This window comes from Vibrio sp. HA2012, from assembly GCF_002812955.1.
Taxonomy (GTDB): Bacteria; Pseudomonadota; Gammaproteobacteria; order Enterobacterales; family Vibrionaceae; genus Vibrio.
On sequence record NZ_PFXK01000001.1, the window covers coordinates 171,593 to 229,263 of the forward strand.

The 57,671-nt window shown below is 43.8% G+C and carries 44 protein-coding genes, 1 tRNA gene and 3 pseudogenes (1 of these 48 cut by a window edge); 24 read left to right on the top strand and 24 right to left on the bottom strand.

Annotation, left to right across the window (positions count from 1 at the left end):
• Positions 1 to 133: the 5' end (the start) of a UPF0149 family protein gene (locus CSW98_RS00790; RefSeq protein WP_100798549.1), read on the bottom strand. The gene continues 437 nt to the left of window position 1, outside the view; only the first 133 of its 570 coding nucleotides appear in the window; its start codon is at positions 131 to 133; the stop codon falls past the left edge of the window.
• A gap of 294 nt (positions 134 to 427) precedes the next feature.
• Here CSW98_RS00790 and CSW98_RS00795 point away from each other — a divergent pair, with 294 nt between their 5' ends.
• The 3 genes and pseudogenes from CSW98_RS00795 to CSW98_RS00805 all read left to right on the top strand — a co-directional run bounded on the left by CSW98_RS00795 (position 428) and on the right by CSW98_RS00805 (position 2,702).
• On the top strand, positions 428 to 880 hold the full coding sequence (locus tag CSW98_RS00795; RefSeq protein WP_100798550.1) for an L-alanine exporter AlaE: 453 nt from the start codon (positions 428 to 430) through the stop codon (positions 878 to 880).
• Between the two features lie 166 nt (positions 881 to 1,046).
• Positions 1,047 to 1,134: transfer RNA gene (locus tag CSW98_RS00800), tRNA-Ser, on the top strand.
• Positions 1,135 to 1,463: 329 nt separating this feature from the next.
• Positions 1,464 to 2,702: pseudogene (locus CSW98_RS00805) on the top strand (tyrosine-type recombinase/integrase).
• 160 nt (positions 2,703 to 2,862) lie between these two features.
• Here CSW98_RS00805 and CSW98_RS00810 read toward each other — a convergent pair.
• Complete coding sequence (locus CSW98_RS00810; RefSeq protein ID WP_100798551.1) at positions 2,863 to 3,507, bottom strand: hypothetical protein; 645 nt, start codon at positions 3,505 to 3,507, stop codon at positions 2,863 to 2,865.
• Positions 3,508 to 3,696: 189 nt separating this feature from the next.
• Here CSW98_RS00810 and CSW98_RS00815 point away from each other — a divergent pair, with 189 nt between their 5' ends.
• From CSW98_RS00815 to CSW98_RS00835, 5 genes are all read left to right on the top strand, one after another.
• A complete protein-coding gene (locus CSW98_RS00815) occupies positions 3,697 to 5,190 on the top strand; it encodes a hypothetical protein (RefSeq protein ID WP_100798552.1) in 1,494 nt (497 codons plus the stop codon).
• Positions 5,191 to 5,233: 43 nt separating this feature from the next.
• Entirely contained in the window at positions 5,234 to 5,563 is a 330-nt protein-coding gene (locus tag CSW98_RS17835) for a YagK/YfjJ domain-containing protein (RefSeq protein ID WP_100798553.1), read from the top strand.
• A 382-nt stretch (positions 5,564 to 5,945) separates the two neighbouring features.
• Positions 5,946 to 7,153 (top strand): IS3 family transposase gene (locus CSW98_RS00825; protein ID WP_443083640.1). Its coding sequence is split into 2 segments (ribosomal slippage): positions 5,946 to 6,234 and positions 6,234 to 7,153, totalling 1,209 coding nucleotides; the frame shifts between segments, so codons are not numbered across the junction.
• Between the two features lie 345 nt (positions 7,154 to 7,498).
• Positions 7,499 to 9,229: a DEAD/DEAH box helicase gene (locus CSW98_RS00830; RefSeq protein ID WP_100798554.1), complete on the top strand. Its 1,731-nt coding sequence runs from the start codon at positions 7,499 to 7,501 to the stop codon at positions 9,227 to 9,229.
• Between the two features lie 8 nt (positions 9,230 to 9,237).
• Positions 9,238 to 11,208 carry a UvrD-helicase domain-containing protein gene (locus CSW98_RS00835; protein ID WP_100798555.1) on the top strand — a complete coding sequence of 657 codons (1,971 nt, stop codon included), beginning with the start codon at positions 9,238 to 9,240 and terminating at the stop codon, positions 11,206 to 11,208.
• Between the two features lie 121 nt (positions 11,209 to 11,329).
• Here the strand turns inward: CSW98_RS00835 and CSW98_RS00840 are convergent, their stop codons facing one another.
• Positions 11,330 to 11,827 (bottom strand): lecithin retinol acyltransferase family protein, encoded by a 498-nt coding sequence (locus CSW98_RS00840; RefSeq protein ID WP_269799017.1) that lies wholly within the window; start codon positions 11,825 to 11,827, stop codon positions 11,330 to 11,332.
• 96 nt (positions 11,828 to 11,923) lie between these two features.
• Between CSW98_RS00840 and CSW98_RS00845 the strand changes: the two genes are divergently transcribed.
• The 7 genes from CSW98_RS00845 to CSW98_RS00875 all read left to right on the top strand — a co-directional run bounded on the left by CSW98_RS00845 (position 11,924) and on the right by CSW98_RS00875 (position 22,373).
• Positions 11,924 to 12,313 carry a helix-turn-helix domain-containing protein gene (locus CSW98_RS00845; RefSeq protein ID WP_045422289.1) on the top strand — a complete coding sequence of 130 codons (390 nt, stop codon included), beginning with the start codon at positions 11,924 to 11,926 and terminating at the stop codon, positions 12,311 to 12,313.
• 79 nt (positions 12,314 to 12,392) lie between these two features.
• Positions 12,393 to 13,298: a restriction endonuclease gene (locus CSW98_RS00850; protein WP_198517247.1), complete on the top strand. Its 906-nt coding sequence runs from the start codon at positions 12,393 to 12,395 to the stop codon at positions 13,296 to 13,298.
• Between the two features lie 6 nt (positions 13,299 to 13,304).
• The gene (hsdR, locus tag CSW98_RS00855) at positions 13,305 to 16,736 is read left to right on the top strand and encodes a type I restriction-modification system endonuclease (RefSeq protein ID WP_100798558.1); all 3,432 of its coding nucleotides are present in this window, start codon (positions 13,305 to 13,307) and stop codon (positions 16,734 to 16,736) included.
• 42 nt (positions 16,737 to 16,778) lie between these two features.
• Entirely contained in the window at positions 16,779 to 18,311 is a 1,533-nt protein-coding gene (locus CSW98_RS00860; protein WP_100798559.1) for a class I SAM-dependent DNA methyltransferase, read from the top strand.
• Positions 18,308 to 19,897, top strand: coding sequence for a restriction endonuclease subunit S (locus CSW98_RS00865; RefSeq protein WP_100798560.1), 1,590 nt, complete (start codon positions 18,308 to 18,310; stop codon positions 19,895 to 19,897). The genes CSW98_RS00860 and CSW98_RS00865 overlap by 4 nt, the downstream gene beginning before the upstream one ends.
• Positions 19,897 to 21,495 (top strand): AAA family ATPase, encoded by a 1,599-nt coding sequence (locus tag CSW98_RS00870; protein WP_100798561.1) that lies wholly within the window; start codon positions 19,897 to 19,899, stop codon positions 21,493 to 21,495. The genes CSW98_RS00865 and CSW98_RS00870 overlap by 1 nt, the downstream gene beginning before the upstream one ends.
• The gene (locus CSW98_RS00875; RefSeq protein ID WP_100798562.1) at positions 21,495 to 22,373 is read left to right on the top strand and encodes a hypothetical protein; all 879 of its coding nucleotides are present in this window, start codon (positions 21,495 to 21,497) and stop codon (positions 22,371 to 22,373) included. Before CSW98_RS00870 ends, CSW98_RS00875 begins: the two co-directional genes overlap by 1 nt.
• Positions 22,374 to 22,870: 497 nt before the next feature.
• Here CSW98_RS00875 and CSW98_RS00880 read toward each other — a convergent pair whose 3' ends face one another.
• Positions 22,871 to 23,131, bottom strand: coding sequence for a hypothetical protein (locus CSW98_RS00880; RefSeq protein ID WP_100798563.1), 261 nt, complete (start codon positions 23,129 to 23,131; stop codon positions 22,871 to 22,873).
• A 94-nt stretch (positions 23,132 to 23,225) separates the two neighbouring features.
• Between CSW98_RS00880 and CSW98_RS17840 the strand changes: the two are divergent.
• Positions 23,226 to 23,459 (top strand): annotated as a pseudogene (locus CSW98_RS17840) (SAM-dependent methyltransferase); the annotation flags it as partial.
• A 63-nt stretch (positions 23,460 to 23,522) separates the two neighbouring features.
• Here CSW98_RS17840 and CSW98_RS00885 read toward each other — a convergent pair.
• The 12 genes from CSW98_RS00885 to CSW98_RS00940 all read right to left on the bottom strand — a co-directional run bounded on the left by CSW98_RS00885 (position 23,523) and on the right by CSW98_RS00940 (position 36,311).
• Positions 23,523 to 25,034 (bottom strand): hypothetical protein, encoded by a 1,512-nt coding sequence (locus CSW98_RS00885; RefSeq protein ID WP_232733455.1) that lies wholly within the window; start codon positions 25,032 to 25,034, stop codon positions 23,523 to 23,525.
• Between the two features lie 383 nt (positions 25,035 to 25,417).
• Positions 25,418 to 26,080 carry a TetR/AcrR family transcriptional regulator gene (locus tag CSW98_RS00890; protein ID WP_100798565.1) on the bottom strand — a complete coding sequence of 221 codons (663 nt, stop codon included), beginning with the start codon at positions 26,078 to 26,080 and terminating at the stop codon, positions 25,418 to 25,420.
• A gap of 113 nt (positions 26,081 to 26,193) precedes the next feature.
• Entirely contained in the window at positions 26,194 to 28,014 is a 1,821-nt protein-coding gene (locus tag CSW98_RS00895) for an ABC transporter ATP-binding protein (protein ID WP_100798566.1), read from the bottom strand.
• Positions 28,007 to 29,854: an ABC transporter ATP-binding protein gene (locus CSW98_RS00900; protein WP_100798567.1), complete on the bottom strand. Its 1,848-nt coding sequence runs from the start codon at positions 29,852 to 29,854 to the stop codon at positions 28,007 to 28,009. The genes CSW98_RS00895 and CSW98_RS00900 overlap by 8 nt, the downstream gene beginning before the upstream one ends.
• Before the next feature lie 114 nt (positions 29,855 to 29,968).
• The gene (locus tag CSW98_RS00905; RefSeq protein ID WP_100798568.1) at positions 29,969 to 30,382 is read right to left on the bottom strand and encodes a SufE family protein; all 414 of its coding nucleotides are present in this window, start codon (positions 30,380 to 30,382) and stop codon (positions 29,969 to 29,971) included.
• Positions 30,382 to 31,608: a SufS family cysteine desulfurase gene (locus tag CSW98_RS00910; RefSeq protein ID WP_100798569.1), complete on the bottom strand. Its 1,227-nt coding sequence runs from the start codon at positions 31,606 to 31,608 to the stop codon at positions 30,382 to 30,384. The genes CSW98_RS00905 and CSW98_RS00910 overlap by 1 nt, the downstream gene beginning before the upstream one ends.
• Positions 31,605 to 32,711, bottom strand: a complete 1,107-nt coding sequence (sufD, locus tag CSW98_RS00915) for a Fe-S cluster assembly protein SufD (RefSeq protein WP_100798570.1) — start codon at positions 32,709 to 32,711, stop codon at positions 31,605 to 31,607. The genes CSW98_RS00910 and sufD overlap by 4 nt, the downstream gene beginning before the upstream one ends.
• Positions 32,686 to 33,432, bottom strand: coding sequence for a Fe-S cluster assembly ATPase SufC (sufC, locus tag CSW98_RS00920; RefSeq protein ID WP_100798571.1), 747 nt, complete (start codon positions 33,430 to 33,432; stop codon positions 32,686 to 32,688). The genes sufD and sufC overlap by 26 nt, the downstream gene beginning before the upstream one ends.
• Positions 33,433 to 33,455: 23 nt before the next feature.
• Entirely contained in the window at positions 33,456 to 34,919 is a 1,464-nt protein-coding gene (sufB, locus tag CSW98_RS00925; protein ID WP_100798572.1) for a Fe-S cluster assembly protein SufB, read from the bottom strand.
• A gap of 4 nt (positions 34,920 to 34,923) precedes the next feature.
• Complete coding sequence (locus CSW98_RS00930) at positions 34,924 to 35,301, bottom strand: iron-sulfur cluster assembly accessory protein (protein ID WP_100798573.1); 378 nt, start codon at positions 35,299 to 35,301, stop codon at positions 34,924 to 34,926.
• A 208-nt stretch (positions 35,302 to 35,509) separates the two neighbouring features.
• A complete protein-coding gene (locus CSW98_RS00935; protein WP_100798574.1) occupies positions 35,510 to 36,070 on the bottom strand; it encodes a hypothetical protein in 561 nt (186 codons plus the stop codon).
• Between the two features lie 16 nt (positions 36,071 to 36,086).
• The gene (locus tag CSW98_RS00940) at positions 36,087 to 36,311 is read right to left on the bottom strand and encodes a hypothetical protein (protein WP_100798575.1); all 225 of its coding nucleotides are present in this window, start codon (positions 36,309 to 36,311) and stop codon (positions 36,087 to 36,089) included.
• 362 nt (positions 36,312 to 36,673) lie between these two features.
• Between CSW98_RS00940 and CSW98_RS00945 the strand changes: the two genes are divergently transcribed.
• On the top strand, positions 36,674 to 38,269 hold the full coding sequence (locus CSW98_RS00945) for an alpha-amylase family glycosyl hydrolase (RefSeq protein ID WP_198517266.1): 1,596 nt from the start codon (positions 36,674 to 36,676) through the stop codon (positions 38,267 to 38,269).
• Positions 38,270 to 38,280: 11 nt separating this feature from the next.
• Here the strand turns inward: CSW98_RS00945 and CSW98_RS00950 are convergent, their stop codons facing one another.
• Entirely contained in the window at positions 38,281 to 39,861 is a 1,581-nt protein-coding gene (locus CSW98_RS00950) for a methyl-accepting chemotaxis protein (protein WP_232733456.1), read from the bottom strand.
• A 573-nt stretch (positions 39,862 to 40,434) separates the two neighbouring features.
• On the opposite strand from CSW98_RS00950, the gene CSW98_RS00955 reads away from it, so the two are divergent.
• Positions 40,435 to 42,933, top strand: coding sequence for a bifunctional diguanylate cyclase/phosphodiesterase (locus CSW98_RS00955; RefSeq protein WP_100798578.1), 2,499 nt, complete (start codon positions 40,435 to 40,437; stop codon positions 42,931 to 42,933).
• Between the two features lie 18 nt (positions 42,934 to 42,951).
• Here the strand turns inward: CSW98_RS00955 and hypF are convergent, their stop codons facing one another.
• The 6 genes from hypF to hypA are packed head-to-tail and all read right to left on the bottom strand — an operon-like array spanning position 42,952 to position 48,733.
• Positions 42,952 to 45,243 (bottom strand): carbamoyltransferase HypF, encoded by a 2,292-nt coding sequence (gene hypF, locus CSW98_RS00960; RefSeq protein WP_100798579.1) that lies wholly within the window; start codon positions 45,241 to 45,243, stop codon positions 42,952 to 42,954.
• Positions 45,244 to 45,275: 32 nt separating this feature from the next.
• Entirely contained in the window at positions 45,276 to 46,289 is a 1,014-nt protein-coding gene (gene hypE / locus CSW98_RS00965; RefSeq protein ID WP_100798580.1) for a hydrogenase expression/formation protein HypE, read from the bottom strand.
• Positions 46,289 to 47,455: a hydrogenase formation protein HypD gene (gene hypD / locus CSW98_RS00970; RefSeq protein WP_100798581.1), complete on the bottom strand. Its 1,167-nt coding sequence runs from the start codon at positions 47,453 to 47,455 to the stop codon at positions 46,289 to 46,291. Before hypD ends, hypE begins: the two co-directional genes overlap by 1 nt.
• Before the next feature lie 13 nt (positions 47,456 to 47,468).
• Entirely contained in the window at positions 47,469 to 47,711 is a 243-nt protein-coding gene (gene hypC, locus CSW98_RS00975) for a HypC/HybG/HupF family hydrogenase formation chaperone (RefSeq protein WP_100798582.1), read from the bottom strand.
• 3 nt (positions 47,712 to 47,714) lie between these two features.
• Entirely contained in the window at positions 47,715 to 48,392 is a 678-nt protein-coding gene (gene hypB / locus CSW98_RS00980; protein ID WP_100798583.1) for a hydrogenase nickel incorporation protein HypB, read from the bottom strand.
• Positions 48,392 to 48,733 carry a hydrogenase maturation nickel metallochaperone HypA gene (gene hypA, locus CSW98_RS00985; protein ID WP_100798584.1) on the bottom strand — a complete coding sequence of 114 codons (342 nt, stop codon included), beginning with the start codon at positions 48,731 to 48,733 and terminating at the stop codon, positions 48,392 to 48,394. The genes hypB and hypA overlap by 1 nt, the downstream gene beginning before the upstream one ends.
• A 215-nt stretch (positions 48,734 to 48,948) precedes the next feature.
• On the opposite strand from hypA, the gene CSW98_RS00990 reads away from it, so the two are divergent.
• From CSW98_RS00990 to CSW98_RS01015, 6 genes are all read left to right on the top strand, one after another.
• Complete coding sequence (locus CSW98_RS00990) at positions 48,949 to 50,097, top strand: 4Fe-4S dicluster domain-containing protein (RefSeq protein ID WP_198517248.1); 1,149 nt, start codon at positions 48,949 to 48,951, stop codon at positions 50,095 to 50,097.
• 1 nt (position 50,098) lies between these two features.
• Positions 50,099 to 50,908: an FAD/NAD(P)-binding protein gene (locus tag CSW98_RS00995; RefSeq protein WP_198517249.1), complete on the top strand. Its 810-nt coding sequence runs from the start codon at positions 50,099 to 50,101 to the stop codon at positions 50,906 to 50,908.
• Entirely contained in the window at positions 50,908 to 51,717 is an 810-nt protein-coding gene (locus CSW98_RS01000; RefSeq protein ID WP_100798586.1) for an NADH-quinone oxidoreductase subunit B family protein, read from the top strand. Before CSW98_RS00995 ends, CSW98_RS01000 begins: the two co-directional genes overlap by 1 nt.
• A complete protein-coding gene (locus CSW98_RS01005; protein ID WP_100798587.1) occupies positions 51,714 to 53,012 on the top strand; it encodes a Ni/Fe hydrogenase subunit alpha in 1,299 nt (432 codons plus the stop codon). Before CSW98_RS01000 ends, CSW98_RS01005 begins: the two co-directional genes overlap by 4 nt.
• 15 nt (positions 53,013 to 53,027) lie before the next feature.
• Positions 53,028 to 53,525, top strand: coding sequence for a hydrogenase maturation protease (locus tag CSW98_RS01010; RefSeq protein WP_100798588.1), 498 nt, complete (start codon positions 53,028 to 53,030; stop codon positions 53,523 to 53,525).
• 158 nt (positions 53,526 to 53,683) lie between these two features.
• Positions 53,684 to 55,435 carry a sensor domain-containing diguanylate cyclase gene (locus tag CSW98_RS01015; protein WP_157810304.1) on the top strand — a complete coding sequence of 584 codons (1,752 nt, stop codon included), beginning with the start codon at positions 53,684 to 53,686 and terminating at the stop codon, positions 55,433 to 55,435.
• Between the two features lie 29 nt (positions 55,436 to 55,464).
• Here the strand turns inward: CSW98_RS01015 and CSW98_RS01020 are convergent.
• A pseudogene (locus CSW98_RS01020) lies at positions 55,465 to 57,597 on the bottom strand (YgiQ family radical SAM protein); the annotation flags it as partial.
• Positions 57,598 to 57,671 lie beyond the last annotated feature (74 nt).

Consider the following 57,671-nt stretch of genomic DNA (forward strand, 5'->3'; position numbering starts at 1 on the left):
GGCAGGGTAGCCACTCAGAAGGATTGATCAGGTGAGGCGCAGCCGCCATCGCGGTAACAAAACCGGTTGTTTCTGCTTCACAGACAAGTTTATTGCGCAATTCGGGCTGTTGAAGAAATTCTTTTAAAGTCACTTTAGTTTTCCGTTAAGTATTTGCTTCTTATCTTAACAGGGGTTATCGGCTCTGTATGTGTTTTGCAGAACCAAGTGATGAATATTTGAACTTAACCAGCAAAGGTAGTGAATAACACTACCGGAAATTCCTTTCTTAGCGAGAGATTCAAAAAACAAATAAAAATACAGAGTAAATCACTATGCGAAAAATGTTTTCATGGTATATATATCTATATATAATGCGCATCCTTAGTTAAGTGTTTTGCTTAACGTGTTCTTATATAGTTATTTATGCTATTGGTGGTGACTCTCTATGAAATTACAGGCTTCGTTCTCTGTTCGGCACGCTGCTGCTGATACTTTTGCGATGGTTGTTTTTTGTTCTGCTTTAGGGATGGCGGTAGAAATTCTGCTGTCGGGAATGACGTTCCAGCAGTCGCTTGCTTCACGACTGATGGCGATTCCGGTTAATATTGCGATAGCCTGGCCGTATGGTATCTACAGAGACTGGATTATTAAGTTGAGTGGTAATATTTCTCACCGTCGGGTAGTCAAAGTGATTGCTGACCTTTTTGCATTTGTCTCATTCCAGCTTCCGGTGTACGCAGGTATTCTTTTTGCTGTTGGTGCTTCTTATGATCAGATCATTACTGCGCTGGCGAGTACTGCAGTAATTTCCTGCGGGATGGGGGTTGTATATGGCCAGTTTCTGGAAATTTGCCGCCGCTGGTTCCGGGTTCCGGGTTACTATCATCAGCAAGCATAGAAATATCCGAGCTATATGAATTGCTTATATTTTGTGATAATTAGCTAATTTATAGGCAATCAGACGTGAAAGCTGATTTTTTTCTGCTTTTATACTTGACCAATCAGACCTTAATCATTAAATTAGCGCCTCGTTGTCACAGAGAAGACAACGAATATTCAGATACGGTGAGTTGTCCGAGTGGCTTAAGGAGCACGCCTGGAAAGTGTGTATACGGCAACGTATCGAGAGTTCGAATCTCTTGCTCACCGCCACATTCTCGAATCAAGACGTCCCAGGACGTCTTTTTTTGTGCCTTTTAAATAGTAAAATCAATAAGTTACCATCTCATTTGGTCTCATCCTGTCTCATAAAATCCGACGGTTTGGGGTATGACAGAGTGTATGATTTAATCAAACCCGGATTGGGAGATATACACTAAATCGGCTCAAAACGTCATACACCTGACCTCTGAAAAAATACCGATTTTTCTCCCTATTTTTACAGAATTGCTCAATAAAAACATGCGCTTATAGATTTTGGTGTATGACGCGAAAATCGCATCTTTTTGAGCCCTCTGGATTATCATACACGGGGTGAGAATATGTCACATTTACTGCACAAATTGACGGCTAAAGAAGTAAAGGAAGCAAAGGGAAAAGAGAAACCTTATCGTGTTAACGATGGTGGTGGACTCTATCTACTGATTAAACCAAACAAACTCAAATACTGGGAATTTCGCTATAGGAACCGGACTACAGGCCGAACCACAATGTTAGGTTTGGGCAGTCTGGATATTCTGACTCTTAAGCAGGCCAGAGATAAAGCGCATGACATGCGTGTGCTTATAAATGAAGGAATAGATCCTAAGCAGCATAGATTAGATAAAGCGGCAAAGAGAAAGGAAGAATTAGCCAATACATTTTTTGTCGTGGCTCAAGGGTGGGTTAAGACCAAGAATAAGCTGAAACCTAAAACTGTTCAGGGAAACTGGCGCAAACTAGAGCTGTATGCATTTCCAAAATTTGGAGACATGCCGGTTAGTAGTTTGACCCCACTGATCGTTCAAGATGCACTTAGACCTCTTGCCAATAAAGGTAAGCTTGAGACGGTTAAGAGAACGATTCAGTTGGTTAATGAGGTAATGAACTTTGCTATTAATAGTGGGCTGTTACGGCATAACGTTCTGGCTGGTGTTGGTAAGACTTTCGAATCACCTTAAGCAAAGCATATGGCTGCGCTTAAGCCTCACGAGATCACTGAGCTGTTGCAGACAGTCGCTACAGCCAATATGCAGTTAGCAACGAAATGCCTTATCGAATGGCAGCTACATACCATGACTAGGCCAAGTGAAGCGGCCGGAGCTCGCTGGGATGAAATTGATCTTGAGAACAAACTTTGGATTATTCCGAAAAGCAGAATGAAGATGAAGCGTGAGCATCGTATCCCACTTACAGATCAAACTATTGCTATTTTGGAACGTATACACCCATTCAGTGGTAACAGGGTCCATATTTTCCCATCCATGCGCTTTCCTAAGCGCTCTATCGATGCTGAAACTATTAACAAGGCATTAGGACGTATCGGATTCAAATCACGAACCACGGCTCATGGTATGCGTTCTCTGGCTAGTACCACGCTGAATGAACAGGGATTTGATCCAGATATTATTGAAGCCGCGCTTGCTCACCAGGACCGAAATGCTATCCGTTCCGCTTATAATCGCACTGATTATCTGGAACGCCGACGGAAGATGATGGAGTGGTGGAGTAACTATATTGATGAGGCTGCTGTGGGATCTTTGTCAGTTACTGGGGTGGTTCATCTAAAAGCGGTAGGATGAGAGAGGGGGAGCTGAAGCTCCCTTTCCTGTTGCTGGTAGGCTTATCCACCTGACATGCTACAACAAGGCTAGATCATCTAGTTCATTTCCGGCGTGCATCCTTTGCTTCTACCTCTAGTTGTTTGTTTTGATCAGATAGTTCTAATAGTTGGGCTTTTAGCTACTTCACTTCCGTTTCAAGTGAAATGATTTTTTCTGCTTTATCCTTTATAGCGTTCAACGATTTTTCCATTTGTTCCTGGTGCTTCTTTTCCTCATCGGCTTTTTGATTTTCTATGTTCTGCGTAAGCAATTTAACTTGCTCTTGGATTGGGGTGCTAGAAAAGAAAGTTGAAAGAAAGTCACTGTTAAATCGATGAAGGCGTTTGTCTTTTGCTCTCTTCACTTCTGTTTGGAGTTCTTTTTGTAGGTGGTCTATCTCCGCTGCATTGATGAGCAATGTTTCAATAACTTGACTAAGGCTGCAACCATTTTGCATTGCTAGTTTGTTTAACTCTTCCCGAGCCTCCAATGATATGGTGTAAGCACCTTCAGCAAACTCCTTAGAGCGACGGTTACTCTCTCTTTTTGCCCATTGCTTCCATGCGGCTTTCATGTTTCGTAACGCTTCTCTAGTATCCGCAGTTTCTGGTAGCTTCAGTGCATATTCTCTGAATTCTCCGATTAGGTCTACCAGTTGATCGATATCACCGCCATCAGTCCAGTTTTTTGCCTTTAGGTAGGAACAGATCCAGTTTACTTGTTCTTTATTCGATGGATCTATCCAGTCTAGTCTTTTGATCATTTTGCTATTGATATCGAACATTCGAAATCCCTGTTTTATTGAATGAGAAATAAACGGGTTATCACGACTATATCTTAAAAATAAAAATTAGAACAGATATCGAAACATATACTCGAACACATCTTATAACAACTATTAAAACGAAAATCAAAACATGTTAAAATTCTATATATACACCCTGTAATTTTTTGCCTTTTAGAGGATTTCTTCGTGGGTTTACCGGATTCTTACACTACAGAAGAACGATTTTTGTTGTTGTCACTGCTTAAAATGTATGGCTGTAAAAAAACGTTTTCTGTGAGCGTGTTGACGCTTTCTGATAAGTGTTTATCTACACGGTCTGTCGTTGTTAGCCTGTTTAAAAAGCTCAAGTCGGACGGATATGTTTTGGTGCGATCCACTCGCAAATGGAATAAAGAAGGTACAGGTATTGCTAAAGGTAGGGGTAATAATGATTATGAGTTTACGCAGAGGCTTAAGGAAACTATTGAGGAATCTCCCCTGTCCAAAATGGTTTTCAAGAACAAAAATAGTGCAGTTGATAAGGTGCTCTATCGTAAGGAGTTAAAGAATGGGGAGAAGAAGGTAAAACTGCGTAGTGCGAGTCGTCTCTTTCTGTTAATACTACTTGTTCACGCTGACGAGATGGGAGTTGTACCGAACTTAAGCACAGCGCAAATTTCAAAATTAATGGGAGGATTAAGTCGAGACAGATTTAAATCACAGCTAGCAACTTTGTTAGAAATGGGGATCATCCGGCATCAAGTATCAGGATGTACCGGAGTCGCTTTGTTTGGAAAAGTGAAGAGTACTTACTATCTTAATGTTTTCCATCCGCTTCTTACTGGGTGGGGGAGTCATGTTTCTAGGTTAAGCGTTAGAATCGAAGGTATATCGGATGGAAACACGGAAACTGAAGCGAAAGCATTGTTTCAACGTGGTCCGGGAAATAGTGCCAGGTGGCCGAGTGTAGTAAAAGGTTATGTTGATTCTGTTGAGATAGAAAAACTAGGGCGCTTCTTTCGAGAAAGAAGGCTGGAGGAGTCTTTCCAGAGAAAACTATGTGAAATCGCATCTGAGATGCTGTCCGATTCGCAAAGTGGTTGCAATGGTTTTACGGTATCGCCGGAATCACTACATCACTTTATGCCGAATGAACTTCTAAGCAAAAAATACGCTGAAACTCTTTTGTCTAATTTTCATAGTCATTTAACGAAAGGTGCATCTGCCACTAAAGAGAATATCAATACCGAAGCAAGTGTGCTAGAAACGTTGGAAAAAGAGGTCAAATCTACACTTACTCTAGGCTTTAACTCCTACCAAATACAAGGAAAAGCAGACGTCGGGCTGCTGTGTTCGGAGTATCTTCAATTGGTATGGTTGATCAAAATGCTTGCAACACGCATAGCCAAACGGTATTGGTCCTTTTTACAACAAGCGCTAGGGCGTGATTTTAAATTGAAAAGGGCTGCGATAGTACCCAGGTTTAAGATTTGTTCAAATACTGGAGAAGAATACATTGGGGGCTACGAAATTTTGTATATTGGCAGTGAGCTGAATGATGAATCTAGAGACGATGAGTTAAAGATAGTTGAAAATAGATTTGAACTTTGTACCAGTGATGGTGAACTGAATGTGCTCAGAAAGTTTAGAGTTCATGAAGACATGGAACAAATTATCAAAAAAATGTTTCTGCCTGCCTGAGTTTTTTCCAGAGTGCTGAGAAAATTTCGATGCACAGGTTACGATCCCGCTAAAAAAGAAGAGGGCAGGTAAACGTGAGCATCATTGTACGGCACGATGCGTTTGGGCTAGGGAAATCAATGAAGCCAATCAGCCGCGCTACCGTGTGGCTTTATTGCTCAACGAAGACACTTATTACAGTTTCGGCGATTACCGGACATTGAATAAAAATCTCGCAGGAAAAATCTATAGAGCATGGACTAGCGCTTTGAGGTATGGAGATACTGAAGATGTGATAGAGCTCGTTCACATTCCTGGCGACACCCCTTGTTATCACTCAGATCGAAATTCAACCGGTTATCAACAGCAGTGTAATTATTCTTTCAGCGTCTGAGTTATTTGGCAAAGTTAGATACAAAGCTATATGGTTACCGTTCGAAGAACTTCTTTTGTCGTAAGAAGTGAAATAGGTCAAAAAAAGCCTTTTTATTTAATAATATATCCTTCAAGGCAGCCTTGTTTGTACTTTTAGCTAACTTACTATTAATCGTTATCAGATGAACCTTTACCGGGTGTGGTCTATAACGAGCCTATCATTCTGTTTGTGTTGTTTAGACGTGATGAGACACCTTCAGACATTTTGAGAAAAAATAACCGACTGCTCTCATCCTTTGAATGTAAGGATGAAGAGGTTAACCCATGACTGCGAGATTGATACGGCTGAAAGAAGTGAGGTGTAGTGGTACAGTGAATTTGGCCACCTGATTAAAGGTGTTATGATTCGATTCATAGCAATATTAGGTGACATAATGACAAAAAATTTTTCAGCAGAATTCAGAAGAGAAACAGCACAACTTGTTCTTGATAATGGTTATACCCACAAAGAGGCATCTGATGCTATGGGTGTAGGTTATTCCACCGTGGGGACATGGGTTAGGCAGTTAAGAGCTGAACGTCGTGGAGAAAGTCCTGAAGCAGCACCAATGACACCAGAGCAGATAGAAATACGAGTCTTAAAGAAACGAATTCAAGAGATTGAATTAGAAAAGGAAATATTAAAAAAGGCTACAGCTCTATTGATGTCGGACTCCCTGAACAGTTCTCGATAATCGAGAAACTCAATAAGAGCAATAAGTACACCATCGTTAAGCTGTGTGAAGTTTTTGGGGTTCATCGTAGTAGTTTTAAATATTGGCGTAATTGTCCGAAACAGATTTCTTCTGAGCAGGTAAAACTTCGTTCAATGGTAAGTGAAATGCATGAAATCAGTAATGGTTCTGCTGGCGCAAGAACTATCGCTGATATGGTGACTCATATTAAAGGGATAAAGCTTACTCGATATCGTGCTAGTAAATTAATGAAATCTCTTGGTTTAGTCAGTTGCCAATCACCTAAACATCGATATAAAAGAGCGACACAGGAACATATCGAAATTCCTAATTATCTAGGACGTCAGTTTGCAGTAACAGAACCCAATCAAATCTGGGTCGGCGATGTGACCTATATATGGTCTGGTAATCGTTGGATGTATTTAGCTGTTGTCATTGACTTATTTGCTCGTAAACCAATTGGTTGGGCAATGTCATTTTCACCAGATAGTAAGCTAACAGGTAAAGCTCTATCAATGGCTTTTGAATCCCGAGGCAGACCTAAAGATGTCATGTTCCACAGCGATCAAGGCAGCCATTATACAAGTCGATATTACCGTCAGTTACTTTGGCGTTATCGAATAAAACAAAGTTTATCGAGACGAGGAAACTGTTGGGACAATGCTCCAATGGAAAGATTCTTTCGAAGCTTAAAGACAGAATGGATACCAGAGACAGGTTATAGAAATTTTACTGAGGGTCAGCAAAAGATCATTCAGTATATTATTGGCTACTACAGCCAATTTCGACCACATCAATATAATGGTGGACTCACTCCTAATGAATCAGAAAGATTATATTGGGAAAACTCTAAAACTGTGGCCAGTATTAGTTGACCACTACAGTTAGATGTAGCAGGTATTATCGAAGAGGGTGATTCATTAAACGAAATCGTTACAGAAAGGCTGATTCAACATATGTATAAGAATGCCCGGAGCCTTTGGATGCCGTAATCTACTGACCTGCATTAATGTTTTCCATACAAATAATAATATTAACCAGTATGGAGTTTCAAATGCGGCTTGATGTTAAATTTGTTGTGTATAACATTTTTGTGCGGCTTTATTTGACGTAATGAGTCTTTAGTCTGTAATGTTTAAGGTAACTTATTGTTATGATAGTCTTTTTATTCTAAAGGCGAATATTGATGATGATTTTAATTACTTTAATGGTTGGCTTAGATGGAATTAAGAAGTGTACTAAAAGATTTGAAAAAATTTGTTGAAGATGAGCATGAAGCAAATTACGAAAAGCTATATGAAATCTGGGAGAAACCACTCAATCAGAAGCTATTAAAAGGTGAATCTCAACAAATTCGCTATATCCGGAAAGAAGGAAAAAATCATTTACATATCGTCTTAGGTGATAATGAGTCAAGATTTCGTGAAGGGGACATGATATGCCTTCATTTAGGTGAGCCGAGCAAAAAGAGGCATGTTCAGCAAGGCACCATCGAAGCGGAAAATGAAGATGAATGGTTAGTTCGGGTTCACCAGATAGATGATGAAGCTCTCAGTGAGGTTATTTCTGGTTGCTATGCTGACCCGGATACAATGGATCTAAAGCCGTTCTATGATAAGGCATTGGATGAAATAGCCGAGTCCAAACGTGGTAGGGAGATAGTACTACCACTTTTAGCAAATAAATTGGATACCGGTTTTATCTTTGAAGATGACTATGATGAAGCGGCAGAGTTTGCCGATGAACGTGGGTTAAATGAGCAGCAAGCTGACGCTGTGGGGAAAGCAGTTGCGGCTAAATATCTAGCGTGTATACAAGGGCCACCAGGTACCGGCAAAACTAAAGTAATTAGCCTGGTGGCAAAGCTATTGGTAGAGCAAGGCCAACGAGTATTTATGACGTCACATACTCACATGGCAATAAATAATGCGTTGAACAAGATCGCTGATGAAAATGTTCCGGTAATTAAGGTTGGGGCTCAAGGGTGCACAAAGGGCCTCGATAAAAAAGTGAAGCATTATGAATACGGTGGTGAATGGGATAAGAAGCCTGATTCAGGTTATGTGATTGGTGCAACGCCATTTGCAACATGCAGCGCGCGATTAGAACAGTATGAGTTTGATACAGTTATCTTTGATGAGGCGAGTCAAATTACACTTCCCCTCGCTATCATGGCAATGAGGAAAGCTAAGCGATTTGTATTTGTTGGCGACCATAAACAGCTTCCACCCGTTGTACTCTCCGCGTCTGTTCTCGATGACTGTTCGATCTTCTCTCGTATGATCTCGGGTAACAAAGATGTTTCAGTGATGCTTAGCCAAACCTACCGCATGTGCCAGGCGTTATCTAGCTGGCCTAGCCAATGCTATTATGATGGACGCTTAATATCTGCACGAAAAGCAGAACAGTGTGTATTTAAGTTGCCTAAGTCCCCTTCAAAGTACAATGATGTTTTATCGAGCAAGCATCCTTTTGTTTTTATAAAGTCACCTAAAAGTAACGCTAGGAATGTGAACAAACCGGAAGCTGAGCTTGTAGTTGATATCATTGAAAGTGCAATTAATGCGGGGCTGAGTGCAGAGGAAATAGGTGTAGTAACCCCTTTTCGAAGTCATGCTAAGGCTTTGAAATCAAAGCTTGCAGATAAAAAGGGCATCTTTTCATCGAAAACTATCGTCACAGATACAGTGGAAAGAATGCAGGGGCAGGAAAGAGATATGATCATTATTTCTCTATGCTCCTCCGACCCTCAGTACATAAGTGCTATCGCTGGGTTCTTTTTCCAGGCGGAACGCTTAAATGTAGCAATCACTCGTCCACAAACAAAACTGGTATTAGTTGGCCCTGAGATCTCTAGTTCTTTTCTCCAAGAGTCAAATGACGAGAGCTTACTTAAAAGAGTTGAAGAATATCGCTCTTTGATTAACTCAGGATATAAATATAATAATTAGGAAATGTTATGGCACAGATGGAATCAATTACGGGCTTAGATCGTAAGGTTAGAAGGCATTTTAAAAAAGTACTCAGTAGATTGTCAGACGAATTCATTGTCCGAGAACCATTACTGGATGAATCAAAAATTGCACCAATCGTATTGGAAGGGCCTTGTAAAAGTTGGTTGATGATTGGTTGGCACGAAAGGCAGCCAAGTGAAACTGAGCTTGCTAAATGGAGGCAGTTCAATTCAGCTTTACAATCTATGGGATATCAACCAATCATGTATCTTGCTGTAGTTGAAGAGGATTTGCAACACAAGGCAACAAGTGAAGAACAGGCTTATAGATTCATCCATATCCTCGACCAAAAGGGCTTTTATATAGACGGTGAGAAGAAAATTGTTGACCTTTTGACAGAGTCTCCGCTTGAACAGTACTACTGGGTAAAAAAGACACTTTTCCCTGAGTCAGCAATCCATTCTCAATGTACGACGAGGAGGAGCGTTTCAAGAGTAGATAATACAGCAAGTCTGCAACAGTTTTTCTTAGATTATGACCAGGAATTGGCAACTCGTTTTGACATGCTTGAACAAGCTGACTCTAGCGAAGAGAGTCAAGATGATTTCTCTGTAAGGCTTATTAATGGGGTTGCTGGTAGTGGTAAAACATTAATCTTGATAAATCGTGCTATAGCATTTTGTAAAAAGCACCCTGATAAGAAAGCATTACTCGTTATTCATAACAAACCGGTCACTTCAGATATTAAGCATAGATTTGAAGAGTGGCTAGGTGGAGCCCCTTCGAACCTGAAGATCGAGACATTTCATCAATTTGCTCTCAATCAGCAGAAGAAAGTTGCTAACAATTGGAGGCTCACCCCATTATTTGGCGACAAAGCTGTAGAGCCCCTTCGTGCTCAAATCCTTTGTGATACCAATGAGAGCTACACCCAATTGAAGTTAACTGATGGGCAGATCTGGTCTGAGTTAGAGTATATCAACGAATATCTAATAAAAGACGAGGATGAATATTTAGAATATGAACGTCAAGGCAGAGGCTTTGCTCTTCAGAAGTCGCAGCGTAAGCATATTTGGAAACTCTACGAAATGGTAGTCCAAAACATGTCTAGTCCTAAAGGTTATTTACCAAGCCTTTATGTTAAGGACTTAGCTTTACTCGAAGATACCACTGGGTTGGAAAAGTTTGATCATATTTTGGTCGATGAGGCTCAGTTCTTTGCGCCTTCGTGGCTCCAGTTAGTCAAGATGTCGTTAATTTCAAACGGTGCAATATTTCTGTGTGCAGACCCTAACCAAGGCTTTCTAAAGAGCCGATTGAGCTGGAAAAGTGTTGGTTTCAATGTTCGAGGGCGAACAAAACGGCTCAATTATTCATATCGTACTACTTATGAAATTATGGTTGCTGCGAATGCATTGATCGAAGGTATTGAAGATGACGCCGATGATTTCGTAAAGCCAGATTTAGAAAGAATGGAAAGAGGAGTAAAACCTCAGATAGTCTATAGTCATACTCTTCAAGATGAAAAGACACGTTTTTTAAATGAGTTAAGTGAATGTTGTAGATCCGACGATATACCTCTTCAGCAAGTCATGGTGCTTTGCAGTGGTAGTTATAGTCCTTGGAGCCTTAAACGTGATATTGAGAACACTCTAGGTAAAGGAACTGTGGTTAACTGCAATGACTGGAAAGACATTAAAGATAATATTGGTGGGAAAATTCGTCTTATGAGTATCAACAGTTGTACAGGAATGGAGTCAGGAGTGACATTCGTTCTTGGGGCTGGTGAGCTAATGAATCAAGCCAAAAACATTGATTTAGATGATGCTGAAAGAGAGCTTGCTCAACAAGAATCCCTTAGAAAACTTTATGTATCAATGACTCGAGCCGGGCAACGACTGGCCTTATTTAGTACCGAGAAACTGCCTGAAGGGGTACATGAACATGTAGAGCTTTCTGGTGCTTCATTGGATTGATTAGTAAGGCGGATCCAATCAGGTCTATTGGCCTGAACTCCCACTTATATAGATGAGCGCTGTTAGTTAAATGGTTAGGAAAGGAATGGGGCTCTATTCTATGCGTCCCACTCCTTTCTTTTTATAACACACAATCGTATTTACGAGCTGCATTGACAGTCATACACCCTATAAGACCACCAGCTAAAATATACAGCAAAGAGTTCTTCGATTGGTTGCAGTGAGCAAAAAGCAAACCTGCAACAGCGCCAAGGCCCGCACCTTGTAGCTGCTCGCTTGATGGTTTGCCGTGTAGTACTGTAGAGGCTAAATGCTCACAGTTATTATCTAGCACCCCATATTTTCTCGCTTTCTTAATCAATTGCTCTACTTGGTGGAACAGTTCATTTTTCTTTTTCTCACATAGGTGACTTAAGACTACCTTGATTGGTTTTCCATTTGCGTACTCTTCTAAGGCACAAATTTCTACGTTGCCATCTGGCGAGTTGTGAAGTACTCGCCCTTTTCCTAGGTAGATTCCGGCATGCTCTACCAGCAGCTTTGAACGATAAAGTAGATCACCAATACTAAGATTACTATTCATAATTTTCCCTTTTTGATTTAAAGTATGTGTATTCAAAAAACAACATTGAAATGCGTAAAACGTATATCAATGCATTTAAATTATACTTATGCACTTAATTGATCAAGTGTTATTTAGTTATTGGTGGTAAAAATGCAAGATAAAATCGTTTCTTACTCATCGATTCTCGGTGTGGTCGTCGCGAATAAGCGCAAAGAACTAGGCATAGAGCAGAGCGTATTAGCTGAAAAAATGGGGCTCTCACAAGCTAGCTATAGTCGTTTGGAATCAGGAAAGTCAACGTTCTCTGTTGACCAGATGTTTGAATGTGCTACAGCTCTTGGTATTGCTCCAGATGAACTTTTTAATTCGGTTGTGAATACAGTTAATAATCTCAAGGAAAGTGAACAGGTGTCTGTTCAAGCCCAACCTAGAGGTAACGCAACAAAAGCTAAGTCTGAAGGGGGGAGCAATGTCGGTACTTTCATTGCGGGAGCAGCTTTGGGAGCATTAATAATTGGATTGGCTGGTAAGTCCAAATAAACGTAACGGATATCAATGTAACTGATTGTATATCTTGGTATATTGCCGAAATTAAAAGCCAAAATGGTTAGGGTGTGTAGTGCTTCCAAGTTATCAAGATTTAATGAAGCCAGTGTTAGAGGCTGCGAAGAATGAAGAAGTTAAGCTTAGCAACGTTGTAGATTTGCTAGCGGAGCAATTTAATCTGTCAGAAGACGAGAGAACTGAGCTGCTTCCTAGTGGCCGACAAGCGGCATTCACGAACCGAGTTGGATGGGCCAAAACCTATCTAGCGAAAGCTGGGCTTTTGGATTCTATAAGGCGCGGCCATTTCGTGATAACAGATTTGGGGAAAGAAGCTCTAAACAGTGGTGAAGAGATAAATAACCAATACCTTAAACGTTTTGACGACTTTAACGCGTTCACTAAGCAAAAAAATGGGGATTCAGTTAAAGTCGAAGAGACAACGCTGTCTGACAATGATGCGACACCAGATGAAGTACTAAGAGCTGCTTACAAACAGATTAACGACGCGTTAGCCTCAGACATCTTGTCTCGAACACGTAAAGTGTCTCCAGCCTTTTTTGAACAACTGTTGATCGACCTGCTACTCGCAATGGGCTATGGCGGAAGCGATGAAGGTATGGCGCATACACTTGGAAGAAGTGGGGATAATGGTGTTGATGGAGTCATCAACCAAGATCCTCTAGGTGTAGATCAGGTTTACATTCAGGCAAAGCGTTATGCAGAGGGTAACAATGTAGGTTCTAGTGAAATACGGGATTTCTTTGGGGCGTTGAACTTAAAGAAAGCACAGAAGGGTATCTTCATTACCACTTCCGATTTTACATCCTCAGCCTCACAAACGGCTAAAGATTTAGGTATGCGCATTGTGCTTATTAACGGTAAAGAGTTGGCTAAGTTGATGTTGCGATACAACATAGGCAGCCGAGACGAGCAAGTGCTTTATATTAAACGCATTGATGAAGAGTTTTTTGAAGGATAATACGTCATGGCAGACTTCAGTAATTTTGATTTCCTGAAATCGCACCAAGATTGGCTTTTTAAGTTAGCTGAGAGTGCGGAGCGGAATTTTGTCCCGTTTCCAAATACGACTTTGGTTAATATTCGACAGCTTGGTGAAGCGATTGCCCAGAGCATCGCTTCTCGAGTTGGCGTTGAATCTGGCGCTAATGTCAGACAAATAGACCTTCTCAAAGAGTTAGATAGTGTTCTTCGTCTTGATGATAACGTTCGAGATGCGTTTCATACAATCCGCAAGCTTGGAAATAACGCAACGCATATCTTTGACAGCAGCACTCACAGAGATGCACTTAAAGCATTAATGGTAGGTCATGCTCTATCCATGTGGTTCCATATTACTTTCGGAGGAAGCGCGGCCAAAGGCTTTAAAATTCAGAAGTTCGTCAAGCCAGAAGACCCATCAGACTATGTTCGCCAACTTGAAGAGCAAGTTGATAGACTAAAAGTTGAATCACAGAGAACGCAAGATCGCATTAAGGTCGCGGAAGAACTTAGCAAAGTTGAAGCAAATAAAGCGCAAGCTGAGAAGTTACGTGCCGAAAAAATGGCTGAAGAAAAGGCCATTTGGGAAGAGTTAGCAGAAGAGCATGAGAAGACTTTGTCCTCATATCGCCTCAAGATGGATGAAGCAAACATTGTTCACTTCCAAACTTTTCGTTCTAAATCTAAAGAAGATCAAGCCTCTGAAATTCAGCGTATTGAGAAGTCTCCTTTTGAGATGGATGAAGCTGAGACTCGTGTCATTATTGATCAGCAATTGGTTGATGCAGGGTGGGAAGCCGATACTGAAAACCTTCGATATTCAAAAGACGCTAAACCAGAGCCAAACAAGAATAGAGCAATCGCGGAATGGCCTACAAAATCAGGTCCTGCTGACTATGCGCTTTTTATGGGAATGACACTGGTAGCAACGATTGAAGCAAAAAAGTCAGCCAAGAATGTATATGGTGCAATAGATCAAGCAAAACGTTATGCAAAAGGTATTCATAACTTACCAAGTGACGTTGAAGTAGCTAACTACAATGATTTTTTGGTGCCTGTGGTATTTGCGACGAATGGCCGAGCGTATTTAAAGCAGCTTAAGCAAGAAAGCGGCATCTGGTTTTTAGACGTCAGAGATAATACTAATCGTAGAAAAGCCCTCAAAGGCTGGTACACACCAGCTGAGCTGAAGGAATACTTGCGCCAAACACCTCAACAAGCAAATGCAGAGTTGGATGACATGGGCTTTGAGTACGAACTAAAGCTTCGTGATTATCAAAAAGAAGCCATCCTCTCGGTTGAGCAAGCGATTAAAGAAGGAGAAGAAAAGGCGCTGGTGGCTATGGCGACGGGTACCGGTAAAACCAAAACCTGTATTGCTCTAGTTTACCGATTATTGAAAGCGCAACGTTTCCGCCGAATTCTATTTTTAGTAGATAGAAGTGCCTTGGGCGTTCAAGCTTCGGTCGATTTTGGCGAGGTGCGTATGGAAAACCTCAATACGTTTGCTGATACCTTTGAGGTTATGGGGATGGAGCCAGATAAAGCTCCTAAAGCTGTACCAGATGATGATACAAAAGTTCACGTGGCGACAGTTCAAGGCTTGGTCAAGCGCATAATGTACCCCTCAGAGAACGGTTCAAAGCCAGGTGTAGGTCAGTACGACTGTATTGTGGTAGATGAATGTCACCGTGGCTACTTGCTCGATCGTGAGCTTAGCGACACCGAAATTAAGTTTCGAGACCAGAAAGACTACATGTCAAAGTACCGAGCCGTTATAGAGTATTTTGATGCCTTTAAAGTTGGTCTAACTGCTACACCAGCGATTCACACAGTAGATATATTTGGTGAGCCTGTATTCTCATACAGCTATACCGAAGCTGTTATAGATGGACACCTAGTCGATCATCTACCTCCAGTTCGAATCCATACCAAATTAAACACAGAAGGGATCAATTATCAGGTCAACGAAGAGGTTCAAGTCTATGATCCTCAAACCCAACAGTTTGATTTGATTCATACACCAGACGAGCTGGATTTTGAAGTCTCCGACTTTAACAGAAAAGTGATTGCTCCAGAATTTACTAACGTGATTTGTAAGTGGCTAATCGAAAGTGATTCTCTTAACCCTTACTCACAAGAAAAATCACTGATTTTTTGTGTCACAGACCGCCATGCTGATGAAGTAGTGGAAGCGTTAAAACAAGCGTGTGAAGACTACCATGGTGAGGTGGAAGATGATGCTATCCAGAAAATTACGGGTGCCTCTGATAAGCCGTTGGAAAAGATCCGCTTGTTCAAAAATGACCGCTTACCAAATATCGCAGTAACCGTAGACCTGCTCACGACCGGGGTTGATGTGCCGAGCATCTGTAACCTGGTGTTCTTACGGCGTGTTAATAGCCGTATTTTGTTTGAACAAATGCTGGGTCGAGCCACGCGTCGTTGTGATGACATAGGTAAAGAGCGATTCCGCATATACGATGCTGTAGACATCTATAAACAGCTCGAAAAAGTGAACACAATGAAGCCCGTTGTTACTAAGGTCGATATTACCTTTTCTGAGTTAGAGCAAGAGATAACAAAAGGTACAGACACCAAACTGCAAGAGCTGGCTAAAGAACAGTTTCTTGCCAAATTACAGAGTAAAAAGAATCACTTAACATCTGTTCAGCAGGATGAATTTGAGAGAATCGTTGGTAAGCCCCCCAAGGAGTTCGCAAAAGAATTAAAAGCCATGAACACAGAGGATGTGGCGAGTTGGTTTGTCAGTCATCCTGGCTTAGGCGAGCTTCTTGATATGAAAGTACAGGGGGGAAGCGGTCGAAACAAAATAGTGATATCAGACAAGTCCGATGATGTTACTAGCACATCAACAGGCTATGGCAGCGGTCAGAAACCAGAAGACTATTTGTCATCGTTTGCAGCCTTTGTGAACGCCAATAGTAACCGAATGGTGGCATTACAGACGGTTATCCAAAGACCGTGGGAACTGACACGAAACGATCTCAAGCAACTCGTTGTCGAGCTGGAGAAAAACGAATTCAGAGAGGAAGAGCTAAAAGTAGCTTGGAAAGAGGTGAAAAATGAGGACATTGCTGCTCGCATTATCGGCTTTATTCGACAAGCTGCAATCGGTGAGCCGCTAATTCCGTATGAACAACGAGTAGATAACGCGTTACAGCGAATCCTCTCAAGCCGCGCTTGGAAAACGCCGCAAAGAGATTGGCTAGAAACGATAGCAGCACAGGTGAAAGCAAACATTGTCGTTGATGAGTCAAACCTCAACCAAGGGATCTTCAAGCAGCTTGGTGGAATTCAACGAGCAAATAAGCTTTTCGAGCAGCCTGTTGTTGATGTCCTTGCACAATTTAACCGTGCAGTTTGGTCTAACGATGACCTCCAAGTAACTGCGTAATGGGTTACAATACCCAACAATTTAGATTAACTAAGAAGAATTATGAGCACACAAGATTTAATCAACAAGCTTTGGGGTCTATGTAATTTATTACGTGATGATGGCGTTACTTACCATGAATACCTTAATGAACTGACATTCCTCGTTTTTTTAAAGATGGTAGAAGAAACAGGACAAGAAGAGTTGATCCCTGAGGGATACCGCTGGGCTGATATTGAGAATTTTAATGCAGCTACACGCCTCGAAGAATACAAAAAGCTATTGGTTCATTTAGGTTCACACGGCTCACTGATCACCAAGGCTATCTTCAATAATGCTTCAACCTGTATTCGTAAACCAGCAACACTAACAAAGTTGGTTACTGAAATTGACAAGTTAGACTGGTACTCGGCTAAGCAAGAAGGTTTGGGGGACATGTACGAGGGCTTGCTTGAAATTAATGCAAGTGAGAAGAAATCGGGAGCTGGTCAGTACTTTACACCACGAGTGCTGATCGAGGTTATGGTTGAGCTGATGAAGCCAACACCGAAAGATAAACGAAGTAACCAAAAAGGTGACGTTATCGTTGACCCAACAGCCGGTACAGGTGGCTTTTTGATTGCAGCCCATCAATACATGGAAAAGAACTTCGATGTGAAAGGGTTGGATGAATTGGATTACGACAGCTACCAACATGAAACCTTTTTTGGTATGGAGTTGGTGCCTGATACGCGCCGCTTGGCAATGATGAACCTAATGCTACATGACCTAGCTGTCGATGATGAAAATTCAGGTGTTTTGTATGGTGACACGCTCTCGAACGAAGGTAAAGCGTTACCTAAGGCCTCACTCATACTGGCTAACCCTCCATTTGGTACTAAGCAAGGTGGTGGTGTGCCAACTCGTGATGACCTTGTGCACTACACCAGCAACAAACAACTGGCATTTTTGCATGCTATGTATCACGTTATGCTCAAACCTAGTGGCAGAGCTGCCGTAGTATTACCTGATAACGTACTGTTTGAGGGTTCGACAGGTCGTAAGATTCGCAATGACTTAATGGAAAAATGTAACCTGCACACTATATTACGCTTGCCTACAGGTATCTTTTACGCGGCTGGTGTTAAAACCAATGTGCTGTTCTTCGATAAGCCAACAGATATCAATCAAGACAAAGGTAATACCAAAAAAGTGTGGGTGTACGATCTTCGCGCCAATATGCCGAAATTCGGTAAACGCACTGTTTTGGAAAAAGAACACTTTGAAGAGTTTTACCGTGCGGTGGGTAGTGACCTAACGCAAGTGGATGAAGCTAAACGTCAAGCCTTTATCGATAACCATCAAGACGGCAGTGCTGTCGGTAATATCGATACTTGCCGTCTTCGTGCGTTTACCCGTGAAGAGATTAAAGCCAAAGATGACTCTCTCGATTTGGCGTGGATTCGTGATGATAGTTTGGAAGATTCTACCAATCTACCTGAGCCTGATGAACTAATAGCAGAGGCAATTGAAGAGTTGGCTGGGGCTATTTCTAGCCTGCAGTCTATTTTGGTTGATCTTGATGGGGCAGAAGCTTCGGAAGAGGTTTTGTTATGACTCTACCTAAAGGATGGATTGAAAAAACATTCAATGATGTAGGGAGTTATACCGATTACGTAGCTAACGGTAGCTTCGCGGCTCTAAAAGAGAATGTGACTCAAGTAGATGAGGTAGATTACGCTATTTTGCTGAGGCTTAAAGATCATAGCAATGGCTTTCAGGGGCCATTTAAATATGTCACCAAAGAGTCGTTTCACTTTTTAGCTAAAAGTGATTTAGAGCCTGGAGACCTCTTTCTTGCCAACGTAGGAGCACCAGGAAGAACGTTTTTGGTGCCTGACTTAGGGCAGCCAATGACTATTGCTCCCAATGGGATAAGGGTTCGAGCGAATGAACTTAGTAGCAATAAGTTTTTGGATTATTATATTAGGTCGCCTCAGGGGCAAAGTATTGTTGCCTCAATTACTGGAGGAAATGCCCAGCAAAAGTTCAATAAGACAGCTTTAAGAAAGAGCCCAGTTCCGCTCCCTCCAGTTGACCAGCAACAGCGTATTGTGAACAAACTTGATCTGATCTTTGAAGAATTAGAGCAAGCAAAGTTTCGATTAGACAAAGTTCCTCAGTTACTAAAACGATTCCGTATGTCTGTTTTATCATCAGCAGTGTCAGGAGATCTTACAGAAGAGTGGCGGAATGAGAATGACGTAGATGCTTGGGAGTATGTAAGCCTTAAACAGGTTGGTAAAGGCTTTAATTATGGCTCTTCCGCTAAGTCTAAGAAAGAAGGCTCAGTGCCAGTACTGCGTATGGGGAATCTGCAAGAAGGTAAGTTAGATTGGGCGAGCCTAGTCTATACATCGGATGAAAACGAGATTGAAAAATATAAGCTTGAGCCTGGTGATGTGCTGTTTAACCGAACCAACAGCCCTGAGTTAGTAGGAAAGACTTCTATTTATCGTGGTGAGAGAGAGGCTATATTCGCTGGTTATCTCATCAAAGTTCAAGGAACCGAGCGTCTCAACGGTGAATATCTGAATATTCAGCTGAATAGTCCTCATGCGAGAGATTATTGTTGGCAAGTTAAAACGGATGGCGTCAGTCAATCAAACATCAATGCCCAAAAGTTGAAAGCGTATGAGTTCAACTTGCCGTCAGTCGAAGAGCAGGAAGAAATAGTAAGAGTTGTTTCAGAGCTACTGTCTAAATCTGACTTGGTTAGAAAACAGTATGAAGCCGCAAAACTTCGTGTTGATAAGCTCAACCAATCTATTCTATCTAGAGCATTTCGTGGTGAGCTATTTGAACCTTTTACTGACAAGGCTGATCGAGTTGCTCAAACACAATTAGCAGATGTCATTGATGAGCAGTCTAAAGCGGCAGAAGAAACCGCATTAGAACAGCTAGATAAGAGTCCAACTCAATCTCAGCCGACAACAAAAGCCGTAAATGATAATAGTGAATTGCTAGCGCAGCTAAAGTCTGTCAAGAAAGCCATGACGGCACAGCAGCTATTTGATAGTGCATCAGTTGAGACATTTAAAGCCATCGATGAGTTGTTTGTTGAACTTAAACGCCTTTTAGAGCTCAACTTGGTCGAAAAAGTAGGTGAAGGCGAAAACTGTCAGTTTAAGGCTACCAAGTAGTGAAAATAGATTACTTGCATATTCGAAGCGGCTTTAAAAACGTCGAAGACTTAGACATCGATTTTGATAACAAGCAACTGCTAACGGTTCTAATTGGACGAAATGGCTCCGGTAAATCGAACGTGATTGAAGCGTTAGTTCGTATTTTTCGTGCGTTAGACCTAGGCGATGAACCCGCGCCATTTAGCTATAATCTCAGGTATTCACTGGGATCATCTTCCGATAGGCTTATCGAAGTTGATGCGTCACCGGAGTATGGCTCGACGCCAATTCAGCAACATAAAATACAAGTATCGATTTTGGACGAGAGTGGCCAGTATTCTCTGCCAGAAAATATTTCGTTATCCAAAGTGACAAGAGATAAGGAAGGTAATTCAGATTATCTGCCAAAGCACTTGTTCGCTTATTATTCAGGCCCGAGTGATCGCTTGGAGGACTTGTTTAAGCCGCACAGGACCAAGTTTTATAACCAACTGCTAAAGAACCAGGTGAAAATCGAGGACGAGGTTCGTCCTCTTTTCTACGCCAAACCTTTTCACAGTCAGTTTGTGTTGTTGGCATTCTTTCTAAATCAACAAAAAGGTGTAGGTCGAGAATTTCTTCAAGACCAACTCGGCATTGAGTCTTTCCATTCTGCTCACTTCGTTTTTAGACGACCAGAGTGGGGGAAAAATAATAAAAAGGATTTGTTCTGGGGTGCTAGGGGCGTAGTGCGTGACTTCCTTGAGCGGATATTGCCACATAGCTTAGGTGCGATTAAAACCGTTAGAGAAGAGGAAACAACTTTAACGGGCAAGGGCGTGAACAATGAGTTTGTTCACTTATTCTTACCGGATCTCTATAGCCTGAAGAAAGTGGCACAAGGGCTAGGGGCAAAGAACTTTTTCAAAATGCTCGAGAGTACCTTGCTGTCTGACCTGTTAAGTAGCGTTCACATCAAGGTTCGTTTGAAAAATGGAGAGATTGTCTCGTTTAGCGAACTTAGTGAAGGTGAACAACAGCTACTGACAGTTCTTGGATTGCTTGAGTTTACGATGGAAGAAGACTCTCTATTCCTACTTGATGAGCCTGATACTCACTTAAACCCGGCATGGGCCGCTAAATATCACTCGTTTCTGAAGCGATTCATACCCGACAAGCGTTTTTGCCATATATTGATGGTCACACACCATCCGTTAGCTATCGCAGAGCTGAAAAAGGAACAGATTCAAGTTCTTAGAAAAGATGCTGAAGGGCAGTCATTAGCTGAAACACCTTTGGAGAGTCCAATTGGAATGGGCGTCAATGGCATACTGACCAGCGACATGTTTGATATGGCAACAACACTGGATCAGCATACAAGTAATGTGATTGAAGATAGACGAGAACTGCTGGAAAAAGATAGCCTGACAGAGGCTGAAAGCAGGAAGTTGAGTGAGCTAAATAACTCACTTGATAGACTGGGTTATAGCTACACCCACCCAGATGAAGACTATCGACAGTTCCTAATTGCTCGTAAAAAAGCCATGCAGCAGATGGAGGCCGAAAACAAGGATTCAACAGAGTATCGCCTCAAGTTGATTAACGCGATTTTGAAAGACCAAGGATTGATTGAGTAGTGCGTTATATAGATTTAAACGTTATAGACCAATGCAAACCAGATAACTGGGATGTTAATTCTCAACGCTGGGCTCAAAGAGTACAACGAGCTGCTGACAAGTCTGCCGAAATTAAATCAATTGGCAGCAAGTGGAGTGACTTTAAGCCTAATTTTATTCGCGAGTTTGGGGATAAATGTTGGTATTCTGAAGTGCCCAGAATAGGTACAGATTTTGATGTTGACCATTTTAGGCCAAAAGGTGATGTAAAAGTTTCAAAGCAGTCTTACGCGACTCGAGTAGTTCAAGGGGCACGTCAAAAACATCCTGGTTACTGGTGGCTAGCATTTGAAGCGAAGAACTATAGGTACGCTTGTATTGAGGCGAACAGGCCAAGATCGAATGGGGGTAAGCATGATTACTTTCCGCTTATGGATGAAGCAACGCGAGTTTGGAACCGTTGCAATATTGCTGGTCACGGAGGGGAGGACGTTAAGCTTTTAGATCCATGTTCTCTAATTGATGTTACCTTGGTTTCTTATGTGCAACATCCCGGTGCTGTTATGTCTCGCTATAGCGAAATATCGCACCCTGATGAGTATTCTCGTGTTCGTGAGAGCGCGAAAAGATATAACCTTAATAGTAAAACAATTAAGGGGGCGAGAAGCGAAGTAATCAAGAAAGTGAAGGATTCATTGCAGTTCATAGAGCTATACGCATCGCTTCCCCCAGCACAGCAAGTCACAATGAATGGCTTTTTGGCTACAATGGAACAGAACTTGGTTGATGCTTGTAATAGAAAGTCGGGTTTTTCTGCAACAGCCGTTGCTTTTGTTCGTCAGAAAAGGCATGAGGCTTGGTTAACTGATCTGCTACCAAGACTGGATTTAACGGACTAAATATTGATGTCTATCACAAAAATTACATGTATGACAGAGTGTATATTCGTGAAAGTCGACTTGCTATAATTTATTTAATTTCAATAAGATAGATTGGAAGTCCGACTCCCTCACTCACCGCCACATCCAAAACCCTAGCAGAAATGCTGGGGTTTTCTTGTTTTAGGTCAATGAGTTAAGGTAGTATAAGGCTTTAACGATAACTGACTGATACCACTAAGTACTGTGTCAAACCGCAAAACTGGTACCACAAGGGTGGTACACAATGGTACTAAGAATGGCTTCTCCTGTTGTAGCCCGCCGCATGGGATGGAAACAGAAACCGCATAAAATGGTAATTTTTAAAAATAACCATTTTATGCGGTTTCTGTGTTTAACAGATGCTATTCAATGCGGGATTTAAATCTCTTTTAAACACCACCTTAAATGGCTGCCCACCGTTTAGAATGGAAAATTTGCTTATTTCCTAAAATAAAAAGTGGGGTATTAAACAGAGGTTAAACGGGTTTTTCCGGCCAGGGGTTGTCGGTATGAATCTTCAGGTAAGCTGCGTCGGCCTGCGCTTCGTATTTAGCCTGAACATCGGTTTGCCAGTCGTCTAGCTCTTCGTTCCAGGTGACGTATTGGTGTGGTGGTTGGGTTAATGTCCAACACTGTTCAATATCACCCAAGTCTTTCACTTGTTTTGATTTGAGCGGATTGGCTTTGTTGTAGATAGTTTTGTTTCGGTAGTCTGCTATGTATTGTGTTCCGCTCAAATCGTCCAGTATTTCATTGGTTAAATCTCCACAAGAATTGGGAAAGCCAAGTTACGTGGGCGGGTTTCTGATGCAACCCTAGGAGGGTCACAAGCCTGCCACCGGTCGCCTTAATGCATCCAGAAAGCGTATTCTTGACTGGTGGCAACTTGCGTGGGGGATAGTGGTCAATGGCAGAAGAAATTTTTTATCGAAGCCTCCATGTCCTTGCCCATTTTCCGCCTCGGGTATGTGATCGCCTCGGGTATGTGATTTTGAGGATGTTTTTGATGCTATGGGGCTACAGGTCAAAGGGGTAAAGAGCCGGTTGCTGATCCCGGAATGGTGAAGACAAATTTCACACGTATCTTTGGGATCAGCGCCTGATTATTATGCTTAGATTTCTGTTTTATTAGTCATCAGTACTTGATCCAATCTTTGCTGCGGCTACTTTCCATTTTGCATATAAATTATCAGCCAGTGTTCTGTTGGTCGTCATCAACCCTCCAGTATAAACACTGCTGTCGCTTATATAATATGAGTAGCTACCATCTTCGGCGTCTCGGATATATACAATAGAAGTGCTGTTGCTGGCAGTTTCATCTGTAACCAGGTTGGATATACGAAGGTTTAGATCATTGATATAAAGTTCATAACTAAATATACCCGTTTTTGTAGAAGGTGTATCTGCTAATAACCAGGTGGATTCTGTGGTTGTGCCGTTTTGCGTAATAGACACGGCATTACCTGAAGATGAGCCAGTTAGCATAACCTCACTGTATTCACCAAAAGCTAGGGTAATGTACTGCGGATCAGGAACAGCGGTATCATCACTATTATCGTAAATCAGGTAATAAGTTTTTCCTGCTAGGTCATCACTGGAAAAGCAGTAGTAGTCAAGAGTTTCAGAGTCCACATCATCGTTATAGTCGTTGAATTTGCTAAGATCTACCAGCAGAGAAACTTTTGGCTGTGAAATCACGGCAAATTCATTTCCCCGGAAAAGAACATCTGTTGTTACATTGTTTTCGTCGACATTGTATGAATAGGCATTCTGTGTCTCATTATAATTTACAGGGTAGCTGTTGGTCACTTCACCTGAGTTATCTCTAATACTTATTGTGGTGTCAGTAAATGATAGGCCACCCATATCAGCATTTCCTAGTTCATATGGATTACTTGGAAGCTGCATAAAAGTATTGCCATAATCAAAAGTTTCATGGCTGCTGTCGGTATCTAGTTTGGTGAAAAAATCAGAAAAAGAGGAAGGGGAACTATTGCTGTTACCGCTACTGTCAATCACGATACTATCAAGATCGTCACCATCGTTTACTGCGTTATTTACCGCGTTCACAATAGTGGCTACAGAGTTTTTTATGGTACTTTTATTATTGATAGAGCTACTCAGTGCTTCTTTTAGTACGCTGGTAATTGAACGTGCTGTCAGATGAACAGCATCTGCGGTAGTTGATGTATCTTCCAGATAATTGCCGCTAAGCAGCTCTTCATCAACGCCTAATTCTGCTGCCAGATCAGATAAAGTGAGATCTGAAGTATGAACGATGGTTGTAAAAGGAGATATTACACTGGAACCTGCATCGGCGTACATTTCAAAGGTTTCTTTTACCAGACCAGCGGTATCGCTGTCATAAGTACTTCCTGCTACTGCCCGCACAATGATTGGATATTGGCTGCCTTCAGCATCAATTGCAACGGAGCCGTCAGTACCTGTATTTTCAAGCTGTATATCTCCTGCGTCTATTGTATCGTTTTCATTTACGTCGAGGTAAACTTCTGCATTTATCAGATATCCGTCAATTGCTTGGGCAGAATAGGCCGAACCGGAACTATCGCTTGAACTATGATGACAACCCGATAACACTAGTGTTATTGCTGTAAGTAGGGCGTTTTTTTTTATTTTCATATAATAATTACTCACAATGTATTCATTAGCTTAATAAGTGATGAGTAGAATATTGTATATTTGAGAATAATAAAGTATCAGTATTGAGAATTTTTGGGAAAACAGAAAAATCAATTTCATATTGAATATTAATATGCTCATCGACAGATGAAGGTGTATCTGAGTATCCGGATACTCGGGTTCCTTGTTGGTTGATTTAGTCCTGTGATTTTAGTGCTTCACAGGCGGTGCTGTTAAGGTGTCCAATGGTAACTTTGAAAACCCAGCGGATAAATTTTCGGTTAGCTCTATAGCGACATTAGCCCCTTTACCAGCAAAGACCAGCATATGTCCAAGTAGTTTTTTTACCTGATTTGTAAGAGCCCGAGATATTTTTAAACCTGTTAACCCTGCCGCATTGTCTCAGCACCTGCAAGCAGCAGGGTTAGTTTCTTTAGCCACCATTGCTTAGGTTCACCGGAAATAATACTGATAACATATTCAACATGTTTTGCCGTACGGCTGTTGCTGGCAATTTGCCAGGAATGGCTTAAACGTTCAGTGGCTTTCTGGCCTTGTTTATTGGGGATGAGTAATTGTTGCCAGGTTGAAGCACTGTCAGTGGTCATATCGATAATACTGTCGATGATTAATGCCGCGTCTTCTGCACTAAAACCCATCCCCTCCAGTTTGTAGCAGGTTGTAGAGAATAGACGAATAGCCGCTGGAGGGGTACGGTCAGCAGCACGAATGGTTGAGGCTAATCCCTGATATTTCGCATACAACTCCCACAGTGAGCAGGCAAGGTGATGCAAATAGGCTCTCCAGTCCGTTGCTGTGTTATCAAGAGAAAGCTGACAGATAGCAAGATCGAAGGCTGAATAGATAATCTCTTCCCGGTTTTTTACATGCCGGTATAATGATGAATGATCTACACCAAGATGAATGGCTATTTTTTTCAGGGTAACTTTATCTAACCCCAGAGTCAGTGCCGCTTCTGCGATAGTTTCCCGGGAGATTCTGGCCGGCCGGCCAACGGATAGATCGGATTTATGCTTTATCGTCATTATTCTTGTTTAACAGCTGGATAAGATACGTACAATAGTGAAGAGAAGGCGTGCTGATAGTTTAATCAACACGCCTTGTGCTGGCAAATGGATATTTTCGTCTCAGTGACACTTTAGTGGTGACGAATATGCCAATCCGCAGCTTGAGTCCAGCGTTTCCAAAGATCTGAGTATAGGCCAGATTGTTTAACCAGTGTTTGGTGTGTGCCTTTTTCTATTATTTTTCCACTTTCCAACACAACGATTTGGTCTGCATTGCTGATCGTTGACAGTTTGTGGGCAACCACAATAACAGTTTTATGTGCTGTCAATGCCTGCAGCGCTTTCTGGAAGGCCAGTTCATTGGTTGGATCAATCGCTGCGGTCGCTTCATCCATAATCACGATGGGGGCATCTTTGAGAATAGCCCTGGCAATCGACAGTCTCTGGCGTTCCCCTCCGGAAAGCGTCGAACCGCCTTCACTGATATGAGTTTGATAGCCATTTGGAAGTGACATAATAAAATCGTGAGCTTGAGCCATACAAGCGGCATGTTTAACCTCCGCCATCGTCGCATTTTTCTTACCTAACGTTATATTATCCAGCACGGTGCCTGAGAAAAGAAATACATCCTGAAAAACGACGGTAATAAGTGTATTGAGTGTTTCTGCCTTGATGTCACGAATGTCTACTCCACCAATGGAAACATTTCCGGCATTGGGATCCCAGAATCGGGCAACCAGATTCAGAACAGTACTTTTGCCTGCTCCGGAAGGACCGACTATCGCAGTCATGGTATTTTCTCCGGTTGAGAAAGAGAGTTCGTTCAATACTGGAACGTCGGCATGATAACCAAAAGTGACGTTATGGAAATCGATACTGCAGTTATCGGGCTCTTTTCCAATTATAGGTTCGGGAAGCGGTTGTTCAGTCAGTATCCTATCAATTCGGGTTAATGATGCATCAGCCAGACGAGTCTGTTCCATCACAGGAATTAATCCCAATAGGGGGCTGTATAGGGCATAAATTAACATTAATGCGGTAATGAAGGTGGCCAGAGGCAGCTCATCAGAAAGCAGTAAAACGCTGTCGGCATACATTATCAATGGTATGCCCAGCATGATAAGGGTTCCAAAAATAATCAGAGGAAAGGTTAGCTGACGAACCATTTTGTTGGAAAGAGTCCTGAATTCACTCAGAGCCAGACGAAAATCTTCCTGACCTTTTGCTATACGGTTAAAGGCTTTGATAACACTCATTCCCTGAACATATTCAATCATTCGTGCAGAGGCGGCAGCTTGAATATCTTGACGTTCAAGTCCCAGTTTAGCCATATGTCGGCTGGTAATCAGATATACCGGTAGGGCAAGAACAATAGAAGCAGCACCGGCGCAGAATAGGTTAATATCCTGATAGAGAAGGAACAGCAGGACTGCAATAGGAAGGCCTGATGCTTCGGCAATGCGAGGAAGACCGTCGGAAAGGAAACTTTCTATCATCTGCATATCGGTCGTGATCATGGTGACGGCATCCCCCCTATGTTGGGAGAAATGAAAACCAAGCGGTAATTTTCTTAGTTTATCCAGCATCTTTAGCCTTAAATCACGCGCTAACTGGAAACTGGCAAACCAGCATTGCCGGGCAGACAGGAAACTGAATACCACTTGTCCAGTCAGAGAAAGCACAGCCCAAAAAATAATGGAAGTTAACCATTCGGTGGTCGGTATGAAATCATCAGCAACAAGACTGGTGACCATTAAAATAGCAACACCATAGCCCAGTCCAAGGCAAAATGATTGTATAAAACGGAAGAGAATTCCTTTTGCAACTTGCGTTTTTAGTGGCCCAGCGAGTTGCCATAAGCGGTGGAGACTCTGCCAGTCAGAATGAGTAGAGGGATTCTCTTCACAAAGCAGTTCATTATCATCAGACAAGGTTTGTGTGGTGTTAGACATGATGTGCTCCTTCAGAGATAAGAGAATTTTGGTGACTATCTGTGCGTAGGGTACAGAAATCGTTCCACAAACGTAGATAAGTCCCTTGATTGTTGAGCAATTCGGTATGAGTCCCACATTCAGCGACTCTTCCATCATCAATCACGACAATCTGATCGACATCGCGGATGGTATTTAGCCGGTGGGCAATAATGATAACGGTTTTTCCTTGAGTTAAAGACTCAACGGCTTGTTGGATCAGTGCTTCGTTTTCCGGGTCAGTGAACGCGGTAGCTTCATCCAGAATGATAACCGGCGCATCTTTAAGAATAGCTCTGGCTATGGCAATACGCTGGCGTTCCCCTCCGGATAATTTTCTTCCTTTGTCACCGATGGTCGTTGCATAACCTTCAGGCAGTGAAATAATCATGTCATGGATCTGTGCGGCTTTTGCAGCTTGAGTAATATTTTCTTCTGAAGCATCTGGGCAGCCGAAACGAATATTATCAGCGATGCTGCCACTGAATAAAAACGTATCTTGAAATACGAAAGAGACGGTATCCATCAGTTGTTCAAGGGAAAGTTCTTTCACGTTAACGCCACCTATCGTGATGTAACCATCGTTTATGTCATAGAATCGGGGGATCAGGCTGGCTAAAGTGCTTTTTCCCGCTCCGGATGGTCCAACAAGAGCGGTGATTTGATTCGGTTCTGCGATGAAACTGACGTTATTTAATACATTGTGATTATCGTATTTGAAGGAGACGTCGGAAAACTCTACTTTATGATCCCGTAAGGATGTCCAGCGTTTGGTATCCGGTTGTTCGGGCGTATTCAGTACATCGGTGGCAAGCTGTGAGCTCATACTGATATGAGCCAGTTCGTGGAATAAGTGGAAGAGTTTCAGCAAGGGACGACTGTAGTTGGCACCGACAATAACAAAAAAGACAAAGGTCAGAGTATCTAAGCTCTGGTTCATGACCAGTATAGCTCCAAGGATGATGATAAATACCACATTACTCAACACCAGACTAAAGAAAGTCCCCCCCAAAGGTAGGTAAGCACTGGCCCACTGTTTCTCGATCTGAGCATAATGTTTGATGGCTTCACCCGTCTCTTGATAACTTTCCCGGGAACGATTGAATATTTTAACAACAGGAAGACCGTTCAGATATTCAACAATAGATGCATTCATTGTCTGTCCCGCTGATTGATACGGATAGGCATAACGGGCACCTCTTTGCATCCCCATAACCAGCAGACAGAACGATATTGGAGTAATGATGACGGCGGCCAGAGCCATGCGCCAGTCAATCCAGAATAACCAGATGGAAACGGCCAACCAGGTAGTTATTGCACTGATTCCTTCAGGAATACCGTGTGCGATAATCAGTTCCAGCTTTTCCGGATCATCAATCAGAAGTTTTTTGGCATCTCCACTTTTTTTGTGACTGAAATACCCAAGCGGAAGCCGGGCTAGGTGATTGGCAATTTTCAGACGCAATTGGTAGAGGGTCTCAAAAGCGATAAGATGCGATTGGGTCATGGTGACCCCCATGAATAAGTATCCGCCCAGGATGGATATCAAAGCCGTTGTCAAATACAAAAGAGCAGTATGTGAATGGAGTGTATGTTCAACGGCTTGCTGTAGCATCAGATAAATAGCATAAACAGGTACCAGTTCTAATCCGACAGACAGTGTTGCCAGTATTACAGCGAAAACTAATTTCCCTTGCTGAGATTTCAGTATTGGCCAGATTAAATCCATACAGGCTAAGTAATTTACTGATTGTTGTTTATCTTCAGAAGAGTGAAGACGTGTTTCTTCATCTTCGTTAGTGTTATCCAGAGTCACACTCATAGATTACTCCTTGTTCTATGTAAATGAGAATGGATGTCATTATTGATCCTGTACATGTTATTTGCAACATTGTGTTGCAAATAACATGTAAATAGTATTCTTACTGAATTTTGCTTATGGGAGGGGAGAAATATTCTTTCTGATCAATGCTTGGGTTCGGGTAATAATAGCATTGAGCCCTATGGTTCTGGTTGGGGTCAAATGTTCTTGTAGCTCTATTTCACCAAACCAGGCGAACAGATCAAATCCATCTATCTGTTTTGCTGGCTGACCGTTATAGGCAATAATGATAAGAGCCAGCAAACCGCGAACTATAGCGGCATCGCTGGTGGCATTGATATGTATTAATCCATCAGCATAATCCAGAGTAAGCCAGACCTGACTCTGACACCCTTGTACCTGATTGGCGTGTATTTGTTCTGTGGTTGGCAGGGTAGAAAAACGTTCACCTAATTCAATCAGGTACAGGTATTTTTCTTCCCAATTGCTACAGCGATTAAAGTTTTTTGTCACTTTTTCCGGAGTCATTATTTTCCCAGTAATTGTTCAATTTTTTTCAGACCGTCTACAAGTGCATCAATATCACTTTGGTCGGTATACAGTGCAAAAGAGGCTCTGCATATTGCTGATAGTTTGTATCTTTTAAGCAGAGGAAGGGCACAATGATGCCCGGTTCTGATTGCGATACCGTACTTATCCAGAAAACTACCGACATCAAAGGCATGATGTTCTCCCAGATTGAATGAAATGACACCCGTGTGAACCGGACGTGGTGGTGATAATAAGGTGAGTGATGAAATTGTGGTCAACTGTTCTAATGCATAATCCATGATGGCATTTTCATATGTTTGTATCTGTTCTGACCCTATTGTCTCAATATATTGAACAGCGGTACCCAGCCCGAGTATACCGGTAATATTGGGGGTTCCTGTCTCAAATTTCCAGGGAGCCGGTTGATAAGTACAACCTTGTGTCAGGTCGACATCTTCGATCATGGCTCCGCCCCCTTGCCAGGGAGGTAGGCTCTCGAGCCATTGGTCGCTGATATAGAGTATGCCGGTGCCTGTTGGTCCATAGAGTTTATGACCAGAAAATACATAGAAATCACAGCCGGTTAGTTGTACATCAACCGTTTCATGCATAATGCCCTGAGCACCGTCTACCAAGGTTGCGATTCCCTTAGATTTCGCCCACTGGCAAATTGAACGGATCGGGTTTACTGTTCCGAGAACGTTTGATACGTGGCTAAGTGCGATCAATCTGGTTTTATCGGTCACCAGATTGGATAAATCTTCCAATACCAGAGTGCCATTATCTCTGACAGGCCATATGATAAGTTTGAGTTCATAGCGCTGTGCCGCCATCTGCCATGGAATAATATTAGCGTGGTGCTCCATTTCTGTAATGATAATTTCGGAACCCCTTTCACAGGCAATCACCGGGAAAGTGTTTGCTACCAGATTAATCGCCTCAGTCGATCCTTTAGTGAAGATAATGTTGGACGCTGACTCGGCATGAATAAACCTGGCGATACTTCGTCTGACATCTTCTACGTTCTGTGTTGCAACAGAGCTGAGATGGTGAATGCCGCGATGTACTGTGGAATACTCTTCATGATAGAAATGTTGCATTCTTTCTGTGACACAGTAGGGTTTTTGAGCCGTAGCAGCACTGTCCAGATAGATCAATGGCTTATCTGTGATAGTATTCAAAAGAGGGAAGTCTGTTCTCCAAGGACTGTTTAACTTATTCATCGGACGGAATGTTCTTCCGGATGAAGACAACTGCTCAAGCGACTATCGATTTTTTCTTTTACCCGGATTTTTACCTTATCGTCTTCTATCCTGTCGCTGATCTCGTGTGCAAAAGCATTAATAATAAGATGTTGGGCTTGTGCTTTGGGGATTCCTCGGGTTTGTAAATAATAGATTTGTTCAGCGCTGATCTGCCCCGTTGTCGAACCGTGGCTACATTTCACATCATCAGCATAGATTTCCAACGTTGGTTTACTGTTCACTTCAGCCTGATGGTCAGTGAGCAAATTGTGGTTATCCATTTGAGCATCGGTTTTAAGAGCATACTTTTCAACCTTGATCATGCCATCGAATAGTCCATTGGCCTCTTTTCCTGCAATGATTTTATGTAGCTGTCTGCTCCGACAGTGTGGCGCTTTGTGAAGCAGGAAGGTACGGAAATCATAAGTCTGCTTGTTTCCTGGTAATGCGAGGCTATCGATAGTTAGCTCTCCGCCTTCACGGAGGAATTCGGCGCTGGTGTGATGCTGAATAAATTCACCGTTTAGCATCAGGGTCTGACTTTCGGCTCGGCTGTATTGACTAAGAGAGAGAGCATTATGACCAAAATGTAATTGTTGTTTGCCTTCCTCAATAAGTTTTATGTGTGAATAGTGGGCGTCGTCCTCAACATGGGTGATCATACGTGACAATGTAACTCCAAAGGCAGAGTCCTGAGAAATATGCTGCTCGATAGCAGAGACATTTGCTTCAGAGCCGATAGTCAGACAGACACACGAACTGATGGCAGAATCTTCTTCGCCTGTATTCAGAAAAACAAAATACAGAGGTTTGTCGAGTTTTTTACATGCAGGGATGTGGACAACGGTTTTATTGTGGATAGCCGCATCCGTCAGTCGAGAGAAAAACTCAGAATTTATAGCTGATGCATTTATATTCGGCATTGTTACCGTTTTAATATGGTCAACCCTGAAAGGGTACATACTGTCCGAATGATGTGCATTGTAACATCCGTTAATAAATACCAAACGGTAGGCATCGATAGGCAGTGTCTTCAGAGCCAGCATCGTCTGCACATTATTGATTGTCAATAATCCACCCATAACCTTTTGCCTCTAACTGTTTTGCCAGTGATGCATCACCGGATTTAACGATTTTTCCGTCAGACAATACATGTACATAATCGGGGCGGATATGATTCAGAATGCGCTGATAATGGGTGACAATGATAAAAGAACGGTTTGTATCTCTTAACGCATTGACACCGTCAGACACCGCTTTTAAAGCATCAATATCCAGACCAGAATCGGTTTCATCCAGAATACAGAGCGATGGCTCAAGGACTGCCATCTGTAAAATATCATTACGTTTTTTCTCTCCACCAGAGAAACCGTCGTTTACAGAACGCTCCAAAAGTTCAACCGGCATTTTTAAAAGACGGGCTTTTTCTTCCAGATGATCGTTAAAATCGAACCTGTCGAGCGGCTCCAAATTTCGGTAGCTGCGTATTGCATCCAATGCAGTTTTTAAAAACAGCTTATTGCTGACGCCGGGAATTTCGACCGGATACTGGAACGCAAGAAAGATCCCTTCACCTGCTCGTTCTTTTGCATCAAGTTCGGTAAGTTCTTTCTGCTTAAAATAAATATGTCCCTGAGTGACTTCGTAATCATTTTTTCCTGCAAGGGTCGCAGATAATGTACTTTTTCCTGAGCCGTTAGGACCCATAATAGCGTGAATTTCACCGGGTCGAACTGTCAGGTCGATACCTTTCAGGATTTCAGTATCATTAATACTGACGTGCAGGTTTTTTATATCTAACATGGTATTAATATCCGATATAGTTTTTAGCCTACGCTGTGTTCAAGACTAATGGAGAGTAGTTTTTGCGCTTCTACTGCAAATTCCAGTGGTAATTCTGAAAAAACGTCTTTGCAAAAACCGTTGATAATCATAGAAATGGCATCATCTTCAGTAATACCGCGTTGCATGCAGTAAAACAGCTGTTCTTCACCTATTTTTGAGGTGGTGGCTTCGTGTTCGATCTGAGCGGAATTATTTTTTACCTCGATACAAGGGAAAGTGTGTGCACCACATTCCTGACCGATCAGCATTGAATCACATTGAGTATAGTTGCGTGCACCATTTGCCGTAGGGAGCACCTTGACCAGACCGCGGTAGCTATTTTCACTTTTTCCGGTAGATATACCTTTTGAAATAATGGTGGAGCGAGTGTTATTGCCGATATGAATCATCTTGGTGCCGGTATCGGCTTTCTGATGACCATTCGTAAGGGCAACGGAGAAAAATTCACCGATGGCGTTATCTCCTTTGAGAATAATACTTGGATATTTCCATGTAATGGCCGAACCGGTTTCTGATTGCGTCCATGACATTTTACTGTTGGCACCTTCACATATCGCTCGTTTGGTCACAAAATTTAGAATACCGCCTTCAGAATCTTCTTCACCGGAAAACCAATTTTGAACCGTAGAATACTTGACTTCGGCATCCTGCTGAATAATGACTTCCACAACAGCGGCATGGAGCTGATAGGTATCACGAATTGGAGCGGAGCAACCTTCTATATAGCTGACATAGGCACCTTTATCGGCTACTAAGAGGGTTCTTTCAAACTGACCGGTTTTAGCTTGGTTAATACGAAAATAGGTAGAAAGTTCTCTGGGACAGCGTACTCCGGGAGGTATATACACAAAGGTGCCGTCTGATGCTACGGCGGCATTGAGTGCTGCAAAAAAGTTATCTCTGGGTGGTACCACGGTACCCAGATGTTTTTTGACCAAATCCGGGTGATCTTGAACGGCTTCACTGAAAGAGCAGAAGATAATTCCTTGCTCCTTGAGTTCGTTTCGGTAGGTTGTAGTAACAGAAACTGAATCAAAGATAGCATCGACGGCGACATTGGCGCCTTCTCGGACTGGAACTCCAAGTTGGGTAAATGCATCTTCTACTTCTGAAGTAAGAAAATTATTAGCCCCATCATTCAAAGTTGAAGCCGCGCATTTAGCACAAACCGGAGCGGAATAGTAACTGTAGTCTTGGTAGTCAAGCGGTGTGTATTCTGCTTTTAACCAATGTGGCTCTTCCATCTGAGTCCAAATTCGGTAGGCTTCTAAACGGAATTCCAGCATCCATTTTGGTTCATTCCTTTTTGCAGATATCGCCCGGACAACATCTTCATTGATTCCCTTTGCTAGGGTGTCATTGTCCAGTTGAGTATAAAAACCTTCTTTATAGCGGTTGTTGTGCTGGCTGATATCTAAGCCGGAAACCATATTAACTTCATTCATGGGTTTATACTCCAAAGCTTTCACCACATCCGCAAACCGATTTGACGTTAGGGTTATCGTATGTAAACGATTGATTGAGTCCTTGTTGTTTAAAGTCGATCTCTGTACCGTCCATAAATGGTATTGCTTTTAAGGCAACGTATATAACCGCTCCATTCGATTCGAACATGAGATCATCATCAGAAGGTGAGTCAATCAGTTTAAGTTCATAAGCATACCCAGTGCATCCTGATGGTTTTACCGACAGGTGAAGATGTTGAGTTCCGGATATTTGGTTAATCTGGTTGGCAGCTGCTGCGGTTAGAGTGATTCCTTTCCAGTTTGCGGTTTCCAGAGAAAATTCTTGAGGTGTTGTTTCCAGGATTGGGTTATCGATACTCATCGTGCTCCCCTGAACAAGATTATTCAACTGAGCTAGATGATAATGACTATCAACTTTAATTCAACCATGTTCTGCGTATGGCTAAATAATCATAACAAATACATTTGTATCTTCAGATAAGATCAGAACAGCAGGATATATAGCGGTCAACTAAAACCGGACATGCGGTTAGATCTGTTTTCGGTGATCTCTGGTGGAAAGGCTGGCCTTAGTCTATCAGTTTCAGTAAATGCTCAGTAGCCGCCATATATTCAGGATAGTCGCTGAATTTCTGTCGTTGTTCCTGTGTCATCTCAGCGAGATTACTTTTTACTGCCCAAAACAGGCTGCTGGTACGTAACATGGCTTTTAGCGGGTTACAGATTTCATATTCGTATATATCATCGAGTAGTGCCCGGATCTGTTCCCGTCCGGTTTCGCTGCTATCTGCTTTGGAGAGTTTGTCTTTTACCCGTAAGTAACGGTCACTGGCGATAAGTTTTTCCATCAGGGGCTTATTATTACCGGCCATTTCACTTAACTGATCCCGTATTACAGCTATCCAGTGTGCCTTAGTGAATTGATCATAATTTACATGCTCAAAATCACTCCTGATAGTGTTTTCTATATCAGCCTGAGAATTCATCACCACAGTCCGCACCGCCTGAAAAGGGAGTTGATATTCTTTACACAGCTCAATAATCATTGCATGAAAGCCATTTCCGGGGAGGTGAAGGCTTTCTTTGAACTGTGTAAGGGCATACTCCTGCTCCGGGGTAAGGTCAGACATATGGCTGGTATTCCTTTTATTTGTGATATTTAGGCCAGATATTCATGCATAAGCTCTGGGCTTCGGTTCTGATCGCGGTCATATAGGCATCTAATCCCAGGATTTTCATCGCAGTGAGCATACCATCGGTATATTTTTCTATCAGTAGAGCGGCAAATTCTGGTGATTCGCCTCGTTTTTTAACATCGTAAAGACGAGCCTGAGCATATTGTCGCAGAGAATTCAGTAGTTGTTTATACATTATTTGTCCCTCATCGCAAATTTAGCGTTTTGAACGTAGGGTTTGCTTAATTTATATACAAATTCTGTGCCAGAGAAAGTCAATAATTTGCTGTTTCAGGTCTCTAGGGCATGGCGGCAGTATAATTAAATGAGTGATGTGACCTATATCTGATTTTATCCTACGCCCTCTCTTCTACTCCTTTGGGAATCTTTTTCAGGAGGATTCTTTTTTATTAAAGACACGCTATTTTCTTAGTTTATGAACATCATTTTATATCTCTATACACATAATGAAAAAACGGGAGACTTACTTTGAAACCAATGATGCCAACCCTACGGCTGAAAAAAATGCCCCATCTGAACTATCAGAAAGGTCTGAATATGAAAACAGGACTCACTCAGTTTTTACTGCCTCTTACTGTATTAATCGGAATAGCCGGATGTAGCAGTAAGACAGATACCCGGTTGGATTCAGACATGACCGGCTTTGCACCGGAAGTAAATTATGCCTGTTATGAAGGTCAGAATGATGCATGTGATCTGCGAATTTATCAGGTCATGGTGGAGTCTTTTGTGAATGGCGACAATAAGACTAACTATGATCAGGGCTATGGAACCTCTCACCATAAAGGGGATTTACAAGGGGTAATAGATAGTCTGGATTACATTAAGAGTCTGAATGTTAATGCTATCTGGATGACACCTGTGTTTGATTCCTGCAAAGGTGAGGCCGGTAATATAAAACTGGATGCGACAGGATATTTTGCTTGCGATTATTTTAATGTTGACCCTAATTTTGGCTCGAATAAAAAATTAAAAGAACTGATAGATAAAGCGCATGAAAAAGGTTTGTTTGTTCTGCTTGATGGTGTATTCGGTCACACAAATAAAGCACAGCTAAAATCCTCTCCGACAGGGAAAATGCCTAAGCTGAAGGCTGGAGATTCAGGTTATCCTGGACAGTTGGTTGTGTACCCGGATGCCGGGAGCGAGGCATTTTTTACCGAAGTAGCAACGTACTGGATTGCAGAATATAAGATTGACGGCTGGAGACTGGATCAGGCTTATCAGATCCCGGTAGACAGTTGGGCCAATATTCGTCAGGCGGTTGAAGCGGCTTCTGCTAAAAACAGGGCAGAAGGCAGCGTATGGGGAACGTTGGGCTATATGGTCGGAGAGGTCTGGAATAGTGCCGGTTATATAACCGAGACAGCTTATGGTACAGAGACACATCCGGCCTTGAAATCTGCATTTGATTTTCCGTTACGTTACGGTCTGGTTCAGGCTCTGGCGGTTGAAGAATCTGGTACAGCAGGGGATGCAACAAAGCTCAATGCAGATTGGAACAAAATTGAGAATTATCCGCCTCATGCGATGCCAAATCTGATGCTGGGTAATCATGATCTGGTACGTTTTGCTGATCTGATCCAACGGGGACATTTGAGCGATACTATACAACGGCATAAAGCAGCATTCAGTTTTATGGCTGCATATTCTGGACCCATTACTTTCTATTATGGGGAGGAAATTGCAGATGAAGTTCCTGATTTTTCGTACAAAGTGAGTTCAAACTGTGTTGAACGGGGATTGTGTGATGATCATGTTGCCCGCTCCAGCGGAAAAATTGAAGGTGTCACTGACGGAGTGGTATTAACTCCTGAGCAGAAAGCACTGAAAAGCTGGCTTTCGAAGCTGATGCGGGTTCGTAGTGAAAATCCGGCTCTGTATAACGGTAGACGGACTAACCTGTTGACTACCTCTTCTCTATATGCCGATTTGAAAACCTATCAAGGTGAACAGGTTGTTTATGTATTGAATACAGCAGATAGTGATACCAGATTTGATCTGAACATGAGTGCTCTTAAGGCTACGGATAAGCTGGTTGACCTGATGACGGGTGAGGAAATCACAACATCATCAGGAACAACATCTGTTGATGTCCCTGCTCTGACCGGGCGGCTGCTTAAAGTTGAGTAGAATAATATGTTCTACTCAAGCTTAAACTTGCTGACAATATCGACCAGATTGCGGTTTGTTTCGCTCAGATGATGAGTACTGAGTGAGGTCTGTTCCCCGTTGGTATTGAGGGTGAGTACGACGTCCTGAATGGCAGCCATATTTTTATTGATCTCAGCCGTTGCGGAATTCTGTTCCTCGGCGGTTGCGGCGATTTGTGTAATATGGTCAGCTACTTTAGCAACTGTATTTGTCATTGAATCCAGAGATGTCATTACCTGAGAGGTGGTTTCTGCTGTTTTCAGACAACTGGATTTGGTGACTTGCATACTGTTAACGACACGGCTGTTTCCGGAAGTAAGGCGCGCCAGCATTTGATTCACTTCTTCTGTGCTTTTCTGGGTACGGGCTGCCAGCGCTCGGACCTCGTCAGCGACAACGGCAAATCCTCGCCCCTGTTCACCCGCACGTGCAGCTTCTATTGCCGCATTCAGAGCCAGCAGATTTGTCTGTTCGGCAATATCACCGATCACATTCAGTACCGCTCCAATCTGCTCGGTATCTTTGCTCATTTCAATAATAGATTCAGAGGTGTGTTCCACTTCCTCAACCAGTTCACTCATCTGATCAACTACCTGCTGTACAACCGCTTTGGATTGTTCCGCTTCTGTGTTGGCATCCTGAGTCTGCCGGGCAGTAATGGATGCGTTTTCTGCTACAGAAGCTGCACTGGAACTCATTTCATTAATGGAATCTACGGCCTGAGCCATTTCTGCCGTGTGCCGCTGCAACAATATCTGATTAGAATCAGTCTGCTGTTTTAACTGGTGAGCTTCATTATTGATTTGGCTTCCGGAAGAGGCGACCTCTTGCATGATCTTTTGCAGATTTCCCATAAACTGATTGATGCCCGCTGCTATCAGACCAAGATCGTCTTGGAGTTCTACTTTTAGCCTCTGTGTTAGATCACCGTCACCATTACTCAGGTCAGTAATTAATTCTCTGAGTTTAACAATAGGGGCGAATGATTTATGAATCAAAATCAGGCTTAAAGGAATAATAATGACGGCCAGAATAATTAAGGCTAGTGTTATAGATTTATTCAGAGCGCTGACATTTTCCTGAATGGCGGTATTATCGATGTATCCTGTTAAATGCCATTCTTTCCCTGCAACAGTAAATGGCTGGTTAATTGATATCAGGTCTGTCCCTTCTCTGTTAGAAAAAATTGTATTATCATGTGCATCTGTTAACTGGAAATAATAGCCATTACCACTGCTTTGTTTAAGCAATACCTGTATGGGACTAAGGTCAACATAAAATATATTACCGCCATTGGAATCTTTAGGTATGGTAATGGTGACCACAGGTTTATTATCCTGGATAAAGACGTCGCCCAGTAAGGTTTTCCCGTCTGCTGCAGAGAGGATTGTGCCATACTTTTCTTTGTCTTCTTTAGATATCAGAGTACCTTCATCACTGTAGATGATACCATAAGTGATTTGTATAATATCGCTGAAACCTGTCTTTTCCAGTGTTTCCGCTATTTCAACAAAACTAAAATTACTGGCTTCAGCAAGTTTGATATCACTTTCCAGATTGTTTATCAGCATTTTTTTTACTAATTCAATCTGCGTGTTGACATTTTCAGTATATTTATTCTTTATATAGTGGTTAATATAATAATTGACACTGAAATAAGAGGTGATTATTGCTAAAGATATAACGAAAATGACGATAGAAATGAGTTTTGATTTAAAAGATATGCTTCTCACACTGTGTTATCCGCTATTAAATTTTATTAATAATAGTATATATAATGCGTAGAAATAAGTGATTGAAATCACAGCCGCTATTTATGGCCGTTTTGTCCATGTTTATGGCGCTGATGGCTATGACCCGGATCTCATTTAAGATTCAGGCAGAGGGACGGAAGCCGGCTCATTGTTGATGGTATAACCTGACAGAATGAATAAAAATTACTGAGATTTACAATAGAATAAGCTATTGAAATATAGCCACAAAACTGTATTGTTTGTCAATTTAGGGTATCGTTATGTTCCAAAGAGTGACAAAGGTAGCATAATCAGAAACTGGTTTAGGTAACATTAGGCGAAATTATTCGGTGCAATATTCACTGTTCTATACTCTGGTAGGACGTTTCGGGTTGTATAAGAGCTGTATAGATGGAAAAAGTTGATAATAGAAATTTATTACGAATCATTCAATTAGTGCCGGCCACTATCATCTTTCTGGCAAGCTTCATCATTATTGGTGTAATGATTCATGATAACCGGATTGAGGCTCAGCATAATCTGAACTCATTGCGGGAAGATTATGTTGAACAGCAAAAGCAGCAGGTGCAGAACCATATCGATAACCTTACTCAGCAGTTGCTTTACCGGAAAAATCAGACAGAAAATGAGGTAAAAACCCAACTGAAGGAACGAGTTTATGAAGCCTATGCGCTGATACTCAGTATCTATGAAGAGCATGCCGACTTGCCTAAAGAACAGTTGACGAAACTGATCACTTCTGCTCTGCGTAATATCCGATTCAATAATGGTCGTGGCTACTTTTTCATTTATTCTATGGATGGTACTAACGTCATGTTACCACCCTTGCCGGATATGGAAGGAAGCAGTCTTTGGAATATGCAAGACAGCAGGGATTCCTACATTGTTCAGGATATGGCTTCTATTGCAGCAAATAAACAGGAAGGGTATCACCGTTGGTGGTTTTATAAGCCACAGGACTTGCAGACAGACTATGAAAAGATTGGCTTTGTTAAGCATGTGGAGCCGCTGAACTGGTTTATCGGTACCGGAGAGTATGTGGCAGATTATGAATCTGATGAGAAAAAACGGATTCTTCGCTGGTTGTCTGAAATCAGGTATGGCGCATCAGGCTATGTGTTTGTGATAGATGAAAATGGGATAATACTTGCTCATCAGGACAGTTATTCCATTGGAGAGGATCGATACAATTATAAGGATGCTGAAGGGCACTATTCTGTCCAGGATATTATAAATACTGCCAGAGACGGGGGAAAAGCCGGAGGTTTTGTACATTATCACAGTTTTTTCCATCCGAGTATGGTGACGAGTAATGAAAAATTAAGCTACGTACGCTGGATTGATGACTGGGACTGGGCGATAGGTTCCGGCATTTATTTGTCGGAAGTGGACGACTATTTACAGAAGAAAGAAGTGGTATTAAAAGAGCAAAACGATCAGGAATTGACCCGGATCCTGATTTTTAGTTTTGGGATCCTTTTGACGATGGGAATGTTTGCTCTGTTCCTTGGACGAGAGGTGGCACAAAGGTTCCGGAATTTTCAGGATAAAATAAACCGGGATTTTTACGAGCTGATTTCAACTAAAAACCAGATGCAGCATATGGCTTTGTATGATTCTCTGACGGATCTGCCAAACCGGATTCAGTTTAATCAGGTTGTTCGCCGGGCGATTAAAGATGCAGATGTGACCGGGCTGTCCGTTGCCGTTGTTCTGGTTGATCTGGATAATTTTAAAAAAATTAATGATCTGTATGGGCATTCTGCCGGTGATAAGTTACTTGGGGTCGTCAGTCGTAAACTGGAAATCTTGCTGGATAAGAATGAAAACATTTCCCGGTTTGGCGGAGATGAGTTTATTTTCTGTTTTCCGAATCTGATCCGTGAAGCCGATGTTCAGGGGAAAATTCAGCGTATTCAGGATGTTCTGGATGATCCGCTTATTATTGACGGGCGGAAAGTTAAAGTCAGTTGCAGTATTGGTGTGGCAACATACCCCAGAGATGCAATGACGGCAGAAGAGCTGATAAGTAATGCTGACATTGCCCTTTACCGTGCTAAAAATAAGCAGAAAGGGGCTGTATTATTTTTTGATGCCTCTATTGCACAGCAGGTTGAATACGAGTTTGTACTGGAAGAGCAACTTAGAGGTGCTCTGAGAAAAAATGAAATCAGTGTTCTGTATCAACCGCAAATGGATACAGAGACAGGAAAACTGGTCAGTGTTGAAGCTTTATGTCGCTGGAATAACAGTCGGTTGGGCGCTATTTCTCCGGTTGAATTTATTGCTGTTGCTGAAGAATTGGATCTTATCCATGATATTGGTCTGTTTGTATTCCGGCAAGCTTGTCTGGATGTCCTCAACTTTTCTCCTAACGGATTGGAAGCAATTAAACTTGCCGTTAATATTTCACCGGTTCAGCTGAAGCTACCGAATTTTTCCAGTGAAATACAAGAGATCGTCCGACAGATTGGTATTGATATTCACCGGGTAACACTGGAAGTCACGGAAAATGTGCTGGTAGATGACTACGAAGCCGTAGAGCCGGTTTTACAGGAGCTGAAAAGTCTTGGTTTTGGTATTTCACTGGATGATTTTGGTACCGGCTTCTCTTCTCTGAGTTATCTGAATAACTTACCGATTAGTGAGATTAAAATAGATCGCAGCTTTATCGATAAGATACTGATAAGTGAACAGAGCCGTTCTCTGGTCAAAGCGATTATAGCGATCAGTGAATCATGTGATATGCGTGTGGTGGCAGAAGGGGTTGAGACGGAGAAGCAGTTTGAGTGGCTTATTGAACATCGCTGTGATTATGTGCAGGGCTTCTATTTTGATCGGCCGCTGTCTGTGCAGGTACTGACAGAAAGATATGGCAGCGTACTGTAAGCGGAAAATAAAATGGGGTTAGTTTTTTCCGTTGTGCAGGAGAGCAATAGCAATCTGCCCCAGAGCGAGTCCTCCATCCCCGCAGGAATAGTCTTTGTGCTCCAGCAGGTGAATTTTACGTGACAATTTTTCTCTGAGTAATGACGAGAGGAGAGCGTTGTGAAATACTCCTCCGGTCAGGACTAGCTCATTAAGTGCGTATTGGCTCTGTGCTTTTAATACCATGCTTGCCAAGGCGTCAGCCAGCGCATGATGAAATAGCCAGGCTTTTTCTGCTGTACTACCGGTTAGTTTCAGCCAGCTGCCCCAGAAACGCCTCAGATCCAACGTTAGCTCATTCAGAGGAATAGTCAGTTGCGGATCAGTCCCGGAGTGATGCTGCCGGGCTATTGCTTCCAGATGGCAGGCGGCTTGTCCCTCGTATTCCAGCGGGTCGGTATCCGTTATGATGTTGAGTGAAGCGGCAACAGCATCGAATAACCGCCCGGCAGAACGTATGGTGTGGGTATTTATATTTTTCGTCCATACGGTGTTTAGCTGCTGGATTGGCTTGCGAGGCAGCAGTGCAGCCAGTTCTTGCTTTGTTAGCTGTGGTAAAAATGTTCTGAGATGCGCATAATAAGCCCGCCACGGCTCTCTGGCTGCTCTGTCGCCTCCAGATAGCCGGATTGCCGGGATACCCCCGATTCTCCGCATATTCTGATAATCAGCAATACACAGCTCTCCGCCCCAGAAAGTATGGTCATCTCCCAGCCCCAGCCCATCCAGCGCCAGAGCTAGTACCGGACGATTACCCGGCTGCCGGTTATTTTCTATCAGACAAGCGGCGATATGTGCGTGATGATGCTGGACAAAGGTAATCTCTGAGGAGGATGCGGCTTGTTTTTCGGCCAGTTGATGACTGAAGTAACCGGGGTGCAGATCAGCGACATGGTGCTGGATATTCAGTTGGTAGAGAGAGGTATAGTGGCGTATTGTTTGCTGGTACTGTTGCTGAATATTCACATTGCTCAAGTCACCAAGGTATTGACTGACAATGATCTTTCGTCCTTTCCCGATGGCAAAAGCACTTTTCAGGTCGCCACCGTAGGCCAGATAGCCATCGGCATCCGGAAAACCTTCAGGAAGATCCAACGCATCCGGCACCATCCCTCTTGAACGGCGCAGGACTTCTGTATGCTGGTTATCAACCCGTAACAGGGAATCGTCACAGCGCTGTATGATCGGTCTATTATGCAGAATAAACCGATCCGTCAGATGGCCCAGGGTCACCAGTGCGGCTTTGTTTTCTATGGCTGGAGGGTATCCGCTGGCATTGCCTGATGTCATGACCAGTGGATAAGGAAAAGCTCTGGCAAGCAAATGCTGAAGTGGATTGGAGGGAAGCATAATACCGATTTCGGCCAGACCTGGGGCTATATTATCAGCCAGTGATGTCGGTGCTTTTTTCTTCAGTAGCAGGATAGGCGCCATGCCGGAAGTCAGTATTTTCTGCTGAAGCTGACTGCAACAGGCAAGATCCCGAACCGCATTGATATTTGCAGCCATAATGGCAAAGGGTTTATGTCTGCGCTGTTTTCTCTGCCTGAGGGTAGCCACTGCGTTATTATCGCAGGCATTGCAGACCAGATGAAAACCACCGACTGATTTAATCGCTATGATTTGCCCTTGCTTCAGTGCATTGACGGCATGTGTCAGCCAGTGTCCTGGCAGTTGAGTGCCCTCTCTATTCGTTATCCACACATTGGGACCGCACTCAGTACAGGCGGTTGGTTGAGCGTGATAACGGCGATTCGCCGGATTTCTGTATTCTGAATCGCAGGCCGGGCAGAGTGGAAAATGGCGCATGACGGTATTCGATCTGTCATAGGGCATGGCCTGAATGATCGTAAACCTTGGTCCGCAATGCGTACAGTTGATAAAAGGATACCGGTAGCGCCGGTTGGTACGGTCATGTAATTCAGCCAGACAAGCGGGGCAGGTAGCGGCATCCGGTACGATTTGGGTATTGATTGCAGTTGTGGCGGAAGCAGTGATCCGAAAGTTATCTGGCCAGTCCGTCCATTTATATTCCGCCATTGTCAGCGAGTCAACACAGGCAAGAGGCGGCAACCGGGTTAGCAGTGCCTGACGGAATCGTTCTATCTGTCCACCGGTTGTTTTCGTGGTCAGCCGGATAATAACCCCTTCACCGTCATTAAAAACCTCTCCTTTCAGGTGAAATTCCTGTGTCAGTTGCCAGATAAAAGGACGAAAGCCAACGCCCTGAACTTTTCCTCTGACTCTGATCTCCGTTCCTTTCATCTGCATATTGGTTTCTCCGGATTGTTCCGTCTCTAACGCTAGCAGATTCTGGGCATTGGCTCAGAAGAGGGTAAGTCCAGCCAGCGACAACCGCCAAAAGCATGTTGTATGGTTACCTGACAACTGGTATCTGTTTCACCAATAATAGCGGCAGATTCTCCACCAGACACCTGTTGCATAGCCAGTAATGCTTTTTCTGCGTCCTGTTCCGCTACGATAGCAACCAGTTTTCCTTCGTTGGCAAAGTTAAGGGCATCCAGCCCGAGTAGCTCGCACAGCCCCCGTACTTCAGGAGTGATCGGCAGAGCGGTTTCATTAAGCCGGAATCCACAGCCAGAAAGCGGAATGAATTCATGCAGTACAGCATTCACACCACCTCTGGTCGCATCCCGCAATGTGCGGACTCCCTGCACGGGGAGTAAGGCTTCAACCAAAGGATACAGATGTTGGCAATCACTCTTGAGCCGGGTTTCTAGCCCAAGATCTTCGCGCAGATTCAAGATGGTTGCCCCGTGGTCGCCAAGTGTTCCAGATAACAGAATACGATCTCCGGGCTGGATTTTTTCTGCCCCCCAGCAGATACCTGAAGGGATCACACCAATACCACTGGTATTAATAAACAGCTTGTCTGCAGCTCCTTTGGGGACCACTTTTGTATCCCCGGTTACGATCTGAATGCCGACCTGACCGGCAGTCTGAGCCATGGAGTAAACGACAGATTCGAGAGTTTCCAGTGATAACCCTTCCTCTAGAATAAAGGCAGCAGAAAGGTACAGGGGTTTGGCTCCGCACATGGCTATATCGTTAGCTGTTCCGCAGACGGCGAGCGTACCTATATTGCCTCCGGGAAAGAATAACGGGTCAATAACGAACGAATCGGTGGTATAAGCAAGCTGCTCTCCCTGAGCAATAAGGTGAGCAAGAGACAGCCTTGCCTGATCTTCCTGACGGCACAGGGTATCGTTAGCAAAATAGTGCAGAAACAGTTCTTGGAGTAGTTGCTGCATCATTTTACCGCCGCTGCCATGAGCCAGTGTGATTCTGTCGGACATTATATTTCCTCCGGATAATGCATATCTGAGCCTGGTGGTGGCTGAGTCTGAGGAGATGGTGGTGTATATTGATAATAAGCTGCACATGCACCTTCTGATGAGACCATTAGAGCCCCTATGGCCGTTTCAGGCGTGCACTGCTGGCCAAATAGCGGACAGTCTGTTGGTTTACAACGACCGGTCAGAACATTATTGCACAGTCCTGACTTTGTTTTCTCTGCCTGAGGCGAAGTGATTTCTGGCACAGGAAAAGCTTCCGCGTCAAAATTGCGATAGGCATCCCGCAGGCGGATACCAGAGCCGGGTATTGCACCAAGGCCTCGCCATTCGCTTTCTTCTTTAGTGGTAAATACGTCGGACATAGCCCGCTGGGCGTACAGATTTCCCTCAGTGGTAACGACCCGGCGATACTGATTTTCAATGGCACAGCGTTTTTCTTTTATCTGCGTCACCAGCATAAGCAGAGCATGAAGCATATCCAATGGTTCAAAGCCCGAAACGACACAGGGTTTGTGAAATCGGTCTGCCAGAGGCTGATAGGGTCGAGTGCCGGTAATGACGGAAAGATGACCGGGAAGCAGAAAACCGTCTATCCGGATCTTTTCCTGTTCCAGTAATGTTGTCAGTACCGGCATGATGGTGATGTGCTGACAAAATATTTTAAAATTTCTTATCTTTTTTTTGTGCGCCTGCAGCACGGTCATTGCGGTTGCTGGCATGGTGGTTTCAAATCCCAGCGCAAAAAAAACGATTTGTTTATCCGGATATTTTTCGGCCAGAGCCAGTGCATCCAGAGGAGAATAAACGATACGTATGTCGCATCCCTTAGCCCGGGCATCCAGCAGGGAGCCATCGGAGCCGGGTACCCGCATGGCATCACCGAAGGTACATAAAATTGTATCGGACTGGCGGGCAACAGCCATACATTGATCCAGACGGAGGGTTGGAAGAACACAAACCGGACAGCCAGGCCCATGTATAAATTCAATATCGTCCGGAAGTAGTTGCAGGATACCGTATTTAAACAGAGTATGAGTGTGTCCACCGCAGACTTCCATAATCTGCAGTGGTTTTTGTTGCTCAGGGAGGGCGGATAATAGACGGGAGAGTGCGGCAACAAGGCCGTTTACAATCCCCGGATTGCGGAATTCATCTACATATTTCATTCCTTACCTCCGGTTAACCATCCAGTTTCTGCAGAGTGGCCAGCGCTTCTAATGTTGCTTTTGCCTGTACGTCATCAATGACACACATGGCGAATCCTACATGGATCAGAACCCAGTGGTTAAGCAGTGCCTCCGGGGAATCCTGTGCGACGCACGCAAGGTTAACCTCCCGCCGGAGCCCACAAATATCCACAATGCCGCTCAGGCCATCGGCATCGGTAATATCGACCACCTTTCCCGGTACGCCCAGACACATAGGTTATCGTCCTTGCAGCCAGTCCAGCCATGCCTGCATACCTTCCCCGGTTGTGGCAGAAAGCAGTAATGGTTGAGCACTGGGATTGATTCTGTGGATATATTCGGTACAGGCATTCAGATCGAAGTCCAGATGGGGCAGTAGATCGGCCTTATTGATCAGAATAAGATCTGCTTTAGCAAATACATCCGGATACTTTAATGGTTTATCTTCTCCTTCAGTGACAGATAGCATAACGATTTTATAGTTTTCCCCCAGATCGAAGGCTGCCGGACAGATAAGGTTACCGACATTTTCAATAAAGAGGGTTGTATTCGGTTCTGGCATCAGTTGAATGAGCGCATCCGCTACCATCTGGGCATCTAAGTGGCAGCCTTTACCTGTATTGATCTGTATCGCTTTTGTTCCTGTCGCCCGGATTCGTTCGGCATCGTTGCTGGTCTGCTGATCCCCTTCGATAACCAGGCAGTGTTGAGAATCAAGACACTGCAGGGTTTCGGTCAGTAGTGTCGTTTTTCCGGAACCCGGACTGGATATCATATTCAGCGTTTTAATATTGTGTTTAGTCAGAAAGCTCCGGTTTTGTGCGGCAATTGTATTGTTCTTTGCCAGCAGATCCTGCTTCACCTGTATTATCCGGACTGGTGTGTTACTGTTTCCGCAGCCACATGTTGTACACATTAGTAAACCTCCAGTTGTCGAATCTGCATCTCATCTCCTCCCTGATATTCAAGGTGATAGGTGCCGCAATGTGGACATGGAGAAAACCGATCTGACAGACTGACGGTTTTTCCACAGGTTAAGCAGTATGCCTGAAGCGGGAGACTGCGGATAATCAGTTTTGCCGAGTCGGCAATGGTGCCACGGCAAATCACATCAAAGCAGAAGTACATTGCCCCGGGCTCAACCCCGGCCAGTGCACCGATATCAAGATAAATGGCTTTCACCTGATCGAATTGTTCTGCCTCAGCCTGTTGTTCAATGATCCGGATCAGACTTTCACATAACGACATTTCATGCATGGCACTACTGTTTCCGTATTCATCTCATATCAGAGAATCTTAGTTCTTAATATTAAAGATAGTCAATATCTGGCATTTTCTGTGTTCTATACTCAAGTTATCGCTGGAAACTCAGGTGGTTGATCACAGATGTACTGGTTTCCTGTGGGCACTACTATATCTATGCGGTAAGTGTTCTACCGATAACAACAAGAATGGAGGCTCGGAACTGAACCGTGGAGTCGAAATTTCATAAGGCACAGCTGGACAGAGAAAAGTTCCATACCCTGTTTGATGTGTTACATCGTCAGAATTACAAGATCGTCGGGCCGGTTATTCGGGATGGTGCGATTGTCTTCGAGCATGTGACTTCTCCGGAGCAGCTTGCCTGTGATGTCATCGATGAACAGGCTCCGGGACACTACGCCCTGAGAAATATGCATACGGGGCGTTATTTTAGCTGGAGCAACGGACCCCAGGCACTCAAGCCACTATTGTTTAAGCCTCAGCAGGTTTTATGGCGTTGCCACGCCGATGATGCACAGTTATCGTTTTATCCCTACCCGGTAGACGCTGACCCTATTGCTGTTATTGGTGTACGGGCTTGTGACCTGGCCGCTCTGGCGTTGCAGGATCAGCACTTTTTGCATGGCGATTATTGTGACCGGTTTTATCAGGCTCAGCGGAACAATCTGTTGCTGATTGCCGTTAACTGCAGCCATAGCTCTGCTCAATGTTTCTGTGTTTCTACCGGAGACGGACCGGAAGTCTCTTTCTACTATGATTTGTTGCTGGATGAGCTGGAAGACAGTTTCCTGCTTGCAAGTGGTAGCGAGAAAGGAACCGGTATACTGGAGCAACTGCCCCTTAACAGGGCAACGCCACAGCAGGAAAAACAAGCTAGAAAACAGACTGAAAGTGCAGCTCGGGAACAGAAAAAAATATTACCGGGTAGCCGGCAACTGGCCGGGCTGGCGACATGGCTGAATGCAGATGGCTGGGAGTCGGTTGCAGAGCGTTGTCTGGCTTGTGGTAACTGCTCGCTGGTGTGTCCCACTTGCTTTTGCAGTAAACAAGAAACAGAAAGTGATCTTTCCCTTGCTCAGTCGATGCAGATCCGGTTGTGGGATTCTTGTTTCAGTGAGGAGCACGGGCATATCTTTGGCAAAAATTATCGTCCGGAAATTGCTTCCCGCTACAGGCAGTGGATGCTGCATAAACTGGTGTTCTGGCAGCAGCAATATGGTCGTTCGGGCTGCGTGGGATGCGGACGCTGTATTAGCTGGTGCCCGGCTGCAATCGATCTGGTTGAAGAGGCACAGCGCTTATTGGAGTTGCTGCCGGAAAGAGAGCAGAAAAGAACCGGAGGCTGCCATGGAGAATAAGATGACGCCTGTTACCGCCACGTTGGTGGATAAAACAGAAGAAGTACTGGATATCGTGACATTGTCACTAAAAATGAATGACAATGTTCCCTTTGAGTTTCAGTTTGGGCAATTCAACATGCTTTCTCTGTTTGGCATCGGGGAAGTGGCTATTTCTATTATGGGCTGGAGGAATGGTTTGCTTTTACACACCATTCGTTCCGTTGGGCGTGTTACGCATGCTTTAACCGCAATCAACCCGGGTCAGCAGATAGGTATCCGAGGGCCTTTTGGTAAAGGCTGGCCTCTGGAACATGCTGTCGGAAAAGATCTGGTGTTTATTACTGCCGGTCTGGGTTGCGCGCCGGTGGTTGCGGCTATTCACTATGCCGTTCAGCACCGGCAGAATTTCCGCCGTATAGTAATACTGCAGGGGGTTAAACATCATCAGGATCTGTTGTGGTTGCCTCAGTACGAGATCTGGCGGGACCAGCATAACTGTCAGGTGCTTCTGGCTGCCAGTGAAGAATATCAGGTGATGAAGCACTGGAAGCTGGGGATGGTAACCGGATTGCTGAATAATGCAGAGTTCGCCATAGATAACTGTGTTGTCATGATGTGTGGACCGGAAATTATGATGAAGGCGGCTATCAGGCAATTGGTTCAGCTCGGGGTTACAGAAGATGCCTGTTATCTGAGTATGGAACGGAATTTCCAATGTGGGCAGGGGTTTTGTGGTCACTGTCAGATCGGTCCGTATTTTGTGTGTAAGGATGGCCCTGTATTTCACTATCCACAGATCAAGCCCTGGTTTGGTATCGGAGGCTTTTAATGAGAAAAGTGAAGGTCGCGATTCATAAACTCACGTCATGTTCCGGCTGTCAGCTTGCTTTTCTGAATCAGGGAGCGGGACTGCTTACGTTACTGGAACATATCGAAATCTGTCATTTTGTCGAGGGTGGAGTTGATAACCCGGAAGTGAAGGTTGACGTTGCTTTTGTTGAGGGAAGCATTTCGACTCCGCATGATCTGGCCCGGGTACAGAACCTACGGACAAACTGCCGGGTTCTGGTTTCTGTCGGAGCCTGTGCGACGTCAGGTGGTGTGCAGGCATTGCGGAATCTTTCCTTTCTGTATGGTGATGCTGCAAGGATGAAAGCGGCGGTATATGCCTGCCCGGATTATATTGCGACGCTGGACAGATCAGAACCGGTTCACAAGGTGGTCACAGTCGATTATGAACTGTGGGGATGTCCGGTATCTCCCCAGCAGGTGAACCGTTTCATTTCCCAGTTATTGCTTGGTGCCGAACCCAAAGAAGAAAAAGAGAAACTCTGCATGCAATGTAAACGGTCGCAAAATGTGTGTGTTCTGGTTACCGGTCAGTCGCCTTGTCTGGGAGCGGTAACCCGTACAGGCTGCGGTGCTATATGCCCATCATACGGTAAAGCATGCTATGCCTGTTATGGACCATCTGAGCAGCCGAATACTCACAGTCTGGCCAATCGTTTGCAGGGATTCGGTCTGGTCGGAAGGGATATCGTCCAGCGTTTCGCTCAGTTTCACAGCCATAACCCGGTATTCAGGAAAGAGATTGCACGCTGGGAAGGGCATCATCCCCTGCATGAGGACGATGTATGAATACCCGGAAAATCCGTCTCAACGTTCCTTTTATTACCCGTGTTGAAGGTGAAGCCTCGCTGGAGCTGATTGCCCGTGGGGAGCTGCTGGATGCATTGCACATGCGCATATTCGAACCACCGCGTTTGTTTGAACAATTTCTAACCGGGAAAAATTATAACGATGTACCTGAATTGACCGCACGGATTTGTGGTATTTGTCCGATGGCTTATCAACTGACGTCCATTTTAGCACTGGAAAAACTATTCCATGTTCAGGTTTCAGAGCCAGTGATGCAATTACGCCGGGTTATGAATCTGGCGGAATGGATTCAGAGCCATGCCCTGCATATTCATTTTCTGGCATTACCTGATTTTCTTGGCTTTTCTAACGGGCTGGAAATGGCAAAAGTGCATACCGAACTTTTTAACCGGGGGATAAAAATTCAGGCTTTTGGTAATCAGGTTATGTCGTTGTTGGGAGGGCGTAGTGTACATCCCGTCGGACTGAAAGTCGGAGGGTTCGAAGGTCTTCCTAAGCTGAATGACTTAATGGATTTGCAGGGATCAGCAGAAGAAGCACGTCATTTGGCGGAATTGCTGGTGCTGTTTTGTTCTTCTCTGGAGCGTCCGGACTATTCCCACAGTTTTGACTATGTCAGCCTCAAATCCGGGCTGCATTACCCCATCAACCATGGCCGTATTGTCAGTGCTTCGGATATCGATATTGATCCGGAAGCATATGAAGAGTGTTTTCAGGAACATCAGGAAGCGCATTCTACGGCACTCTATTCTCTGTTGCACAACAGTGATTATCTGGTAGGACCGCTAGCCCGTTTTAACCATAATTTTTCTGTGCTGGACAGCGATACCCGACGGTTAGCTATCCAGGTAGGGCAGACAGGTGAAAGTCAGAATATGTACGACAGTATTCTGATCCGGGCTCTGGAAATCCATTATGCCTGTCGGGAGATTGGGCAGATTCTGGCTGGTTTTACGCCACCGGAAGATGCTTATGTGCCAGTTACTGTTTGTGCGGGAACTGCTTGTCATGCAACGGAGGCTCCCCGGGGGCTGATTTATCATCGGTATAATATCGATGCCGACGGAAAAGTAATGAATTGTACGATTATCCCGCCGACGAGCCAGAATCAGGCTCGTATAGAGCGGGATTTAAGTGATTCAGTACAACGATTCGGTCTGGGGCATAGTGATGAAGAGCTAAAATTGTTCTGTGAGCAGTTAATCCGTAATTATGACCCCTGCATTTCCTGTTCAACCCATTTCCTGAAACTGAAGGTAACCAGAAATAAATAACCGGTGAGTCTGCTTATGATCAATATTATCTGTTTTGGAAACCCTTTGTGTGCTGATGATGGTGCTGGACATGCTGTTTTTCAGCAACTGAAATCAACACTGGAAAGTGAGCCGGAGCTGGAATCGCATATCCAGTTGTTTTATGGCGGAAATTCAGGTCAGAGAGCTTTGCCTTATTTTATGAATTGCTCAGATGTCATTGTTGTTGATGCGCTGTTAGATCGTGGCGCACCTTCTCCCGGAAGGATTTACCGTCTGGATGCAGACGATCTGGATGATATTGATGATGAGCGGGAGAGTATTGGATTCAGCACACATATCCTTGCTTTGCCACAAAGCTGGAGACTGTTAAAAGAGCTGAAAAATACGCTGCCGGCGCTGACGGTATTTGCGATTGAGATTGCCGACACGACCCTGTACCGGGAAGGGTTGAGCCGGGAAGTTCAGGAAGCAACATGTTCGGTTACGCAGAAAATTATCCGGCAGTGCAAAGAACTTATGTGTTCAGAATAAAACGGTGGTAACTTAATTGTTAACTATTTTGTGGTTTTGGGTAAAGTGCAATGATAAAAAATAAACATATCTACTACAAGTTCATTGTTTGCCTGCTTTTTTTTAGCTTATGTATCACGTCATTATCAGTTTTTTTGATTAACCAGCATAATCAAAACGTGCTTGATGCTTCTGTTGCAGAGAATACGGCTTTTCTGCAACAGAGTGCCATGTCTGCGACACAGGCATTCGCTGTTTCTTCTTCCCGTGCCGTCCGGACATTGTGGGAAAGTGAAGAACTGGACAGTTTTATCAATACCGGGTCGGAAGCATCATTTAACATGCTTGAACGTCTGATGCAGAATATTTTAAAGATGAGTTTCAGTTATTACCGGGTTGATGTTACCGGTGCAGACGGTGTGGTTTTGCTTTCACTGGCGCGTTCTGATAACGGAATGGTACACAAACAGTTACACAGACATGAAGTCTGTCTGTTACCTGAAAGCCAACCGGAAAATAACTATGCGGTCTGGTTTTCTGAGATCACGCTGAATCAGGCATCGTCAACTGATTCAGCATTTCATACCATGAGTGTTAGTAAGCCTCTTTACCATCAAAATCTTTTCGTTGGACAGGTGGTTTTGTATCTGAAGATGGATTTCCTGCTTGAGGTGCTGACCCGTAACGGTAATCTGGATGCTTATCTGATGAATGAGCATGGACGGATTATTGCCACTTCTTTGCCGGCAGAAATGACCTATCCTTCTGCACAGCCAGTACTGTTTCAGACACTATCCGGAGTTAGTGATATTCATTCAGAAGATGCGATGCATGAGAAAGGCTTCTCGGTGCAGAATTTGACTAACCTTCCTTCCCTAGGGGGGCTGACATTGATCAGCCATGCTGCGACTCAGTTTATTGCTGCAAGAGAGGAAGAGTACAGAAACTCATTGATTAAAATAGCGTTAATCGTTATGAGTTTTTCTATTCTTGCAGGGATGCTGATTGCAATCAATCCTTCCCGGACAATGGGGCAACTGGAGATTGTTTCCAGAGACCGGAGCCGCTATATGAAACTGTTAGATCAGTATGTGCCGGTTCTGGAAACGGATATTCGTGGTTCGATTACCCGTGTCAATCAGGCTTTTACGGACATCAGCGGCTACAGTGAAGAAGAACTTCTGGGAAAATCAGCGGCCGTCCTGAGCTTTAGCCAGAATGATGAGCAGATGGCTGAAGTGTGGGGTATTCTTGAAAGTGGTCTTCCTTGGCAGGGAGAATTTCATAACCGGACTCAGAGTGGCTCTGAATTCTGGATATTCAGTACGGTTATCCCTATGTATAAGAATGAAAAAGACCTGACGGGGTATATGTCTATTTCTGTAGACAGAACCGAGAGAAAGCAACTGGAAGTTTTTGCAGAAACGGACGCGCTGACGGAGATTTATAATCGGCGTAAAATTGACCGGATTTTACAGCAGGAATGTGAACGCAGTAAACGATACGGTTCGCTGTTTTCTGTGTTAATGATGGATATTGACCATTTTAAACGGGTCAATGATCGTTACGGGCATCTGGTCGGGGACAAGGTACTTAACCGGTTGGCTGTACTGCTGAACGACAATACCCGGGCTGTTGATGAAGTCGGTCGCTGGGGAGGCGAAGAATTTCTTGTAATTTGCCCAGAAACGGATCTGGATGCAGCGACGATTGCAGCAGAGAAGATAAGAAAAGCCATACAGCAGTATGATTTTCCGGGCATTGACCGTATTACTATCAGTATTGGTGTTGAAGTGTATAAGCCTGATCAGGGTCTGAAAGAGACCCTAGAGCAGGCGGATTATTATCTGTATCAGGCTAAGAAGAAGGGACGTAACCGGGTTATCAGCCGGTTGTCCCGAAAGGATGAGTCATATGGCTCTGAGACTTAACCGGCAGGGCGTCGCTAGACTCGAGAACGTTTTTTAGGTTTCGGCCCGGAATGTCTCTGATCTGGCTGTCGGGTATGTTTAGTAGCAAAACGGTTTGCACCGTGCCGTCCGGATTTTCTTCGTTGAGCCGGAGTCTGGGTTGCTTTGTCTTCTGTCGGAACCAGACATCCCGGTTTATCACCAATCAGGTATTTTTTACCCATGTCCAGTAATGCTTTTCGGATAAGCGACCAGTTCTCCGGATCGTGATAGCGAAGCAGTGCTTTATGCAGCCGACGCTGGCGCTCTCCCTTTGCCACCGGTACTTCATCCCGTTGTTTATATTTGACCCGTTTCAGCGGATTGGTTTCCGAATAATAGGCTGCGGTTGCATAGCTCATAGGTGTCGGATAAAAGTTCTGCACCTGATCACACTGGTAGTTGTTGGCTTTCAGCCACAGCGCCAGATTCAGCATATCTTCATCGGTGGTTCCCGGATGAGCAGAAATAAAGTAAGGGATCAGATACTGCTTTTTACCGGCTTCTTTACTGTATTGCTCAAACATTTCCTTAAAGCGATACCAGGTATCCATACCCGGTTTCATCATCATATTCAGAGGGCCTTTTTCTGTATGTTCCGGGGCAACTTTCAGATAACCACCTACATGGTGAGTAACCAGCTCTTTTATGTATTCCGGGGATTCAACCGCTAAGTCGTAACGCACACCGGAAGCGATAAAGATTTTTTTGATACCATCAAGATTACGTGCTTCCCGGTACAAGTCGATAAGATGCTGATGGTTGGTGTTCAGTTTGGCGCATATTCCCGGGAAAATACAGGAAGGACGACGACAGTTCGCTTCTGCTTTTGGATCTGAACAGCCGAGACGGTACATATTCGCCGACGGACCACCCAGATCGGAAATGGTGCCGGTGAAGCCCGGTACTTTTGCTTTTATGTCTTCAAGTTCATGCAGAACAGATTCTTTTGAGCGGTTCTGGATTATGCGCCCTTCATGCTCTGTGATAGAACAGAATGCACAGCCACCGAAGCAACCCCGCATAATGTTGACGGAGGTTTTGATCATTTCATAGGCCGGTATTTTAGCCTTACCGTACATGGGGTGAGGTACACGGGCATAGGGCAGATCAAATACGTAGTCCATTTCTTCTGTAGTCAGAGGTATTGGTGTCCGGTTAACCCATAGCTCACGGTTGCCGTGCCGCTGTATCAGTGCACGGCCGGAATACGGATTTGTCTCAAGATGCATGATCCGGCTGGCATGGGCATAGAGTACCCGGTCATTCTGTAATTTTTCATAAGAGGGCAGGCGTACGGCGGTGTGTGTCGTATCTTTTGCTGCCGGCAGTACGGTTACAGGGGTTACGCTCCCGTTTTCGGCGTCTTTTTCTTCACACTGAGTGTCTATACGATAAGGATTAACCGGCACATAGGTTTTCCCCGGTTTTTCGATACGGGAAGAATCAACCTCGGCATAGTGAGCTGGAACGGCTGGAAGATTTACGGCAGTGCCGCGAATATCGATCAGCTCTTTTATTGATTCACCATTGGCCAGGCGATGAGCGACCTCAACCAGAGCCCGCTCGGCATTACCGTACAGAAGGATATCAGCCTTAGCATCAAACAGCACTGAACGGCGAATCTTATCTGACCAGTAATCATAGTGAGCAAGACGACGCAGGCTGGCTTCGATACCCCCCAGTACCACCGGTATTTCTTTGTAGGCTTCCTTACAGCGTTGTGAGTAAACCAGTACAGCACGATCCGGGCGTTTTCCTCCCTCGTTGTTCGGCGTATAGGCATCATCGTGGCGTAGCCTTCTTTCTGCTGTGTAGCGGTTGATCATGGAATCCATATTTCCGGCGGTAATGCCGAAAAACAGGTTCGGTTTGCCTAACTGCATAAAGGCATCTTTATTACTCCAGTCCGGCTGAGCAATGATACCAACACGAAATCCCTGAGCTTCCAGAAGCCGTCCGATGATTGCCATACCAAAACTTGGATGATCCACATACGCATCACCCGTAACGATGATAATGTCACAGCTATCCCAGCCTAATTTCTCCATTTCTTTTCTGCTGGTCGGCAGAAAAGGTGCACTGCCGAAACATTCAGCCCAGAAACGGGGATATTGATGAATAGGAGTGATAGTGCTGTGCATATTTTGACCTCTGTTTTTGGAGCGGGGCATTATAGCCATATCTTGTGTGAGCATCTACAGATATCGGGAAAATC

Bases quoted from the DNA above. Each gene is read 5' to 3' on its own strand.
- CSW98_RS00930 (WP_100798573.1), bottom strand. From the start codon at position 35,301: ATGAGTATCGATAACCCAATCCTGGAAACAACACCTCAAGAATTTTCT.
- hypB (WP_100798583.1), bottom strand. From the start codon at position 48,392: ATGTGTACAACATGTGGCTGCGGAAACAGTAACACACCAGTCCGGATA.
- CSW98_RS00865 (WP_100798560.1), top strand. From the start codon at position 18,308: ATGACTCTACCTAAAGGATGGATTGAAAAAACATTCAATGATGTAGGG.
- sufC (WP_100798571.1), bottom strand. From the start codon at position 33,432: ATGTTAGATATAAAAAACCTGCACGTCAGTATTAATGATACTGAAATC.
- CSW98_RS01005 (WP_100798587.1), top strand. From the start codon at position 51,714: ATGAATACCCGGAAAATCCGTCTCAACGTTCCTTTTATTACCCGTGTT.
- CSW98_RS00895 (WP_100798566.1), bottom strand. From the start codon at position 28,014: ATGTCTAACACCACACAAACCTTGTCTGATGATAATGAACTGCTTTGT.
- CSW98_RS00905 (WP_100798568.1), bottom strand. From the start codon at position 30,382: ATGACTCCGGAAAAAGTGACAAAAAACTTTAATCGCTGTAGCAATTGG.
- CSW98_RS00955 (WP_100798578.1), top strand. From the start codon at position 40,435: ATGGAAAAAGTTGATAATAGAAATTTATTACGAATCATTCAATTAGTG.
- hsdR (WP_100798558.1), top strand. From the start codon at position 13,305: ATGGCAGACTTCAGTAATTTTGATTTCCTGAAATCGCACCAAGATTGG.
- CSW98_RS00795 (WP_100798550.1), top strand. From the start codon at position 428: ATGAAATTACAGGCTTCGTTCTCTGTTCGGCACGCTGCTGCTGATACT.
- sufB (WP_100798572.1), bottom strand. From the start codon at position 34,919: ATGAATGAAGTTAATATGGTTTCCGGCTTAGATATCAGCCAGCACAAC.
- hypA (WP_100798584.1), bottom strand. From the start codon at position 48,733: ATGCATGAAATGTCGTTATGTGAAAGTCTGATCCGGATCATTGAACAA.
- CSW98_RS00940 (WP_100798575.1), bottom strand. From the start codon at position 36,311: ATGTATAAACAACTACTGAATTCTCTGCGACAATATGCTCAGGCTCGT.
- CSW98_RS00900 (WP_100798567.1), bottom strand. From the start codon at position 29,854: ATGAGTGTGACTCTGGATAACACTAACGAAGATGAAGAAACACGTCTT.
- CSW98_RS00830 (WP_100798554.1), top strand. From the start codon at position 7,499: ATGGAATTAAGAAGTGTACTAAAAGATTTGAAAAAATTTGTTGAAGAT.
- CSW98_RS00935 (WP_100798574.1), bottom strand. From the start codon at position 36,070: ATGTCTGACCTTACCCCGGAGCAGGAGTATGCCCTTACACAGTTCAAA.
- CSW98_RS00950 (WP_232733456.1), bottom strand. From the start codon at position 39,861: ATGCTGATAAACAATCTGGAAAGTGATATCAAACTTGCTGAAGCCAGT.
- CSW98_RS00835 (WP_100798555.1), top strand. From the start codon at position 9,238: ATGGCACAGATGGAATCAATTACGGGCTTAGATCGTAAGGTTAGAAGG.
- CSW98_RS00995 (WP_198517249.1), top strand. From the start codon at position 50,099: ATGACGCCTGTTACCGCCACGTTGGTGGATAAAACAGAAGAAGTACTG.
- hypF (WP_100798579.1), bottom strand. From the start codon at position 45,243: ATGCAGATGAAAGGAACGGAGATCAGAGTCAGAGGAAAAGTTCAGGGC.
- CSW98_RS00845 (WP_045422289.1), top strand. From the start codon at position 11,924: ATGCAAGATAAAATCGTTTCTTACTCATCGATTCTCGGTGTGGTCGTC.
- CSW98_RS00910 (WP_100798569.1), bottom strand. From the start codon at position 31,608: ATGAATAAGTTAAACAGTCCTTGGAGAACAGACTTCCCTCTTTTGAAT.
- hypD (WP_100798581.1), bottom strand. From the start codon at position 47,455: ATGAAATATGTAGATGAATTCCGCAATCCGGGGATTGTAAACGGCCTT.
- hypE (WP_100798580.1), bottom strand. From the start codon at position 46,289: ATGTCCGACAGAATCACACTGGCTCATGGCAGCGGCGGTAAAATGATG.
- sufD (WP_100798570.1), bottom strand. From the start codon at position 32,711: ATGGGTGGATTATTGACAATCAATAATGTGCAGACGATGCTGGCTCTG.
- CSW98_RS00890 (WP_100798565.1), bottom strand. From the start codon at position 26,080: ATGACGATAAAGCATAAATCCGATCTATCCGTTGGCCGGCCGGCCAGA.
- CSW98_RS00860 (WP_100798559.1), top strand. From the start codon at position 16,779: ATGAGCACACAAGATTTAATCAACAAGCTTTGGGGTCTATGTAATTTA.
- hypC (WP_100798582.1), bottom strand. From the start codon at position 47,711: ATGTGTCTGGGCGTACCGGGAAAGGTGGTCGATATTACCGATGCCGAT.
- CSW98_RS00945 (WP_198517266.1), top strand. From the start codon at position 36,674: ATGAAAACAGGACTCACTCAGTTTTTACTGCCTCTTACTGTATTAATC.
- CSW98_RS00885 (WP_232733455.1), bottom strand. From the start codon at position 25,034: ATGAAAATAAAAAAAAACGCCCTACTTACAGCAATAACACTAGTGTTA.
- CSW98_RS01010 (WP_100798588.1), top strand. From the start codon at position 53,028: ATGATCAATATTATCTGTTTTGGAAACCCTTTGTGTGCTGATGATGGT.
- CSW98_RS01000 (WP_100798586.1), top strand. From the start codon at position 50,908: ATGAGAAAAGTGAAGGTCGCGATTCATAAACTCACGTCATGTTCCGGC.
- CSW98_RS00810 (WP_100798551.1), bottom strand. From the start codon at position 3,507: ATGTTCGATATCAATAGCAAAATGATCAAAAGACTAGACTGGATAGAT.